Below are 57,671 nucleotides of genomic sequence, written 5' to 3'. Positions count from 1 at the left end.
TTTGTGAAGAACTTATACAGTTCAGTGCCTTGATTCACGCTGGCCGAAGCAAAATGCAAAATTGTGATGGCATCTGTATCTAAAGTGATTTCATGCAATGGCTTTTCTGATAAGTACTGTTCCATACGTAAAATCTTCGCAATGGTGTCACCAGCTTTAATGTGACTGCCAAGTTCGGCGTTGTACTCGACCATGCCACCCATAGGGGCATAAAACGCAAGATAGTCGTCAAGCATGCAGGCATAACGGGTAATAGGCTTAGGCGTAAACTCAGCACCGATAAACACTTGCTTGTGATTTAAGTAACTCAAGATACTTTCAGCATCGAGTTTCGCCTCGGTTAGATCGATTTTCTCTTGCGAGCCCAGTTCAACGGTGAAAGCTTCAACCCACACTGGAATATTGCGACCTTGCGCTTTGTAGGCTTCGCTTAATTGCCACCAAGGACAGAAAGTCGCTTCGTCCATCGCGCCATCAAATTCATTGGGGATCAACAGCACATGTTCAATGTCAAAGTAGCTGGCACTGGCTTTCGCATATTCAGGACAGTACAAATGCTTTGCTGAGATCGGACCGGTATGAAGATCTAACACTATGTCAGCTTCATGCGCTAAACGCTGCAAGGTCACAGCGATCCGTTTGCCGGTATTTACGCGATAAGCGGGTTGATCTAGAAACGCTTGAGTCTGATCAACAAGCAGAGCACGGAATTTACTTTTGATTTCATCTTCTGGCGCATCTAAATGTTCGCTAACAAATGACTCGATCAGTTTACTGTGATCGTGATACATGCGGTTCCAGTTGGTGCCGGTGATCGGATCAAAACGACCTAAAGTAAATTCCCCCGACTTTTGATTACAACCGATCGGATTCGCATAAGGCACTAAGGTGATATCTGAAGAAAGTGTTTGTGTTTTTAGTTGCTCAAGTAATTGGTAAATAACCGCGTTACCTTGTACTTCTGCGCCATGCATATTGGCTTGAATATACACTTTAGGCCCGCTGCCATTGCCTTTTAAACGATACACAGGAATGGTTAAAGGGAGGCCATTGGCAATCTCACCGACTTGAATATGTTCTTGGGTAATTGTATTCATGGGATCACCTACACTAAATAACTTGCGGCGCTTTGACATTCACGCACGCAGACAACTTGGCCTTGCTCAATCACATATTCAGCAGGCAATTCATGACATAAAAAGAACGGCATACTTTCGGTATACCCATAAGCGCCACATTGACTGAACACCACCCAGTCGTGCTCGTTAATATCTTTGGGCAGAGCGTGCTTACCTAAACTGTCTAGCGCAGTACAAAGCGGACCATGAACAAGATAATCTTGTGATGGTGCGCTAGATTGGCGTAATAATTCACCCGGAAAAGCTTGGTTTGTCACCGCTGGGCGTAATATGTGATTAATACCACCTGCGACAATCAGTTGGTGCTCACCATAATTCAGCTTTTGCTCAACCACGGGGTTTACATAATGGCCGATTTCACCCACCGCGTAACGGCCTAGCTCCATCCACAGCTCTTCAACTCCTGCTGCGGCTTTAATGGTTGCCAGTGCATCGACTAATTTAGACCAAGCGAGGCGATCAGTATCGGTAGTGTAAGGAATACCTAAACCGCCGCCTAAATCTAAAATTTGGCATGTAAAGCCAAGTTGCTCTGCCAAATCGGTCAGTGGCGTGATCATTTGTGACCATAGCTCAGCCAGTTTTTCGGTGCTGAGCATATTGCCCCATTGGAAAATATGCAGGCCAACGAAATTAAGCGCAGGGTAGTCTTGAATAGTCAGTTGCTGCCACTCTTCAAGCCCTAAACCAAATGGCGTTAAGCTGTCGCCACCAAGTGGGTTCTTTTCGCCATCGGGCCAGCGTAATTGCACACGCAGTAGAATGCGCAACTGCATCTGATGTTCTGTTGCAGCTTGGTTTAACCAAGCTACTTGATTCAAACTTTCTGCCACAAAGGTGCGTACACCTTGTGACAAAAAGTGTTGGATCTGCTTTTTAGATTTAGCAGGTCCGGTGTTGAGCACACGGTTAGCAGCCACGCCTTGACGCAATACTTGGTCAAGTTCGCCACTGCTTGCTACGTCAAAGTCAAAGCCTGCTTTATCTAAAGTTTGGATCACCTTAGAAAGTGGATTGGCTTTAACGGCATACCATAACTTCACCACAGATTGCTCTGTCAGTGGTTTTAAATGCGCGTATAACGCATCTAGGTCATAGACAAAAAACGGTGTGTCGTTCTGCTCACTGATCGCAGTGATATGCTGACGTAGCTGTGTGCTCAAAAAGCTCATTAGCGTAATACCTCTTCAAGGATTAAAGACGCATCGCTTTGCTCATCGCGGTATTTAACAATTAAAGCACATGACATACTTAAGCCTTGATCGCGGCCCCATGCACTTGAAGACGGACGAGAACCAGGAATAACAATTGCATTCTCAGGGATTGGCTCGCCTTTTTCTAATACGCGCTCGTTCACACAGTCATAAACAGGAATGGTTGCAGATAAACGGACACCTGGAGCAAGTACAGCCCCTTTCTTAACAACCACCCCTTCAACGATCACACAGCCAGCACCGATAAACGCATCATCTTCGATAACCACTGGGCTTGCGCCAACAGGCTCTAATACACCACCTAGTTGCACAGCTGCACTTAGGTGAACGTTTTTACCTACTTGTGCACATGAGCCAACTAGTGCATGGCTGTCTACCATAGTACCTTCATCGATGAATGCGCCTATGTTTACATACGCTGGTGGCATAATGATTGTGCCAGAAGCCACATAGGCGCCGCGACGTACACTTGAGCCACCTGGTACCATACGTACGTTTTGTTCTGCATTGAAACCTTGTGGTGCTAGGTTGTCTTTATCAACAAAACCACCTGGGAATTCAACGTTCGTGCCGTTTCTGAATGCTTCTAAAATGCCTTGCTTTACTTCCACGTTGGCGTGCCAGTTGCCCTGCTCGTCTTGAGTTGCCGCACGTACGCTACCGTTTTCTAAATTGTTTAATAGTTCTAACCAGCTCATGTTTTACTGCCTTAATTCCAAGATAAAATTGTGTCGTTTGCACGCTCAATCGCTGCATTACATTGCAGTTCTAGGTGCGTAAGAGGAGGACGAAGATTCGGTGTTGCCAGAGTTCCCTGTTGGTGCATGAGCACTTTGACAGGAATTGGGTTGGCGACACTAAACAAGCTATTTACAGCTTGCGTCCAGGTGGTGAATAAGTTCGGATAAGTACCTGCTAAAGAGCGACGCACAAACTCAGCGGTTTGCTCTGGCCAGGCATTGGCTGCAACCGAAACTAGGCCTTTTGCGCCCGCTTGAGCAAAGTAGGGGATCAACCCATCGTCGCCACTATAAATGGCCAACTCAGGCGCTGCTTCACGGAATTGCTCAAATTTACTGATGTCGCCGCTGGCTTCTTTTAACGCCCATAAGTTGTCGTGGTGTGCAAGATTCTTTAGTACTTGTGGTGACACTTCGACGGCACTGCGACCCGGTACGTTGTAAAGCATACAAGGTAAGTCAGTGGCGTTAAGTAATGCATCAAACCACTGAGTCTGACCAATTACACCCGGTTTGGCATAAAGCGGTGAGCCAAGTAGGTAAGCGTGAATAGGGTGCTGATTGCAAAACTCAACCCAAGCTAATTGTTCTTGTAAGTTGATACCACCTACCGCGACCATAAGGGGGACGTTAGGTGCCAAGTTACAAACAAATTCAACAATCGCTTGTTGTTCAGACAGGGTAAGTGCTAAGCCTTCACCTGTGCTACCAAGCAACAAAATACCATTGCCTGCTTGTTCTTGCTGACGGACGAGTGTTGTAAGTATGTCAAAGTCAACTTGGTCTTGCGCGTCAAAAGGCGTCACCAAAGCTGTCCATAAAGGATAGTTGGATAAATCGTATTGTGATTTCATCTCTACCGAACTTATAGCATGTTCGGAGTAAGGAGGGTGTCCATACTTCGAACAATTAAAATTCGAAGAGCAATGGACTTAAAAAAGATAAGGCAAACTGGCCTTATTTATTCTAAGACCAGAAGCTCTCCACCAAAATTCTTGCGTCTTGCGCAATTGGTGACAGTCGCTGGGATTCAGCCCAGTCGCCCGAAGTAAACGTTTAGCAAATACGTTTGCTTCTCGGCGTTAATTCCCCTCGCTACGGCATCAACGGAGTTTGCTCTCCTCAACCGCGCTACCTGAATAACGCACCTCTTCCAGCCCTGGCAGCCAAGACAATGCTCCACTGCGCTCAAATAGGGTGAGGCGGCATTGAAACATTTTAGCCGTCTAGGTGTCAAGCAAAGGGGATTAAAAAATCATCTGTTTAAAACCAGAGGTTATAAACATGGGTATAAAAGAGATCAAAAAGCCCGGTGCAAGACCGGGCAAAGGGAGTTTGTTAATTTAAGAGTCGTGGCTTAGTGGCGCACTTTGATATTGCCTACACCCACTTCAACTTCTAAGTTATATTGGCCAGAGCCGAAGTATTCTGTTTGTGAGCTGACCATTTTCTTATGAGACTGAGCTTTGCCCGCAAAACCAGATAGACTCGTTTTACCTACACCGGATTCAAGGTTAACTTGTTTGAAGTCATCAATGGCTGTGTCGATACGCACTTTGCCCACACCTACTTCAACATCCGCTGTATTTTCAAGTGCTTGTATTTCAATTTTACCGACACCGACTTCAACATCTAGACGCATACTTTTAGGCACTTTGACTTCCCAAGTTTGCTCTAAATTATCATCATCAATAGACAGTGATAACTCTTGACGCTGACGCGAAGATTTTAGCTGTACTGCGCTTAAATCGACTTTATCAGTAAACCACCCATCATTATCTTTTGGCTCTAAACGAATGGTGACTTGGACTTGATCGCCATCGTAGCTCGTCATTTCTAGGCTGCCGACTGGAAAATCAATTTCTAATTCAGTGCTGTTTTCAAGATTAAATGATTGCTCAATGGTTCTAGAATCTTCGGCCCAAACTGGCGCAGAAATTACAGCAGTGGTTAAAGCAGCTAATAATAATTTTTTCATCGTCGTCACCCTGATTGATGTTGTTTAATAAGTTAGACGACAGGTGGGTTGAAAAAGGTTTAAAAGAATTTAAAAAAATTTTGAGGCAACAGCGAAAAGAAACGCCATTGCCTGTGCAGTAAGGGTTTAACCTACTGAGTTATAAGCGAGTTACATTAAAACCTTGTGCTTTTAACTGAGTGATTAAGCCATGCTTTTCAGGCAAGTGAAGGGCGCCCACAGCAATAAATAATGACTCTTTTGTCAATCTTGGTGTTAATTGTTCAACCCAATTATTATTACGCTGAGTCAGCATTACTTCTTCACTGAACTTACCATAGTCAGAATCATCAAAGCTAAGTTGGTAATACTTGTTTAAGGTGTCCATATCGCCTTTTTTCCAGGCATTAACTAAATCTAGAAAGTACTGCTCAACGTCTTTTAATTGCGCAAGCGTAGTGCTTATCATTAAGTCGCTCTTTACACCTAGCGAACTCAGCATTTCTAGTTGTTGCTCTAAAGTTTCTAACTCGCCGATAGGCTTATTATGTTTCTTAGCATGGGCAATGACCTGTTTGTCGATCCCAAAGTCTTCTTCATATCCAAGATTTTGATACTCAATCTGCATCATAGTGATCATCACAGCCCACGGCGCTAGATTTTCAAAAAGCGCAATATTGATCTGTTTTGCTGCAAAGTATTGCTTTAATGCTTCGAAATGCTCGGCGCTTATTTCATCTTTTAACGTTCTACCGTGCGGTAAAGTCATAAAAGGAATGGAGCGTTTTTGTATTTCAAATGCGTTGAGTGCCTCAATGTTAACTTCAACGATAACTTCATCAGTTTGCTCAATCGCTTGTGTGATTTTCTTTGGTAAACCATCCATGCTCTTATCACCAACATGAACCGTGCCAAATAAATAAGACGTGACCCCTGCTTTTTCGACCTTGAACAGGGCCGGAGAAAGAGCGATGGAGTGACTAGAAAAGCCAACTAAAAAAGCTAAAAGCAGCGTAAAAAAAACGCGGTTTACAGTGCTGAACATAGTATTCCCTTGTAAAAAAATTTCCCCAACATAATAACAAGTTTGTATAAAAAAGGGAGATTTGGTGATTTTTTGAATAAACAAAAAATGTGTTGTTAAATTTTGTATGTATTGAATAAGGCAGAGTTATTTTAAATTGATTGGATATTTATTTCTTATTTTTGGTTTTATTGAATTTTAAATGCGCTCGATGATGCTTTGAATCTGTAAATAACATAGGGCTTGCTGTTGACTTAATAGGCTACTCGCGGTACTAATAGAAAAAGAACGCAACGCGATGAATATTGTATACCGTTGCCGTAAATAATTCAGGTGATTTTTAAATGCTCAAAACAGCACATTCTCTACTAGTCGTGATTATCAACGTGGTGATTATTATTACCGCGGGGGCTGGTTAGTGCTGAAAGAAAAGTATTAAGCAAAAAGCCCCCCGCACTGAAAAGTTCGGGGGGCTTTTTCGTTTTAGGGTCGAATTTGAGTTAAACAGCAGTCAGATTGGGAATGAGGAACGAAGATGACAGGCGCAGAGTTACTAATAGATTTACTAGCCAAACATGGCGTTAAAGAGGTATTTGGTTACCCAGGTGGGGCAATCATGCCAATCTACGATGCGTTGTATGGCGCGCCTGTCAAACATTACCTGACTCGTCACGAGCAAGGCGCGGGTTTTGCGGCAGTAGGGTATGCCCGCAGTACTGGTAAGTTAGGCGTATGTTTTGCTACATCGGGCCCAGGTGCAACTAACTTAATTACCTCACTTGCTGATGCCATGATGGACTCAGTGCCCGTTTTGGCCATCACAGGGCAAGTACCGACGGCGGCTATCGGCTCTGACGCATTCCAAGAAGTTGACGTGTTAGGCATGTCTTTGTCATGTACAAAACACAGTTACATGGTTGAGCGCGCTGAAGACTTAGCAGAAGTATTGCAAGAAGCCATGCATTTAGCGTTATCAGGTCGTCCGGGTCCTGTTTTGGTTGATATTCCTAAAGACATTCAGCTAGCACAAGTACCATTTCACCCCTGGCTTGCGCTTGAAGAAGAAGCGCCCGAGCTCGACATGAACGAAGTCGTCAAAGCGGAGCAACTGCTAGCACAAGCGAAGAAGCCAGTGGCTTATGTGGGGGGTGGCGTACACAACGCGAACGCGCAAGCTGAGCTGATGCAATTTTTAAATAAAACGCACATGCCAGCTGTTTCAACATTAAAAGCGCTAGGCAGTGTTTTACCTGACTATGAGTATGATTTAGGCATGTTAGGTATGCACGGTGGTCAAGCTGCCAACCTAGCTGTGCAAGAGTGTGATGTTTTAGTCTGTATCGGCGCACGTTTTGACGACCGCGTAACAGGTAACTTGGCTAAGTTTGCCTCGAAGGCGAAAGTAATTCATCTTGATATTGACCCTGCAGAAGTTGGCAAGCGTAAACCTGCCGCTGCGTCGATGATTGGCGACCTAAAAGCCACCATTCCTCATCTAGCGTGTTTTGTGACAGATGCACAGTGGTTAGCACATACTTTAGAAATGAAGAAAACGCATGCTTGGCGTTATGACTACCCGGGCGAAAAAGTCTTTGCCCCTTATCTATTAAATGAACTCAGTAAGCGTATGCCAAAGACTGGCGTGGTGTGTTGTGATGTGGGCCAGCACCAAATGTGGGTGGCGCAGCATATGAAATTCACCAGCCCACACAACCATTTAAGTAGTGGCGGTGCAGGTACCATGGGCTTTGGTTTGCCCGCGGCAATCGGTGCACAAATCGCACGTCCTGATGACATGGTGATCACTGTCTCAGGTGATGGGTCAATCATGATGAACATCCAAGAACTGGCCACCATTCGCAGAAATAATCTTCCTGTAAAGATCTTAATATTAGATAACCAAAGACTCGGTATGGTAAGGCAGTGGCAACAGCTATTTTTTGAAGGGCGTTACAGTGAAACGAACTTATCGGATAACCCTGATTTTGTGCAGCTAGCTGCTGTTTTTGGTATTCCGGGACAAACCATTACCCATGCAAGCGAAGTAGATGCGGCGGTGGATGCGCTAGTGGAATCTGAAGGTCCTTATATCTTACACGCTTGTATCGATGATAAAGAAAACGTATGGCCGCTGGTTCCGCCGGGTGCCGCAAATGATGAAATGATGACGGAGAATGCATAATGAAACACCAACTAAATATTGCAGTAAAACAACAAAGTGTCGCAATTGAACGTTTCTTACGTGTGGTCCGTCACCGTGGATTCCAGTTATTAGACCTAGCTTTGGAAGGACAAGATGAATTGTTTCAAGTCAAAATGACCGTGGACAGTGACAAACCCATCTATCTATTAACCTCGCAACTGAGTAAGCTGGTTGAGGTAAAACAGGTTGAGTTGCAACCAATGCAGCAACAGGCTATTGGATAATCGTTCTATATCAAGAGCGAAAGAAAAGAATAATTAATACAAGGTAATAAACATGAGTAATAAATCTGACCTGATCTGGTTCAATGGTGAAATGGTACCGTCTGAGCAAGCGACGACACACGTATTAAGCCATGCGCTTCACTATGGTAGTTCAGTGTTTGAAGGTGTGCGCGCCTATGACACACCAAAAGGTGCGGCGATTTTCCGTTTACAAGACCACACTAAACGCTTATTCGACTCTGCAAAAATCTATCGTATGCAGATCCCTTACACGGTTGAAGAAATCAATGAAGCCTGTAAAGCGGCGGTACGTGAGAATGGCTTAAAGAATGCCTACTTACGTCCATTCGCATTCTTAGGCAATGTGGGTTTGGGTGTAAATCCTAAATCACACAAAGCCGATGTTGCAGTTGCAGCAATGGAATGGGGCACTTACTTAGGTGATGGTGCATTAGAAGCGGGTGTTGATGCCTGTATTTCTTCTTGGAATCGTTTAGCACCAAATACGATGCCTACAGCGGCTAAAGCTGGTGGTAACTATTTATCTTCGCAACTTATCTCAGGTGAAGCAAAGCGTAATGGGTATGTTGAAGGTATCGCACTAGATGTGAACGGTTACCTAAGTGAAGGCGCAGGTGAAAACTTATTCGTGATTAAAAATGGCGTGTTATTCACACCGCCTACCACTGCGGCCATCTTACCGGGTTTGACGCGTGACACTATGATGTACCTAGCTCGCAAAGCAGGCTTAGAAGTACGCGAAGAACCCATTGCACGTGAAGCACTTTATCTTGCTGATGAATTCTTCATGACAGGCACTGCAGCAGAAGTAACACCGGTTCGCAGCGTTGACCAAATTGAAATTGGTACGGGTAAACGTGGCGAAATCACCGAGCAATTACAGCAAGCTTACTTTGACCTAGTAAAAGGCCAAAGTGAAGATGAGAATGGTTGGTTGACTTATATCGACTAAGACGCTGTTGAGCGTTTAAGGTCTGGCTGCGACCTTAATAGCAGCCAACGAATTGAATATTGGGAATGAGGAAAGTCGGCAAGCAACCAGAAACTGCCGCATATTATTGAGGGCTAAACCATGGCTAAACTACGTAGTAAGACCACCACTGAAGGTAGACAACGCGCAGGTGCTCGTGCACTTTGGCGTGCAACAGGGATGACAGACAGTGACTTCGAAAAACCGATCATTGCTGTTGTGAACTCTTATACGCAGTTTGTACCGGGTCATGTGCACCTCAATCAGCTCAGCGATTTAATGGCGGATGCCATTCGTGAAGCGGGCGGTGTGCCTCGAGAATTCAATACCATTGCTATCGACGACGGTATCGCTATGGGTCACGGCGGTATGCTTTACTCACTGCCTTCACGCGACCTAATTGCTGACTCAGTTGAGTATATGGTGAACGCCCACTGTGCCGATGCCATGGTATGTATCTCTAACTGTGACAAGATCACCCCGGGGATGTTACTGGCGGCACTGCGTTTAAACATTCCGGTGATCTTTGTTTCTGGCGGCCCAATGGAAGCGGGTAAAACCCGTTTAGCCGACATTGATATTAAGCTTGACTTAGTGGATGCCATGGTAAAAGGCGCTGATCCATCGGTGAGTGATGAAGATTCAGAACAAGTTGAGCGTTCTGCCTGCCCAACGTGTGGTTCTTGCTCGGGCATGTTCACTGCGAATTCGATGAACTGTTTAATGGAGGCGTTAGGCCTAGCCTTACCGGGTAATGGCACAACTTTGGCAACACACAAAGACCGACATCAACTTTATATGGGGGCAGCTAAACGCATTGTTGCCTTATGTGACGAGTATTATCGCAACGACAACGATGCGGTATTACCACGTAACATTGCCAACCAAGCGGCGTTTACCAATGCCATGACCTTAGATATTGCTATGGGCGGCTCTTCGAACACGGTATTACACCTAATAGCAGCGGCGCGCGAAGGTGAAGTTGATTTTGATATGAGTGATATTGACCGTCTATCACGTACTACGCCTTTCTTATGTAAAGTTGCGCCTGCGACTCAGCAATATCATATTGAAGATGTGCACCGTGCTGGTGGCATCATGGGCATCCTGAATGAGCTCGCCAAAGCTGAAAAGTTAGACCTGTCAGTAGGCCATGTAGCAGGTGGCTCATTGGGCGATGTGTTACAGCGTTGGGATGCCACTGACAGCAATAATGAACGTGCGCAAACCTTCTACCGCGCAGGTCCTGCAGGTATTCGTACTACTCAGGCAATGAGCCAAGAGTATCGTTGGGACACCCTTGATATTGACCGTGAAAATGGCTGTGTGCGCAGTGTTGAGCACGCCTTCCGTCAAGATGGCGGGTTAGCGGTACTTTCAGGTAACCTGACCCCAGATGGTTGTATTGTAAAAAGTGCCGGTGTAGTTGACGAAATGCTTGATTTCACGGGGCCTGCCGTAGTGTTTGAATCACAAGATGACGCAGTGGATGGCATCTTAAATGGTAAAGTGCAAAAAGGTGATGTGGTTATCATCCGTTACGAAGGGCCGAAAGGTGGCCCGGGCATGCAAGAGATGCTTTATCCGACCAGTTATTTAAAGTCGATGGGCCTAGATAAAGATTGTGCACTGCTAACGGATGGCCGTTTCTCGGGTGGTACTTCTGGTTTATCTATCGGTCACGCTTCGCCAGAAGCGGCCAGCGGTGGTGCGCTCGCGCTGGTTGAAAATGGTGACCGCATTCACATCGATATTCCGAATCGCGGCATCCATCTATTAATTGACGATGCTGAAATGGCTGCGCGTCGTGAAAAGCAAGATGCCCGTGGCAAAGACGCTTATAAGCCATTAGATAGACAGCGCGTAGTGTCGCCAGCACTAAAAGCCTATGCTTTATTAGCAACCAGTGCCGATAAAGGCGCGGTGCGTGATTTAGCGAAACTCGAGGAGTTAAGTTAGTCATGGTGGCACAAGAGCTCGATTACTTTCGGGCCATCATCCAAGCGGATATGGCTCCGCTTGCGAAAGTCACAGAGGTCAGCGAGCTGACCTCGCTTAGCAAGCAACTTAACCAGCAGGTGTTTTTAAAACGCGAAGATCAACAACCTGTTTATTCATTTAAATTACGTGGTGCTTACAATAAGCTTCGCCAATTGCCTAAGGGCACTAAAGTGATCACTGCATCTGCAGGAAATCACGCCCAAGGTGTGGCATTGAGCGCGGCGCATTTAGGTCATCAAGCGACTATAGTGATGCCCGTCACAACGCCTGATATCAAGGTAAACTCAGTACGAAACCTCGGTGGTGAAGTGGTTTTACATGGCCATAATTTTGATGCCGCACAAGCTCATGCTTATGCACTGACTGAGCAACAAGGCGCGGTATTTGTACCGCCATTTGACGACCCAGATGTGATCATCGGACAAGGCACTGTCGCTCGTGAATTAATGCAGCAATTACATAACCTCGATGCTGTATTTATTCCTGTTGGCGGTGGAGGCTTACTCGCGGGAATGGCGGTTTATATCAAATCGTTACGACCAGATATTAAAGTCATCGGTGTTGAGGCAGCAGAAAGCGCCTGTTTAGATGCTGCACTGACTGCTGGTGAGCCTGTTGAACTTGAGCAAGTTGGCAGTTTTGCAGACGGCGTTGCTGTGAAAATCATAGGTAAAGAAACTTTTCGTTTAGCGCAAAAGTTCTGTGATGAAGTTGTGACGGTGAGCTCAGACGAAATCTGTGCTGCAGTGCAAGATATTTTTGTTGCCACACGTGCTATCGCTGAGCCGTCAGGAGCATTGGCCACGGCGGGCTTAACTAAGTGGAGCAAACAATGTGGTCAGACTGGGCTTAAACTCGCCGCAGTTTTGTCTGGTGCTAACTTAAACTTCGATCGCTTACGCTATATTGCTGAGCGCACCGCGTTGGGTGCAAAAAGTGAGGCACTTTTTGGTGTCACGATTAAAGAAGAAAAAGGTAGCTTCAAGCGCTTTTGTCATGCTTTGGGGGGCAGAGCCATCACTGAGTTTAATTACCGTTATGCTGGTGAAGGTGATGCGCAAATCTTTGTAGGCGTTGGCTTGCGCGGTGGGCAGCCAGAATTAGATGAAGTTAAGTCAGTACTGCAAACCAATGGGTATGGCTTTGAAGATCTTTCAGATAACGAGCTGGCAAAATTGCATATTCGTTATATGGTGGGGGGTAAACCGCCAGTGCCATTGAATGAGCATTTGTATCGCTTTGAGTTCCCTGAATACCCTGGGGCATTAGCACGGTTCTTAGAAACTCTTGGGAGTGAGTGGAATATCACTTTGTTCCATTATCGTAATCATGGTGCGGCAGAGGGGAATGTGCTTGCTGCGTTTGATATTGCGCCAGAGCAACTGAGTCTATTTAACCTGCATCTTGCTAAGTTAGGGTATAAGTATTGGGACGAGACTAACAACCCGTGTTTTGCTCAGTATTTACAGAACCAAGAGCTTGAACAACAGCAAGCAAGTTAAGCGCTTAGTGCTTGCAAATCACCCTTGTTTTTCTATAGTTTAGTCACGCCTAATTAGAAGAACAAGGGACTTTCATGCTCAAACGGTTTAGCTTGATAAGCTTACTGTTATTTTTTCTGTCTCCAGCCTTTGCATTAGAGTCTGTGGTGCTGCAATTAAAGTGGACCCATCAGTTTCAGTTTGCAGGCTACTATATGGCGGTGGAAAAAGGCTTTTATGAGCGTGTGGGTTTGGATGTCACGATTATTCCGGCCGATATTGAAGATCCCGATACCCACTTTAAAGTGCTCTCCGGTCAGGCGCATTTTGGAGTAACTCACTCAGGTATTTTAGCCGATCGCCTACAAGGTAAACCGCTAGTTGCAATTGCTGCTATGTTGCAATCTTCTCCCTACTGCTGGATGGTCAAAGCTGACAGTGATATCTACAACCCTGTCGACTTCAAGGGAAAACGAGTCAGTCACCTTGGTGTGGCAGAGTTGATGCTGATGCTAGAGCAGGCTGGTGTCGGCGAAGATGACATTTCTTTATATGCGGGCTTTGAGCCAATTGCAGATTTCAAGGTGGGAAAGTTTGATGCCTTACAAGTGTATACCTCTAATGAGCCTTTTGAGATGCAGCAACAAGGTGTTGTCATTAGACAAATTTGCCCAAAACAATATGGGCTCAATTTATATGCTGATATTTTGTTTACCAGCGAAAACGTCTTACAGCATCGTCCTGAGCTAGTCGAAAAGTTTAAGCAAGCCAGCCTTCAGGGCTGGCGTTATGCTATGTTGCACTTACAAGAAAGTATCGAAATCACTCACCAGAAATACGCCACACATAAAAGCGTAGAGCAAATTGCCTATGAAGCTGAAAAACTCCGCCCTTATATCGCGCCACCAGGGGTGATCATTGGTAATATGTCAGAGTTACATTGGCGATGGATAGGGCAAATTTATGGCTTAGATATGGCGCAATATGATGCTATTAGAGAGCGCTTTATTTATGAGCTCAAACCGTCAGAGCCACTTTTTCCTTGGTCATGGATGTTGATAGCAGCGTGTGCAGTCACTTTATTCAGTATTCCTCTCTACTTACACCTTATATTCACCAAAAAGCGTCGCTACAAGCTGAATGAGTCAGCACAAGAAAATGAAAACGAGGTAGAATAGCCATTTTTCGCGTCGGGGAAGTGTTGTGCCGTTATCGTCATTATTTATTCAGTTAGATCATTGCTTGCAGCAAACACGCGCCTATTGGCAGTGCGTTGCTTTTGATTACAGTGAATTTCCTTGGTGCGATGAACAGTTAACACATTTTTTAAATGAGCTCAGTGACGAGCAGGTAAGAGAGCTAGACGCTGATCAAACTCGCCTTTATGAAGTGTTTGCTGATTTTATTCCTGCTGTCGAAGAGTTATCACAGTTAATTTCCCTACCTTATAGCGCTCAGCAAAGAGCCGATTTGCCTTTTTGGCTCAGTAACGGCATTAAAGGTCGTAAATTACTGCAGCTACAAGATTTCGTCTCACACCTCGATAATGGCGAGCAGCCAGTATTAGAATGGTGTGCAGGTAAAGGGCATTTAGGCCGTATCTTGGCACACCAAGGTGCACAGCATGTGCAAAGTGTCGAATTACAAGCCAATTTGTGTGAGCAAGGGCAACATAGCGCAAAACAGCAGAGCTTAAACATGCACTTTCGCTGTGCGGATGTGTTGCAAGATAACACCGATGACTGTTTTACTCAGCAACAACATGCTGTGGCTCTCCATGCCTGTGGTCGTTTGCATCAGGTCTTTATGCAGCAGGCCATTAAAGCAGAGTGTGACAAAATTAGTTTATCGCCTTGCTGTTATCACTTGTTTACCGAGCCGACTTATGAGGCCATGAGTACAGAGGGCAAACAAAGCACACTGCAATTAACTCACAGTGATATGAAATTAGCGCTGCAAGAAACCGTTACGGCGCCGAGCAGAGTGACCAAGGTTAGGCAAACAGAGGTTACTTGGCGTTTGGGTTTTGATGCGTTGCGTCGAGAAGTGACGGGCATCGAGCGTTATGTCAGCGTGCCTTCTATTAATAAACAAATATTTTCTGGTGAATTTGCTGATTTCTGTCAGTGGGCGGCGGAGCAGAAGCAGGTAGAGTTACCTGAGTCATGTGACTATCAGCATTATCTGCGCTTAGGTGAGCAAAGAAAGAAAATCACCGACCGCATCGAGTTAGTAAGACACATATTCAGACGAGCCATTGAATTGTGGTTGGTACTAGATAGAGCATTGTATTTGCAACAGGCGGGCTATGATGTGCAACTCAGTGAGTTTTGTGAAAAGTCTCTAACGCCGCGCAACATACTCATTCAGGCAAATAAAATAACAAACTAAGGCCCAATTATGTGTGACCTCGACCATTTACTTAAAAACAATCAAGCTTGGGCAGAGCGCACACAAGCAAAGCACCCAGAATTTTTTAGCAAACTGGCTGCGCAACAACAGCCTGAATATCTGTGGATTGGCTGCTCTGATTCTCGGGTGCCAGCGAACGAAATTGTTGATTTAATGCCGGGTGGGCTATTTGTGCATCGCAACGTCGCGAATGTGGTGGCGTTCAAGCTGTATTAGATGAAGCGCGATTAGGCTTGATAGATAATTGGTTAAGGCATGTTGCGATGTAAAAGAAAAGCATCAAGGGTTGTTGTCGAGTGTCGCTGAGCAACAGCGTTGTGCAGCCCTGTGTGAGTTGAATGTCATTGAGCAAGTGCGCAATGTGTGTTTAACCAATGTGGTGCAAGACGCTTGGTATAGACAGCAAGAACTCACGGTACATGGTTGGGTGTATGGTTTAGAAGATGGCTTGTTAAAAGCGCTCAACTCGCAAACTTGCCATGGCAGTGAAGTGGACCTAATGCATCGTCAGGCGGTAGAACATATTGCCGAGCGTTATCTTAAATGAGTACATGAAAGTAAAAAAGGAGCTGCTAGGCTCCTTTTTACTAATAGAATTAGCTTATTCCGCCTTATCAGCAGGATCTTGCTCAGCAAGTTTCGCCTCAAGCTGAGCAACTTTTTCTTCTAATTGCATCAGCTTTTCACGGGTTCTGATCAGCACTTGTGATTGAATATCAAACTCTTCACGGCTGACAAAATCCATCTCAGTTAACTTATTCTGGATAGCTTGTTTGGTTTTTGACTCGAAAGTCTCTGCTAGAGTTTTTACACCCTGTGGCATGTTGCTAGAAATCTGCTTGGCGATCTCTTCAATTTTAGCTGGGTTGATCATGATTGATTACCTGATATGAAGGCGATTAATTAAACTTACGCCATAGTAGCAAATTCGGTTTAGTTTCGGCACCTTTCTAGATCAAATGCTGTTTAATCTTACTAGTTAGTCACTGGGCTTTGCGATAGAATTACTGCCCCAGAATTTCGGACCTGCCAAAAATGAAACTCAATCCTAAACAAGATGAAGCGGTTAAATATATCAGTGGCCCTTGCCTCGTTTTAGCGGGCGCAGGCTCAGGTAAAACGCGCGTAATTACCAACAAAATTGCTCACCTTGTGCAACATTGCGAATACCAAGCGAAGAACATTGCTGCGGTAACCTTCACCAACAAAGCAGCAAAAGAAATGCGGGAGCGTGTGAGTCAAACCCTTGGTAAGCAAGAGGCAAAAGGTCTATGGGTTTCTACCTTTCACACCTTGGGTTTAGAGGTCATCAAAAAAGAGCTAAAAACACTGGGATTTAAACCGGGCTTTTCGTTATTTGACGATCAAGACACCCACCAACTTTTGGCAGAGTTGACCGAAAAAGAATTAGACAGAGATAAAGATTTACTGAATTTGCTTAAGATGCAAATTGGCAGTTGGAAGAACGAACTTATTTTGCCTGAGCGTGCTATTCGCGAAGCCCGTGAACCGCAGAAAGCCTTGTTCGCGCAACTCTATGCCCGTTATGCGGTGCAGTTACGTGCATATAACGCGTTAGATTTTGATGACTTAATCATGATCCCCACTTTACTGCTGGCGCAAAATTCTGATGTGAGAGAACGCTGGCAGGCGCGTTTTCGTTATTTGCTGGTGGATGAATATCAAGATACCAATACCAGTCAGTATCAGTTAGTTAAATTGCTGGTGGGTGAACGCGCGCGCTTTACCGTGGTAGGGGATGATGACCAATCAATTTATTCTTGGCGTGGGGCAAAGCCGCAAAACTTAGTATTGCTGTCAAAAGATTTCCCGGGATTACGCTTGATTAAGCTGGAGCAAAATTACCGAAGTGCAGGGCGAATTCTGAAAGCTGCGAATATTTTGATCGCCAATAACCCGCATGAATTTGATAAAAAGCTGTTTAGTGAACTCGGTTATGGCGACCCAATTCGAGTGATAGCGACCAAAGACGAAGAGCACGAAGCAGAACGCGTAGTTGCCGAAATCATCTCCCATAAGTTTATGAAGCGTACCAGTTATAAAGATTACGCCATTTTATATCGCGGTAACCACCAAGCGCGAGTGTTTGAAAAAGCGCTAATGAGTAACCGTATTCCTTACAAAATAAGTGGTGGCATGTCGTTCTTTGCACGCAGTGAAATCAAAGACATCATGGCTTACTTACGCTTGTTAGTGAATCAGGATGACGACAACGCATTTTTACGTATTGTGAATACACCAAGACGAGAAATTGGCCCGGTTACGCTCGAAAAGTTAGGTAGCTTAGCCAACGAAAAGCACATCAGTTTATTCGAGGCGTGTTTTGAGCCTGAACTGGCAAGCCGACTAGCAGGGCGTGGCTTTAATGCGCTCATGGGTTTCGCCCGTTGGGTGGTTGAGCTTTCAGATAGAGCAACGCGTGGAGACACATTAGAAGCGGTGAAAGACATGGTACGTGAAATTAATTATGAAGCGTATTTATATGAATCTTCACCGAGTGCAAAAGCGGCAGAAATGCGTATGAAAAACGTCTCTGAGCTATATCGTTGGATCACCGATATGTTAACGGGTGATGCTGATAACCCACCGATGACCTTGCCCGAAGTAGTCAGCAAGCTAACACTTCGCGATATGTTAGAGCGTAACGAAGAAGAAGACGATAGCGATGCAGTGCAGTTACTGACACTGCATGCCTCTAAAGGTTTGGAATATCCGCATGTCTTTATGGTGGGGATGGAAGAGGGCTTTTTACCACACCAGACCAGTATTGATGAAGATAACGTAGAGGAAGAGCGTCGTCTTGCCTATGTAGGGATCACTCGCGCGCAGCAAACTTTGACTATGACATATGCGAAGAACCGTCGACAGTTTGGTGAAGTATCTACACCGGAGTTGAGTCGTTTTGTGCAAGAATTACCACAAGATGATTTACAAATTGAAGGTCAGAAGAAAACGGTGCAATCACAACAAGAACGTATGCAATCAGGGCAAGCACGTGTTGCTAATTTACGTGCTATGTTAAAGCGATAAAGGTTCTGACTCTGAGGTGAGTTCGATGAAAGAATTGCCTCGAGTATTTTTATCGTAGTTGACTTGCTTGCCGAAGAATAACTGCAAGCCATGGTTTTCTAACAAGGTTCTGAAATTTAGAATGGCAGGGCCTTTGGCAATTACTTTGCAGTGACGCATCTTAGTCACTGCTAATACACCTTGCAGTTGCACTTCGTAACAAGGTTGCTGCAAAACGCGTTTACTAAAAGTCGAGCTGAGTAGTAAGTACTGGAAGTTAATTTTACTAATCAGACTTAAATCACAGCGATCTTTACCGAAGTCATTAAGGCCAACGGCAAATTCCATCTGCGTGAGCGCTTCGAGGTTTTGCAATTGCGTACTAGATGCAAACCTGAGCTCTTCCTCACTAAATAATAAGCACACGTTATGTTTATGCTGTTTTAGTAAATGGCAGAGGTGTGTAAAGTTATCGCTTTCGAGTACGACTGCGGCACAGCTAAATAAGAGCTCTTGATGATGTGTTTCACTTAAGAACAGCGCTTTTTTCAACAAAGCAAACTCGAGATCGAGTAATTCATTTTTCTCAGCGGTGAACTTCTTTAACACATCAAAACTGGTGCTGCCTAAAATAGGATGATTGCCGAAGATCTCGAGTAGCTGTAGCTGTACTTGATTACTTGAGAAGTCGATGACATCGGTTGACCTAAAGTGTGTCGTTAAGCTACTTAAATTATGTTGTTCAGCTTCAACTTTATTTGAGGTAGTGCCTGCGGTCAGCAGAGGGTGATAAAACTCATAGCGACCTTTGCCTGCATTTTTAGCGTAATACATAGCGGCATCGGCATCGCGAATAATTTCGTCAATATGTTGATAGCGTTTGTTTGAATAGGTAATACCAATACTGGCGCCGCTGTAAACGGTTTGTCCTTTCATTACGAACGGCTGCTGCATCACTTTTATAATGCGTTTAGCGACGTCTTCAGCTTGTTGTTTATCACTGAGGTGATCTAATAAAATGACAAATTCATCACCAGCAAGACGAGCGAGTAAATCATGATCTCTAATACACTCACCAAAAGCTTTACTGACCCAGATTAAGAATTGATCACCGGCTTGATGGCCTAACTCATCGTTTATTTCTTTGAACTTATCTAAATCAATAAAGAGTACTGAAAAATTATAATCAGGGTGTCTTTGATATTTGAGTAATGTCTTTTCTAATTGAGTTAAGAACAAACTGCGATTTGGCAAACCTGTTAGCGGATCGTGATGCGCATCGTGATAGAGCTGCTTTTCAATTTTTTTACGCTCTTCAATTTGCATTTGTAGATGCAAATTACTTTGCTGTAATGCTTTGGTTTTATCTGCAACGCGCTGCTCTAACTGTTGGTGGCTTAGTTTCAGTGCTTGATTGGCAAGATGGGTTTGTAAAACCGATGCGATTTGATTTGAAATGAACGAAATAAGTTCAAGATCTTCATGCGTGAATTCATACGCGTCATCGTAAGCTTGGCAAGCAATGAGACCAATAACACCATTTGCTGTTTTGAGCGGTGCACCCATCCAGCTGCTTGCTGCTTTAGTAATATCATCACCGCTGCGAATGACGATTTGTTGCTTGATCAGTTTATCGGCACGCTCGCGGTTAATTAACTGACTGCGCTCTGTACTAATAACAAGCTCGCTATAGCCATTGGCAAAAGGGCGTGGGCAGTAATCACCAACTTCATCAATACAATAAGGAAAACTTAACCAGTTAGATTCTTTGTCATATAAAGCAATATAGAGATTATCAGCAAACGTAATTGAACGAATAATACGATGTACTTGTTTGTATACATCGTCTATGTCAGTAAACTGTGTTGCTAGCTCTGAGATTTTGAAAAGAATTTGCTGGCGCTCTAACGCGCGTTTTCGACTTTCTATTTCTTTATTTAGCGCTTCGTTACTTTGCATGACTGCACGAGTACGAATTTTTACTTCAGATTCAAGTAACTCACGTTTCTTAACGCGCTCTATGGCTGTACCCAAATAAAGTGAGATAAATTCAAGTAGCTCCACTTGCTGTTCATTATAGCTGAGATCAGCTTCATAGCTTTGTGTCACCATCACACCAATAATGTGTCTATTTTGGCGGATCGGCACGCCTAGCCAGTGTTCAGCGGGTGTGCCAAGCAATTTAAACTGGCCTTCTTCACTAAGACGACTCATTTCTTGCTTATTGATATGAACGGTTTCGCCTTTTCTAAAAGTGAAACCAGTAACGCCTTCAGAAAAGTGATGTGACTCTTGAATTGGCACAGAGATACCATCTTTTTCATCAATGAAATAAGACAACTCTAAGGACTGGGTATATTGGTTTTGCAACACGACGTAAAAGCTGTTGCTAGGTAAGTATTGCTTAAGTATATCGTGAATAGCCGGGTACAGCAGAGTTAGCTCAGCCACAGTATTAGCCAGCTCAGACAATTGTATGAGTGCATTCTGTAATTGATCTCGCTGTTTGTACTTTTGTAAGAGCTTGTTTAGCTTCTTATTTTTATACTTTAAGCGAGTAGCTAAAAGTGCGGGATCTTCCAATGATTTTACCCAATTATAATTAATATTGCTTATTTATTAAGCTTATGATTTCACTTTTGTCATGGAGGGTCAAGGAGAAAATAGGGAACAAAATGGGGAGTTGAGAAAAATTGAATTTAAATGAGAGGTGATAGTCACCTCTCATTAAAAAGTATTACTTTTTAGTCATGAAATCGACTGCTGCTGCAATCTCTTCATCAGAACAATCCATACAAGTACCGCGAGGAGGCATTGCATTAAAACCATTAATTGCATGCTCTACTAATAACTCACGACCTTTTGTCAAACGAGCAGCCCAGTCATCAGCTGTTTTTGGCGCGCCTAGTGCACCTGTACCATGACAAGCAGCACATGACACTTGATAAACTTGCTCACCTGAACGAGGGCCGGTAGGCGCTGCTGGAGCGGCAGCTGCTGCACCTGCTAAGTATACTGAACCTACTGGTGCTAAGCGTTTTTTAATCGCTTCGTCAGTTAAAGCGTTATCAAAAGGTTGTGCGTAAACAGTTGTTGATAGCAATAATAAAGCTGCTGAAAGTTTTTTCATTTGTCTTGCTCACTTCGTTGGTGATGTGCTCAATCACGATAGATGACGGAATAATCACGCGATTATAACGCCACCTGTTGATTTATAAAACGTTAACTTGGCAAATTAGACTAAAAACTGATTATTTTTTGCGTTAACGCAATTTTAGCCTCTGACTTAGAGTGGATTAAGCTAACTCTACAAGCTTGGTCATGGCTTTTTGAATGCCTGCGGATGCCTCTGAAATAGATTGAGCAAGCATGTAAGCTGGCGTACTAATTACCTTTTGAGCTTCATCAATAACTATGTTATCAACTGCACAGTTAATATGTTCAGCACCTAATGCAGACATAGCAGCGGCAGTGTCTGCGTCATTGCCAATGGTTGCTTTGATGCCTTTAGCATGAATATGACCAACCAATGCAGGGGCGATACAGACATAAGCGATAGGTTTCTTTTGTTGATTAAATGCTTCACAAGCAGTTTTTAAAGCTGCAAGAATCGTTGAATCACCGCCTTTAAACGCAAAGTCACTTAAGTTTTTCGCTACGCCAAAACCACCAGGGATCGCGAGTGCATCAAAGTCATTTGCATTAAGCGTCTCAAGGTCATGTATTTCACCTCTCGCAATACGCGCGGCTTCAATAAGTACGTTGCGCTTTTGGTCCATTTCTTCGCCATTAAGATGATTAACCACATGGTGTTGATCAATATTTGGTGCGAAGCATTGGTAACTTGCTCCTGCCATTTCTAAATGCAACATAGTTAGAACAGACTCATGGATCTCGGCACCATCAAACACGCCACAGCCACTTAGTATTATCGCGACTTTTTTCATGGTTTTTCCTTCTTTAAAGTTGATAAATCTATTTATATTGAAAGTAGTGTATGTTCAGATCAAAAAATTATAAAGGATCTTGTTTGATCTCTGATCAAATCTTGGTAGTATAACCGCCCGCTTTGGAAGAGTGGTAAATAATAACAGTGGCAATGACCGCCAATAAAATAGCTTTTCCACATTTCGCTTTATATTTCTGTTTAAGCGCAAAATGTTAAAACCCCTTAAAATAAAAGGTTTTAGGGCTGTTTTCTCGATCTTGAAATTTAAAACCTGAATATTTACATCTTTATCTACAAAGTTATCCACAGATTGTTCTGCTTCGAATAGGCTTTATCTGGACATAATTACTCGAGTTATCCGTTTGCTTATGGCATCCTTACTGGGTTTTTAAAAGTTCATTTAGGATCCACTAAATTATGTCTCAGATCCCCGAAAATCCTTTGATCTTGGTCGATGGTTCTTCTTATTTATTCCGTGCGTATCATGCTCCACCGCATTTAACCAATTCAAAAGGTGAAGCGACGGGGGCCATCTATGGTGTGATCAATATGTTGAAGAGCCTGGTTAGGCAATTTAACCCGAGCCATATGGTTGTGGTATTTGACGCCAAGGGTCCGACATTTAGAAATGAAATGTACAGCGAATATAAAGCGCATCGCCCGCCAATGCCTGATGATCTGCGTACGCAAATTGAACCGATCCATGAGATCATCAAAGCGATGGGTTTACCTTTAGTCAGCATCACAGGCGTTGAGGCCGATGATGTGATTGGTACTTTTGCGCGCATTGCGTCTGAGCAGCAACGTCATGTGTTGATCAGCACGGGCGATAAAGATATGGCTCAACTCGTGAATGAGCATGTCACCTTAATTAATACCATGACTGACACCGTACTAGATCCACAAGGGGTGGTTGATAAGTTTGGTATTGGTCCTGAGCTTATCATTGATTATCTTGCCCTTATGGGTGATAAGGTTGATAACATCCCAGGTGTACCTGGTGTGGGTGAAAAAACTGCACTGGCTATGCTGCAAGGCATTGGTTCTATTAAGTCACTCTATGAAAGACTGGATGATATTGCGGGTCTTGGTTTCCGTGGTTCTAAAACCATGGCCAAAAAGCTAGAAGAACATAAAGCGCAACTAGAGCTGTCCTATGAATTAGCGACCATTAAACTAGACGTTGAAGTTGAACAAAACCTAGAGACTTTCGCGATTGCTGACATGAATAAAGATCGTTTGATCGAACTTTATGGGCAATGTGAATTTAAGCGTTGGCTTAGTGAATTACTCGACGGTAAAGAAGCGCCTAGAACAGCAGCAGAGCAAGCACAGCCTGAAGCGAAAAAAATCGAAGCGCATTACGAAACCATTTTAACTGAAGCTCAGTTAACCGCTTGGGCCGAAAAGCTTAAAAGTGCAGAGCTAATAGCATTTGATACAGAAACGACGAGTTTAGACTACATGCAAGCTGACTTGGTTGGTATGAGCTTTGCCGTGACAGAAGGCGAAGCCGCTTACTTACCGATTGCGCATGATTACATGGGCGCGCCGGAGCAACTTTCGAAAGCGCTAGTATTCGACGTATTAGGTCCAATTCTGGCTGACGACAATGTGAGAAAAGTAGGGCAGAACCTTAAATACGATAAAAGCGTATTAGCTAGAGCTGGTTTAGAACTCAATGGTATCGCATTTGATACTATGCTCGAGTCTTATGTATTTAATAGTGTGGGCACACGTCATGATATGGACTCGCTGGCACTAAAATATTTAGGCCATAAAAATATCAGCTTTGAAGAAATTGCCGGTAAAGGTAAAGCGCAACTTACATTTAATCAAATTGAGCTAGAGAAAGCTGCACCTTACGCCGCAGAAGACGCTGACATCACATTGCGTCTACATAACCAACTTTGGCCTATGCTGAAAGAGCAATCAGAGCTGCTCCCTGTATTTAACGACATTGAACTGCCGTTGCTATCTGTGTTATCAAATATCGAACGCACCGGTGTGAAAATTGATAGCCAAATGTTGGCCGAGCAAAGTGTCGAAATCGCTGCGCGCCTGACTGAACTTGAAAAAGAAGCGTACGAGATTGCTGGGGAAGAATTTAACTTAAGTTCGACTAAGCAACTACAAGCGATCTTATTCGATAAGCTTGGCTTGCCGGTATTGAAGAAAACCCCTAAAGGTGCCCCTTCAACGGCTGAAGAAGTACTGCAAGAATTAGCACATGATTATCCGTTGCCGAAACTTATCATTGAACATCGTGGTTTAGCTAAGCTTAAGTCTACTTATACTGAGAAGCTGCCTAAGCTAGTGAACCCTGAAACGGGTCGTGTGCATACCTCTTATCATCAGGCTGTGACTGCAACAGGCCGTCTAAGCTCAAGCGATCCAAACTTACAGAATATTCCAATTCGTAACGAAGCCGGTCGTCGCATTCGTCAGGCATTTATTGCCGATGAAGGGCACGTGATCTTGGCGGCGGACTACAGCCAGATTGAATTGCGTATTATGGCGCACTTGTCACAAGATGCCGGTTTATTGAAAGCATTTGCAGAAGGTAAAGACGTACACAGTGCAACGGCTTCAGAAGTATTCGGTGTTCCGCTTGAAGAAGTCACCTCGGACATGCGTCGTAAAGCAAAAGCGGTTAACTTCGGTTTGATCTACGGCATGAGTGCCTTTGGTTTAGCGCGTCAGCTCGATATTCCACGTAATGAAGCACAGCATTATATGGATAAGTATTTTGAGCGCTTCCCGGGTGTACTTGAATATATGGAGCGTACGCGCGAAGAAGCGGCTGAAAAAGGGTATGTCGAAACGCTATTTGGTCGTCGCTTGCATTTGCCAGATATCAAGGCAAGAAATGGTGCGCGTCGCAAGGCGGCAGAACGCGCAGCGATCAATGCACCAATGCAAGGCACCGCCGCTGATATCATCAAAAAAGCCATGCTGAAAGTGGCGGATTGGCTCGCTACACAAACGACTAATGACATCAAACTGCTTATGCAAGTACACGATGAATTAGTATTTGAAATAGCGAAAGACAAAGTAGAAGCGTTTAGCGAACGCATTTGTTCTTTAATGAGCGAAGCGGTTAATTTAGATGTGCCATTGTTAGTTGAAGCTGATTACGGCGACAACTGGGAACAAGCACACTAATTAGCTTGCTAGAACTTTAAAAAAGAGGCTTTATGCCTCTTTTTTTATGTCTGCAGAAAATAGAGTAATTAAGTTAATACACAGGAGCAGCAAGGCTCACAAAGCAGATAAAGTAAAAAAAGCGTAAACTTAGACAACAGAATGTTTAAAAAATATCAAATTGGCCTAAGTTTTGCTTTTTGGCATTTATTTTTTTGTATCCATTTGTTACAGTGCGCGCGTCCTCATCCTGTAGGACATCCTGTTGATGATGTATCTCTCGCAAGAAGATACAGAGTATTGATAGCTTCTCCCCAGAATTGCTATAGCGGCCCTCCTAGTTTTCGAGGGCCGTTTTTTTCTTCACGATTTTTATTCTTTGTAATTCCTTCATAATTCCTCGACAGTTACACTGTACCTTTCTGACATTAATTCAATTTTTGCTAAATCGGTTTTCAAATTCATACCGTAATAGTTTTAATACATAATTTTAGATAGGACTCGTTATGCTTAAACCTTTGCTTCTTTCTCTGACATTATTATCAACTCAAGAATTTGCCGCCTGGCAATTAGATAACGATGCAAGCCAACTGAGCTTCACTTCTATTAAAAAAAACAGCATTGCTGAAAATCATCACTTTGAACAACTTTCAGCGCAGATAGATGACAATCAATTAAGCATGGTGATTGAGTTGGCGAGTGTTGAGTCGCTGATCCCGATTCGTAATGAGCGCATGCAAAAAATGTTGTTTAATGTCACGCAATTTCCTACAGCTGTGATTGAAGCCGATTTAGCGCCGTATTTAGGTAGCTTAAAACCAGGCCATCAGGTACTAAAATCAGTACCGGTGACACTTAATCTGCATGGCCAAAAGCAACAGCTCATGTTAGATCTAGCGGTTGTGCAAACGGCAAGGCAATTAATCGTTAGCCCGACAAAAGCAGTTTTAGTGAATGCCGCTGATTATAAACTTGAACAGGGTATCGAAGCGCTGCGTAAAATTGCAGGACTAGACAGCATTGCGCAATCTGTGCCTGTGACCTTTAATTTGGTATTTAACCAGCAAGACTTTTAGTTCTCCCGAGCATCGGTCAGATAAGAATGCAAAGCCTGAATGAATTACAAGCGGCGTTACTGACGCCGCACGCGCCAACCGAAAAGTGGCCACAACAAACTTGCAGTAGCGGTGATATTCGCATTGATAAAGAAGGGTGTTGGTACTACCAAGACTCTGAGATTAAAAGGCAGGCACTTTGCCGGTTATTTGCCAGTGTATTGCAGTATCAGGACGGGGTTTATACCGTTACAACACCTGCAGAACAGTGTGAGGTTGATGTAGAAGATGTGCCATTTATCATTGTTGGTTGGCGAGTAATAAGTTCAGAGCAAGGTAATGTGATTGTTTGCCAAGACAATCTTGAACGAGAATGGCCGATATTGGGTGAATTTGAAATCGAAATTCGTTTATATCAAGGGCAAGAAGTGCCTTATTTAAAGCTAAGTTATGGCTTGGCGGCAAGGGTGAATAGGGCGGTTTATTATCAGTGGGCAGAAAGCGCTGAGCAAGATGAAAAAGGTCTCTATCTTAACTCAGCGGGACAGTCACATTATCTGACTTAATGTGCTCATTCAGAGTCTGGCTGTGCAGGCTCTGAATCTGCTTCAACGTCATCTTCAGGCTTATAAGGGCCTAAGTACCAGTCATCAAGTTTCCAAGCTAGCTCTTTTAAGCCAATGCCTTTCAATGAAGAGAAAGCACATACGGTAATGTCTGCGTCGAGTTCAGCTAATTTCTTTTTAACCTGAAGCACTTCAGCTTTACGCTTACCTTGCTTTAATTTATCTGCTTTGGTTAATAGCGCTAATACTGGGATTTCTGAATCGACCGCCCAGTTAATTAGGTCCATATCTAAATCTTTAAGTGGATGGCGAATATCCATTAGGACAACGATGCCTTTTAGACTCTTACGCTTTTGTAAGTATTCGCCCAGCGCGCGTTGCCACTTTTTCTTCATCTCAAGAGGGACTTTTGCAAAGCCATAACCCGGTAAGTCGATTAAACGCTTATCTTCATCTAACTCGAAGGTATTGATAAGTTGCGTACGACCCGGTGTCTTACTGGTTCTTGCTAGCTTTTGATCGGTCAATGCATTTAATGCACTTGATTTACCCGCGTTCGAACGGCCAGCAAATGCGACCTCAATACCAGAATCAATTGGTAGACGGCTGATATCTGGTGCACTGGTAATAAATGTGGCTGTTTGGTATTTCATACGTGACTTGATCACGGGCTCTCCTGACAGATTGAAGATATTAATTAGGCTATTTTATACCAGTTAGTTATTTGGCAAAAGCAAGCATTTACAGATGATTTCAGTGTGAAATGACTTTTTTATTGATTTTTAAAATTAATCTAGGTCAAAACCCTATAATTTATAAGTCTAATATGAGTAGAAAACGTGCCAGAAAAATTTAAATCGTGTAGAATAGCCAACTAGCAAAGTAAAAATAGCATTGATTTTTCCCTAGCAACCCTGAAAATAGGTGTTTCAATCGCTAGGTATTAATTACAGGGTCGGAAACAGAGAATTTACCATGAAAAAAATAGCATTAACTTTAACGATGTTGCTTGGTAGCTTGTCAGCGAGCAACGCACTAGCATTTGATGGCGATGCCGAAGCAGGCAAAGCGAAGGCTGCTACTTGTGCCGCGTGTCATGGTCCAGATGGCAACGCACCTGTAAACATTTATCCAAAAATTGCAGGTCAGCACGCTGACTATATTTATAAGCAGTTAAAAGAGTTTAAGCTAGGTATGACGTCTGGTGGTAAAGAAGGTCGTATGGATCCTGTAATGAGTGGTATGGCTATGCCGCTTTCAGATCAAGATATGAAAGACCTATCTGCTTATTTCGCTTCTCTAACTATGAGTGCAGGTACAACACCTGAAGATGTAGTTGAAGTAGGTAAAAAGTTATACATGGCAGGTGATGCTGAGCGCGGTATTCCTTCATGTGCAGCGTGTCACGGTCCACGTGGTAACGGTACATCACTTGCAAAGTTCCCGAAAATATCTTTCCAACATCCTGGATATATCAAAGCGCAGCTTGAGAAATTCCGTGATGGTTCACGTAACAATGACATGAATGGCATGATGCGTGATATCGCGAAGAAATTAACAGATAAAGATATTGAAGTACTTTCTAAGTACTTAGGTGGCTTACACTAATCGCTAAGCTACTAAAGTAGTATAGTTTAGTTATCTTTCTGATAATAAACTATATATTAGTCAAAAGGCAGCCTTGGCTGCCTTTTTTGATCCTCGAATACCTGTTAGATAATTCCCATTCCATTTGTAAGACATTTGCCATAGATGAGTGTAAGTTATTGCTTAAATTTATCTATTAAATAAGCGTAAGTTATTGTTTTTATTTTGATCAAATAAAGCTGATTCAGATCTTTTCAAAAAAAAGGTTATTAACCAGTTGTAACAAAATCATTAAGGAGTAGATTATTACGTGTTGCCAAGACAACAAAATAAAATGGAAACATCGCAACTGGAAGCGTAGGCAGCAATAGTTAGTACTAACTTGGTACTCTATGGATGAACAAGAAAGCGTTAGGAAGACCGAAAATAAAAAAATAGTCTCATGGAAGTATAAAATAAAAACAATATGGACTATGTACGGAAGCACTAATAAAAATACGGATAGTAAATAAAAATAATAATAAGGCTTAAAAAAGTCGAAGGGAGAAGTGTCCAAGTTTGTGACGCTCAGATTAGATAGGCGGTAGAGAGTAATCTCTGCCGCCTTTTTATTTGTGCCGCGGTGCTTTGCTGGTACAATAGCCGACCAATTTCAAAGTCGGTATCTTATTCATCATGTCAGTATGTGGTTTATGTGGCTCAGATGAGTTACAGCCTTATCACCAAGATAAACGTCGCCGTTATTTACAATGTACGCAGTGTGCACTTGTGATTGTTGATGAGCGAGATCGTTTATCTCCTGAAGATGAAAAAGCCATCTACGATACTCACGAAAATAGCTTACATGATGAAGGTTATCGTCGCTTTTTATCTCGTGCTTTTGAGCCGACGATAGAAAGAGTACCTTCACACAGCAAGGGCTTAGACTTTGGTTGTGGGCCAGGGCCTTTATTGGCAGAAATGTTCAAAGAAGTAGGCTTTGAAATGGCTTGTTTTGATTTGTTTTATGCAAACGAGCCTGAAGCGCTAACTAAAACGTATGACTTCATAACGTGCACCGAAGTAATTGAGCATCTATCTCAGCCCGGAGAGGTGTTAGCAAAATTGTTGTCACTACTCGACGCTGGCGGTCCTTTGGTATTGATGACTAAACTGATTATTGATCAAAATCGGTTTGCTCAGTGGCACTATAAAAATGATTTAACCCATATCGCATTCTTTAGCCGTGAAACATTTGACTATGTCGCGGCGCGCTTTGACTGTCAGGTTGAGTTTATCGGCAATGACGTCATTGTATTAACTAAGTCGAAAAAGTAACGACAGAGAAGATTTATGACTAGAAAGAAAAAATCACGTAAGGTAGCTCAAACGGGCACCCCGCGTTTAAGTAAAGAAAAGCTATTAGAACTTCGCGCTCTAAAAGACCAGCGCAAGAAAAAGTCTAAGGGAGCCAAAGCCGGGTCACGTAATGCACCAGAGGCGCTTAAAGAAGGCAAGCAAGTAACTGCAGGCTCAAGCAATAAAGATAAGCGTTTAGGTAGTAAAAAGCCAATTAGTTTGAAACCAGAAGTGGTAAAGCCTGAATCAACTGAGCCTAAGATGATGCGTCACTTAAAACCTCAGGTTGAGTTAAAAGAAGTGAAGCCGTCACTTACTCCTGAGCAAGAGTTAGAACAGCTAGAGAATGATCCACGTCTAATGAAGCTACTGGAGCAGCATGAACGTGGTGAGTTGATCACAGGTAAAGATGCGAAGTTCTTCAATCGCTCAGTAGCACGTCACCAAGAGCTGTGTGAGCTACTCGGTATTGATGATGAGTTTGAAGAAGATGACATCATTGAAGATGATCCATTAGAGAACTTCATGTCAGACGATTTGGCTAATGAGTGGTTTGATGACGACGATGAAGAGGAAGAGTATAAATAATGGCAACTGAGTGGATCATTGCACTGGTTATTGGTGCACTTATTATTGCTGGTTTATCTTTTTATGCAGGTAAGCTGATTTGGCAAGTGAAAGCTCAAAATGAACTCATTGCCAAAAAGCGTGCAGAATATGAAGCTGAGCAAAAGAAAAAGCGTCAAGAGCGTAATGCCAAGCTTGCTGACAGTATTAATCTCATTGCTAAAGCCATGAATCAAAAGCAATGTGAGTATTCGGAAGGGTGTTTGCGTATTTGGGTTCTTATCTCTCAATATGGTTTTGAGAAAGAAGTTAACCTAGAAGAAACTTACCCGGGCATTCATCAAATGTATGAAGTGGTAAAAGACATGCCGACGCACGATGCACGTAAGAAGTACTCTAAAAAAGAAATCTTCAAAATGGACACTGAGCGCTGGCGTGCTGAAGAACGTCTTGAGAAAGATATTCTTAAAGATTGTGAGCAACTGGTTAGCGAGTTTCAACCCTTACCTGGCAGTGAAAACGTGGTATTCCAGTAATCACTTTTAAAAAGTAAAAAACGCGACCAAGGTCGCGTTTTTTGTGCCTCTAAGCGTAATGACATAAAGCAACGATGGCGTTAAAATCAAAGAAAAAATAAAAAGCATAAATATGGATCATTTAACTCGCGTTTATCATTTTCGCTATCTTCGACAGTTGCTTGAAGTGAAGCGCTTTTTAAAAGTTAACCCCAGTCTTTTGCCAGCTGTAATTTACTTGGTTTCAAGTGGTGCGGGTCTGTACTATCTGACGTGTTTGTTGTCTCACTTTGGTTTTGATGGGCTAAAACACATTGGGCTCGGTGATTTTCTTACGATTATTTTTTCAAGCTTTTGGTTACTCGGAGCATTCGTTGCCTTTCTGCTGCTATTGGTCTTCTTTATTCCCATAGATCGTGCTTCTTCAAGTATTCAATTTTTATCTATTGGCAAATTTATGAATGCCATGAACCGACCATTTTTAAAGATCCCCGTTTTATATGGCTTTAGCTCTTCAGTCATCGCGATTTTTTTTAGTGCAAATATTTTGGCAGAGAGTCGAGCTAGCGCCATCAAACATACAAAGTCAGATTTAGTCGAAGTCAGTTTTAACTACCCGGTAAATTGGCTGGGTAAAACGATCACAAAATTAAATAAAGTAAAAGTGGTCGCCAGTACAAGCCGGTATGTGTTTATTTACCACCCTGATACGAAAAAATCGGTAGTAGTACCTCTTGGAAATATCGCCACTATTTTTAATGTAAAGCAGGGGGAGATATGAATCGTATCACAACTGATGAAGCATATTTCGCTTGGTTTAAATCTTCGTTAGAAAAAAGCAAAGCTTTTTTTTACGAGCATCCCAGTGTGTTGTTGTCCACAACTTATCTGGCGCTCAGTTTCTCAGGTTTAATTTATCTCTATGTACTTGGGCGTGGCGTTGGTGTGGACATTATTAAATATCTAGAGCTGGTTGATTTCTTCATGGCGTTTTTGGCAACACCGCAAATTTTATATTCTTGCATTGGAGCGATAAGCACCATGGCAATCGGGTTTTTCTTAATACAAAAAAGTGAGAAAGCTAAGTCAAAGCGTGCTGAGCAGAGTGTAGGTTGGAGAAGCTGGTTTGAGACATGGCGGCCTTTTTATAAGGTGAATCCTCTTATTTTAGGTATGTTTGCTCTTCTTACTATGCCAATGATTTACTCAGCTGTAAGCGGCCATAGTGATGCAAAAAGTGTGCTCCAAGAGGGGGGGAAGGTTTATCAGATTGACTTGGTAAATCCAGTATCAATTTATGAGCAGCCCAAGCTTCGTTTTGACTATTTAAAGTTAGTCACAGAAACTGAGCGGTTTAGCTTCTTTTATTCTGTAGAGTTAAAGCAAGTTTTGTTGATTACTCGCGATAATATTGCCAGTGTGCAGCTTGCTAGTCAGGGCTATGATAACTAGTCATAGCTTCTTATCGCTGTCTCTTTGTAGTGGTAAATTGAAGTTGGTTTGTTGTCAGTATGGAGTCTATCAAAAGTAGCTAGTGTCAGTTGTGTAGAAGGTTAAAAAAGGAAATACAAACCCGACACAAAGTAGGTGCTACGAGGGTATAGAAACTTTTTCTGGGGTAGGCTTAACCAAACGTTTAAGCTAGCGGTTATATCGACGCAATCAATATCCACTCAGCTATATCTATGAAGCTAATATGTTCATCTTGGTTGGTATGGGCAGAGGCTCATATGAGTCAACGAGTGCTCATAAGACACCTCTTCAGCAAGGTGCTTGCTCATCTATTAATTTTAATCTTACCCAAATTAAACAGGTTAACATGCTGTATTTCAGGCACAAAAAAACGCCCAACGAGGGGCGCTTTTGATAAAGGAATTGGTTGTGTTAATTAGCCGCGAGGACCAGCTTGCTTAATCGCTTCTGATACATCGTACTTCTCAAAGTTAGCTTGGAAGTCAGTTGCTAATTTAGCTGCGTACTCAGCGTACTTCTCTTTGTCTTCCCAAGTATTGATTGGGTTAAGAAGTTCAGTTGCAACACCAGGTACTGCTACTGGTACGTCTAGGTTTAGTGACTCGATGTGTTGAGTTTCAACATCAGCAAGGTTACCAGATACGATTGCATCAACAACAGCACGTGTTGTAGGGATGTCAAAACGCTTACCAATGCCGTAAGGACCACCAGTCCAACCTGTGTTAACTAGGTATACTTTCGCGCCAAACTCACGTACACGCTTCATTAGAAGCTCTGCGTAAACGCCAGCTGGACGTGGGAAGAATGGTGCGCCGAAACAAGTTGAGAACGTTGACTCGATGTCAGACGTTGAACCGATTTCAGTTGAACCTACTTTCGCTGTGTAACCACTTAAGAAGTGGTAAGCTGCTGCTTCTTCAGAAAGTACAGATACTGGTGGTAGAACACCACTTACGTCACATGTTAAGAATACAACTGCTTTTGGCTCACCTGCACGGTTTTCAACTTTACGCTTTTCAACGTGCTCTAGTGGGTAAGCTGCACGCGTGTTTTGCGTTAGGCTTGTGTCGTTAAAGTCTGGTACACGGTTTTCATCTAGTACTACGTTTTCTAGAATTGTACCGAACTTGATTGCGTTCCAGATAACAGGTTCGTTCTTTTGCGAAAGGTCGATACATTTAGCGTAACAACCGCCTTCGATGTTAAATACGCTGCCAGGTGCCCAACCGTGCTCGTCATCACCGATAAGGAAGCGCGTTGGATCTGCTGATAAAGTAGTTTTACCAGTACCAGAAAGACCGAAGAATAATGCTGTGTCGCCAGCTTCACCAACGTTTGCACTACAGTGCATTGGTAAAACACCTTTTGCAGGAAGTAGGAAGTTCTGAACAGAGAACATCGACTTCTTCATTTCACCGGCGTAATGCATACCTGCCAGTAGTACTTTGCGCTGTGCAAAGTTGATGATAACTGTACCATCGCTGTTTGTGCCATCACGCTCTGGGTCACATACAAATGAAGGTACATTTAAGATCTGCCACTGAGGTAAATCTGATGCATTGTATGATTTAGGTTCAATAAACATGTTTTTAGCGAAGATGTGGTGCCACGCTGTTTCAGTTGTTACAACAACTGGAAGGTAGTGTTCAGGATCTGCGCCAACTTCTAGGTGAGAGACGAAGTGGTCATTTTCCTGTACGTGTGCTTCTACACGTGCCCATAGCGCATCAAACTTTTCAGCATCGAAAGGACGGTTAACATTGCCCCATTGGATTTCAGTTTCGGTGCTTGGCTCTTTAACGATAAAACGGTCACTTGGTGAACGACCTGTACGACGGCCAGTTTTAGCTACGAAAGCTCCATTTGCGGCTAAAGTCCCTTCGCCACGGCTAATTGCGTGTTCGACAAGTTCAGCTGCAGTTAAATCGACAAAACGAGTAGCGCTTGATGTCATGTTATTACCTAAATGTGAGAATTGAACGGGATAGCTCTGAGTTCTTAATACTCTTAAGCTGAAATTATAGTAACAGATGAAATTGAGATATTCGAGCCTTTGGAAGGGTTAAAAAGGTATAAATTTGGTAAAAAACTTGAATAATTTCAATGATACCGGTGTCATAAAAAAGCCATTTATAATGACACCGGTATCATTTTTTAGACATAAAAAAGCCGTCGTTTTGACGGCTTTTTAGCTTATGCTGAGTCAATACTACTTTTAGTTAAAAATAGCCTTGATATCTTGTTCATCAAATCGGTAATTTTTCAGGCAGTAATGACAACTGATATTTACTTCACCGTCTTCTGCCACTTGAGTCAGTAATTCATCTTGACCTACATTCACCAAAGCATTAATGGTTTTGTCTCGACTACAGCCACAAACAAAATTTAGTTCTTGTGGTTCGAACAATTGTGGATTGTCTTCATGGTAAAGGCGAGTTAGTACCGTTTGAGCATCTAGATCGAGTAACTCTTCATCTTTAATGGTGTTACTAAGCGCTTCTAGATGGGTGAAATCTTGCTGTGACTTTTCTTTATTTACAGGTAAAACCTGTAAAAACAAACCAGCAGCTTTGAGTTGCTCACCCGAAGTGCGTGTTGCAAACCATAAACGCGTCTTTAACTGCTCAGACTGTTCAAAGTAGCCTTCTAGACATTCTGCTAAATTATCAGAGGTTAAAGGTACAATACCTTGGTAGCGTTCACCTTTAGTTGGGGTGATAGTGATAACCATATATCCCTGACCCATTAGGTCTTGAATACTGCTACCCGTAACTTCGCCTTGTAAGCGCGCAATACCGCGCATATTTTGATTGTGGTCACCGTTTATCACCGCATATTTAACTGGGCCATCACCTTGCAGTTGCACCGCGATATCGCCTTCAAATTTTAAAGTGGCGGTCAGTAGGCTGGTTGCGACTAGCAACTCACCTAATAATTGCTTTACAGGTTCTGGGTAGTCGTGTTCACCGATAATGTCTTTAAACGTTTGTTCGATTTGTACTAGCTCACCACGAACGTCTAACTGATCGAAAATGTAACGGTGTAATAAATCTGATTGCATTTATAAAATCCTAGCTTGATTTTAACTTTAGTAATTCGCGACGTTGTTTTTTATCCGGTTTGGTTTCCGGGCGCGGCGCAAAAAAGCTGTTGTTCTTTCTAGCGATGGCGTTTTGCTCTCGCTTTTCTATACTGTGCTCAGCTTCTTCATATAATAGCTGAGCAAGTGGCGCGGCCTGACGCTTGTCATAGACCTTTAAAATCGTCACTTCCTTTTCCTCATAACCCTGAGCAAGGTTGACAGTCGCACCAATTTCAACCGTTTTACTGGGTTTACAGCGCTGACCGTTATAGTGTACTTTACCACCTTGGATCATTTCTCGAGCAATACTGCGGGTTTTGTAAAAACGCGCTGCCCATAGCCACTTATCTAAGCGAACCGCTTCTATTTGGCTGTTTTGTTCAGAGGATTGTTTTTTCACAACGAGAATACCATCAAGGATTGAGGGATTTGTGAGGTGAAATTTATCATATATTCAGGCCCAACAAAAGCGGGCGCTGTTCACCCTTCCTTCAACATAATGTGGGTAATCTCACGTAATGCAAGTGTCACAAAGTTTCACATTTGTACGCTTGTTGAATTAATTTCGTCGCGGTACACTTGGCCGTTCAACAGAATAAGAAAAAGTCTCATATGGAATTACAATTACAACAGTTAACGAGCATATTTCAGAAGTTGCCGCATGCCAGACTCAGTCGTTTGGTGGTAGTACTGACTGTTGTTTATATTGCTTATCTATGCGCCCAACTCGTTTGGTTGTTTTGGCCGCAACCACAAAGCGCGAACTTAGCACCGCTTTCAAGTTCAGTAAGCAGTAAAACCAATAACGTCAACACCCAAGCAATTATTCAGCAAAACCTGTTTGGTGTTGCTAACGAAAAACCAAAAGCCCCTCCTAAGCCTGTCGCACGTGTTTCTGATGCACCTAAAACAACATTAAATGTGAAACTTACCGGTATTGTTGCTGTCAGTTTAAATGATACAGCGGGCTTGGCGATTATCGAATCACAGGGGCGACAAGAAACGTACGAAGTAAAAGATGCCATCACAGGTACGCGCGCTAAATTAGCACAAGTGTTGCCTGATCGAGTCTTGCTAGATGTAAATGGCCGTTTTGAAACGCTCATGCTTGATGGTCTTGCTTATACAAAACAAGTGGCCATGCCGGTATCTGGTCCACGTGAAGTGCGTGACGCACAGAGAAAGCCAAGCATCGACCGCTCTGAATTGGCACAGCGTCGCCAAGAGTTACTAAGAGAGCCAGGTAAGCTACTCGATTACATCAGAATCTCTCAGGCTCGAAGAAACGGTGAGTTAATAGGCTATCGTTTAAGCCCAGGAAAAGATCCTGAGCTATTTAAAAAAATGGGTTTAAAGAACAATGATTTGGCCATTGCAATCAATGGTTATCAACTAACGGATATGAGACAGGCAATGACTGCAATGCAAGAGCTCAGAGAAGCCACTGATGCCACAATTAGCATTGAACGAGACGGTCGTGTGATCGACGTACAATTCAGCCTGTAAGCACAATTTTTGGAGTTAATAATAATGAGAAATAAGCTAGACCTCAGAAAAATCAAAAAAGGGTTAGCTAAGTATGCGGCTCTGATGTTTGCAGCTGGGTTATCGTTATCTGTTTCTGCTGTTGAATACGCAGCGAACTTTAAAGGTACTGATATTAATGAATTTATTAATATCGTTGGTAAAAACCTGAACAAGACCATCATTATCGATCCTAACGTTCGTGGCAATATTAACGTGCGCAGTTATGAATTGATGGACGAAGAGCTTTATTACCAGTTCTTTTTAAATGTTTTAGAAGTATATGGCTATGCCGTTATTGAAATGGACAGCGGCATTTTAAAAATCTTACGTAGTTCAGATGGTAAGAAAAGTAATGTGCCCTTAGTTTCAGATAATACTTCGACGGATGGTGACACCTTAGTTACGCGAGTGATCCGTGTTAAGAATGTGTCTGTTCAAGAGCTTGGCCCATTAATTCGTCAGTTCAGTGACCAAAAAGATGGTGGTCATGTGACTAACTTCAGTTCTGCTAACGTGATGATGCTGACAGGCCACGCAGCGTCTGTAAATCGTCTCGTCGATATTATTAAATCAGTCGACCAAGCAGGTGACACGCTAGTTGAAATTATTGAACTCAAGCATGCAACTGCAGATGATGTGGTAAAAGTAGTTGAGAGCATTTATAAGTCATCTGGTAAAAACAGTATTCCTGACTTCCTAATACCAAAAGTTGTGGCAGATAACCGTACCAACAGTGTCATTGTCAGTGGTGAAGGTCAAGCGCGCTCTAGAGCGGTAGATTTAGTTAAGCGTTTAGATGGAGAACTAAAAAGCCAAGGTAATACGCAGGTTTTCTATCTTGATTATGCAAAAGCAGAAGATCTTGTAAAAGTACTACAAGGTGTAAGTAAAACACTGCAAGAGGAAGCGCAAGGCGGTAACAATAAAGGCCGCAGCCGAAACAACAAGAACGAAACAAGCATTGAAGCCCACCCGGATTCAAACTCACTAGTCATTACAGCTCAGCCAGATACCATGCGTTCATTGGCATCGGTAATTAAAAAACTAGATATTCGTCGTGCTCAAGTACTGGTTGAAGCAATCGTTGTTGAAGTACTTGAAGGTGATGGTATCAACCTAGGCCTGCAGTGGATTTCAGAGCAAGGTGGTATGCTGCAATTCAATAATGGCAGTAATGTGCCTGTGGGTTCATTAGCCGTTGCAGCAGAGCAGGCTCGTGATAAAACAATCAAGAAAACCATTACAGGAACCGAAAATGGCAACACAACACCATATGAAGAAACACAAGAAGGTGACTTAGGTCCGTTGGCTGCGTTACTTGGTGGTGTTAACGGTCTTGCTGCTGGCATTATTAAGAATGACTGGGGCGCGATCATTCAGGCTATTTCGACAGATACGAAATCAAACATCCTAGCGACGCCGTCTGTAACTACGATGGACAATGAAGAAGCGTCGATGATTGTAGGCCAAGAGGTGCCAATCATTACCGGTTCAACAACCAGTGGTAACAACTCAAACCCATTCCAAACGGTTGACCGTCAAGAAGTGGGTATTAAGCTAAAAGTTACGCCTCAGATAAATGACGGCACAGCAGTTCAGTTAACTATTGAGCAAGAAGTATCGAGTGTCAGTGGTGCAACCGCAGTTGATATTGCAGTGAATAAGCGTGCAATCAACACCACAGTTATTGCTGATGATGGTGGTATGGTGATCCTTGGTGGTCTGATTGATGAAGACGTACAAGAAAGTGTGTCAAAAGTACCATTGTTAGGCGATATTCCTATTATAGGTCACTTGTTCAAGTCAACGAGTACAACGAAGCGTAAGCGTAACCTTCTAGTATTCATTCGTCCGACGATCCTGCGTGATAGTCGCAGCATGAATGAATTAAGTCATTCAAAGTATAACTTTATTCGTGGCGAGCAGAACAAGCAACGTGAAGATGGTATCGACCTGATGCCGTTTGAAGATTCACCAGTGTTACCTGAGTGGAACGATGCACTGACATTGCCACCAACGTATGAGCAGTATTTAAAAGAGCAAAATAAGAAAGAGCGCAAAGATGATTGATAGTAACAATCAACTAGAAAGCGAGCACACAGAATTGCTTGCCGACGCACCAACTGAGGAGATGGCTCGAGAGCTATCCCTTAGGCTGCCATTTTCTTATGCGCGTCGTGTAAATATGCTATTAGCCGAAAAAGAAGGCGGCCTTAAAGTTTTCTATACGGGTGATTTAAATGTTGCTCATTTACTTGAAATTCGCCGAGTAGCAGGGGCTGAATTTAAGCTAGAACAGTTAGAAGCTGAAAAGTTTGAGTTTATGCTCGAAGAGGCTTATCAGCGTGATAGCTCCGAAACCCAACAAATGATGGAAGACATTGGCAACGAAGTCGATCTATTTTCGTTAGCGGAAGAGTTACCGCAAACGGAAGATTTATTAGCGGCTGATGATGATGCGCCGATCATCAAGTTAATCAATGCCATGCTGAGTGAAGCGATTAAAGATGGTGCATCAGATATCCACATTGAAACCTTTGAACAAGATCTAGTGATTCGCTTTAGGGTAGATGGTGTTTTAAAAGAAGTTCTCAAGCCAAATAGGAAACTCGCGTCGCTACTAGTCTCTCGTATCAAAGTAATGGCTAAGCTTGATATCGCCGAAAAGCGTATCCCGCAAGATGGTCGTATTTCGTTACGTATCGCAGGCCGTGCTGTCGATGTGCGTGTATCGACTATGCCGTCGAGCTTTGGTGAGCGTGTTGTACTGCGTTTACTCGACAAAAATAATGCACGTCTAAACCTAGAAGATTTGGGTATGACAGAGCGTAACCGCGAATTATTCAGCGAGCTAATTGCCAAACCGCACGGTATTATTTTGGTGACCGGCCCAACAGGTTCAGGTAAAAGTACCACCTTGTATGCTGGTATGAGCCAAATCAATTCCAAAGACCGCAATATTCTAACGGTTGAAGACCCAATCGAATATGAAATTCCAGGTATTGGCCAAACTCAGGTTAACCCGAAAGTTGATATGACGTTTGCGCGAGGCCTAAGAGCGATTCTTCGTCAAGACCCTGATGTAGTAATGGTAGGTGAGATCCGAGATTTAGAAACCGGTCAAATTGCGGTTCAGGCATCACTGACGGGCCACTTAGTTATGTCGACCCTGCATACCAATACGGCTTCGGGTGCCATTACGCGTATGGAAGATATGGGGGTAGAGCCATTCTTACTGTCTTCTTCTCTATTGGGGGTGTTATCTCAACGCCTAGTCCGTACCCTGTGTAATGATTGTAAAGAACCACATCAAGCCGATGAGCGTGAATGTGAGTTATTAGGTGTGGAGAAAGACAGCAATACAATTATTTACCGTCCAGTAGGTTGTGAATCATGTAATTACAATGGCTATAAAGGCCGTACCGGTATTCACGAGTTATTGGTGGTTGATGAAGCGGTGCGTGAGCTTATCCATAATGGTAAGGGTGAGCAGGCGGTAGAAAAGTATATTCGTACTTTCAGTCCTAGTATTCGTCAAGATGGATGTTCTCGGGTTCTGCAAGGACAAACTTCTTTAGAAGAAGTGTTACGTGTAACCCGTGAGGAAGGCTAACCATGGCAGCGTTTGAGTATCGAGCGCTCGATGGTAAGGGCAAAGAAAAGAAAGGTATCTTAGAGGGCGATACTGCGAAACAGATCCGCCAACAACTTCGAGAAAAAGGCATGATGCCTTTAGAAGTTGCGCCAGCTGCTGAAAAAGAAAAGCAGCAATCTGGTGGTGGGTTTAAACTGTTCACAGGTTATAAGCCTTCGGTCTCTGATATTGCTTTAATCACTCGTCAATTGGCAACACTTATCCAGTCTTCATTGCCAGTCGAAGCGGCTGTGATGGCAGTGGCAGAGCAGTGTGAGAAACCTCGCCTAAAGCGCATGCTGATGTCGGTGCGCTCTAAAGTTGTTGAGGGTTATACTTTGGCTGATGGTATGTCAGAGTTTCCTCATGTGTTCGATAACTTATACCGCGCCATGGTGGCAGCAGGTGAAAAGTCAGGCCATCTTGATGAAGTACTAAATCGTTTAGCTGATTACACAGAGCAACGCCAACATATGCGTAGCCAAATCACCCAGGCGATGGTGTATCCAAGTATTCTTGTGGTTTTTGCCATTGGTATTGTGGCGGTATTGCTTGGCACTGTGGTTCCAGAGATTTTGAAAACCTTTGAAAAGTCGAAGCAAGCACTGCCTTGGACCACCGAATGGGTAATGGCTGCAAGTAACTTTGTACAAGCCTACTGGATGCCAAGTTTCATTGGTATTGTTGCTCTGACTATTGGTATTAAACAGGCGCTACTGAAACCCAAAATCCGTTTTTGGTATGACACGCAGTTATTACGTCTACCTGGTTTAGGCAAAATTAGCCGTAGTATCAATACGGCACGTTTCGCGCGTACCCTCAGTATTTTGTCTTCGAGTGCAGTACCTTTATTAGAAGGTATGAAGATTTCAGGTCAGGTACTTGAAAACGAGAAGATTAAATCAGCGGTATCAGAAGCTGCGGTCAGAGTCAGTGAAGGTGCAAGCTTAAGAGCGTCACTCCAACAAACCAAGTTATTCCCACCTATGATGCTGCACATGATCGCCAGTGGTGAAAAATCGGGTGAGCTAGAGCAAATGTTGGAGCGAGCAGCTAACAACCAAGATAGAGAATTTGAAACCATGGTCAGCGTATCATTAAAGCTTTTAGAGCCAGCGATGATCGCAACTATGGCCATTATTGTGTTGTTTATTGTTATGGCAATTTTGCAACCAATTATGGAAATGAACAAAGCCATCGGCTTATAGTCAAATAAAGAGTTTAAAAATAACAGCTATTAGAGCGAATGAGGTATTCATTGTGAAAAAGCAATCAGGTTTCTCCCTACTAGAAGTAATGGTGGTACTGGTTATCATCGGTATGATCTTATCAATCGTTGCGCCAAACATCATGGGTCAGCAAGAAGAAGCATCAAGAGACAAAGCGCACCTAGATATTCAACAGCTTGAAGATGCAATGAACATGTACAAGTTGAAGAACAAGAAGTACCCAACGACTGAGCAAGGCTTAGAGGCACTTGTGACTAAGACGACAATAGACCCTGTACCACGTCGTTTCCCTGAAGGTGGTTTTATTTCTAAATTACCTGAAGATCCATGGGGCAACCCTTACCAGCTAGTTAGCCCAGGTGAGATGGGTAAGATCGATATCTTTTCAATGGGCCCTGACGGTGAAGTGGGCACTGACGACGATATCGGTAACTGGACTGAAGAAGACGAAGCGCGTTAATACATATGCGTTTAGGCTTAGGGCAAAAAATCAATAAGGTTAAGGGCTTCAGTTTACTTGAAGTCCTTGTCGTACTTGTGATCATCGCCATGTCAGTGAAGATGGTGAGTTACACCTTTGATGATGCCGAAGCCGAAGAGTTAGAAAAACAAGCGCTCAGAGTATATAGAGTAATTAATCTTGCCTCAGAGTTTGCAGTATTAAACCAAATTGAGCTTGGCTTTCACCTTGATAAAAATGTCTTAGAATTTTTAGTCTTTGATGGTGAGAAGTGGGCGGTATTTGATGCTGAAGAATTATATGAACCTATTACCTTCGGTAAAGAATACAAAGTTAATCTGAATATTGAAGATTTATCTTGGTCGCAAGACAATTTGTTAGAGCAAGCCAACTGGCGCGAATTAATGGGCACTAGTGATGACGAAAGCTTGCTCGAGTTAAAAAAGCTCAAAGTTCCGCAAGTGTTAATTTTATCTTCGGGCGAAGTGAGCGCGTTTCAGTTTAGTGTCGAGCTATCAGATAGAGATGCAGAACAAGCGCGTTACTTTATTGAAGGTGAGTTTATCGCCCCTGTTAATTTAAGAGTGGAGCCTGAAGTATGAAGAAGCAATCAGCTGGCTTTACTCTATTAGAAGTGATGGTGGCCTTAGGCATTTGTGCCATGGCAGGCATTGCAGCCATGCAGGTGACAGGTGAACATGTTTCACATATCGCCTCACTAGAAGAACAAACCTATGCATCTTGGGTGGCAGAGAATCGCTTGGTGATGATCCGTGCACAAGGTGACAAATGGAATGGTAAGAATAACAATAAAGGTGAAGAAGAATTAGCTGGTATGACGTGGTACTGGCAAGAGAAAGTCACCAAAACCAATGACCCAAGTTTTGTCAAAGTGCAAGTTGAAGTATTCAGCGATGCTGGATATAAAAATTCTTTGTATGACTTAAGTACATTCATTTTAAAGGGTAAGTAGCGATGCGATTTACTTACCTTCAGAAAAGCCGTCAGCGTGGTTTCACCTTACTTGAGGTCATGATTGCCTTGGGTATTCTCGGCTTTGTAGTGTTGGCGACTCACCAGATATTAAATTCAACGATTCAGGCGAAACAAGGCTCTGAAGAAGTGATTGCAGAATTAGACGCGCTCAATACGACTTTTCGCTTGATGGACCAAGATTTTAACCAAATGACCAAGCGTGAAACGCGAAATGAGGCGGGCGACTTTACACCGAGTTATATTCTTCATGGTCGTTACAATTTAGATAGTCAATATGATGGTATTGCCTTTGTACGCGACGGCTGGACAAACCCAATTAGTTTATTACCTCGCTCTGAATTGCAAGCTGTCGGTTATCGTGTGGTTGATGATAAGTTAGAGCGCCTTTATCGTGTCTACGTCGATCAGCTAGATGGTACCGAACCTCGCAGCCAAGTCATACTAGAGAATATTGAAGACTTAAAGTTTGAATTCTTAGACGACAAACAAAAATGGCAAGAAAATTGGGAAAAGAAAGCGCTGCCTTTAGCGGTTTCTGTAACCATTAAAATGCAAGAAATGGAGCCTATCACGCGTTTTTTCCTCACGCCTGGTGATGGTAAAGTAGCTAGTAGCGCATCAAATACAAATAATGGCAATAACACTGGTGGTAGGAGAACTGATCCATGAATCAGTTAGTCTGTAAGCATGGCCAACAACAAGGCGCAGCACTGATCATTGTTTTGTTCATTGTTGCGCTTGCAGCCGTTATCGCCGCTGAAATGGCGACGAATTTAATGATCCAAGTTCAGCGAGCACAAAATATTCAAACCCATCAGCAAGCAAAATGGTATAGCTATGGTGCCGAAGAGCTGGTAAAGAAAGTCCTTATAGAAAGCAAGAAAAAAGACCCTGAGAAGGTACATTTAGGTCAACCTTGGGCGCTAGAAGAAACCCCGTTTCCTGTAGATCATGGAACCTTGAGTGGACAAGTGACCGATCTTCAAGCGTGTCTAAACTTAAACGCGCTGCGCGCACCAAAAGCACAAAATGCCAGCATTAATGATACGAACCCTGCACATAAAGCCTTTTTAGAGCTGTTGAAGAACATAGAAGATCTGCCCTCAGATGAGAGTGAAGAAACCTTGGCCGACAGTGTATATGATTGGCTTGACGCCGATAGCATCACGTTTCGTTCGGGTGCGGAAGAAGACGAATATATGTCTTTGCGTACACCATATTTAACTGCAAATAACGCATTTGCGTCAGTGTCTGAATTACGTGTGATCAGAGGCTTTAACCCATTGGTCATGGAAAAGTTGCTCCCTTATGTATGTGTTATCCCTGGCAGTGAAGAATTAAAAATTAACGTAAATACTATTTTACCAGAACAAGCATTATTACTGAGTGCACTAATCGATGGATTAAGTGAATCAGATGCACAAAGTATCATCTCTGCACGTCCAGAGCAGGGGTATGACAAAGTGGAAGATTTTCTTTCTGAAGCCACCGCCCAAGGGGCTCAGAATATTAAGCAAGTAACCGATCTATTTACCGTAAATAGTGACTATTTCAAGTTGCGCGCAAAAGCCATGTTCGATGAACGGCTTTTCACAATGACCTCAATTATTCAAATAAAAGAAGGTCAAGCGAGCATACTGGCGCGAAAATTTGGAGGCGTACAGTGACAGAAAAATTATTGATCCGTATTGATCAATCCGCCAAACAGGCTATCCATTGGTTGGTCTATTCAACCGACCAGCAAATTATTGCCAGTGGTGAGTACAAACAACTATCAGATTTAGCTGAGTTAACAGAGAAAGCGCAAGGTAGAGAAACTAGCGTATTGCTTTCTGCATCAATGGTGCAGTTAAAAACCATTGAACTACCAACAAAGTGGAATAGAAAACTAGAACAAGCACTGCCATTTATGTTGGAAGAGCAACTGGCTTGTGATGTTGATGATGTATTCATCGCAATAGGTGAGCCTGGCGTTGAAGATGATAAACCGACCATTAATATAGCTTTGTGTGATCGAACTTTACTTGCTGAGTTATTTGCAGCTTTAGATGAGTATCAGATTTTCGCGAAGCAAGTTCTGCCAGATGCTCTATTACTGCCAGAGCAGGCAGAAAGTGAACTCGCTGTTGTAGAGCTTGATGGTCAATGGTTATGTCGCTTAGGGCAGTGGCATGCATGTGTGATTGAGCCAAGCTGGGGGGCTGATTACTTGCATGCGCTAGCGGTCGAAAAAATTTCTCACTATAGTCCTGCTGAAGCCTTGCCAGAGGTTGCGCCTAAGGTGGCAAAAGAGGCTGAGTATGAACTGCCGCTTGCATTATTGGCTAAAAATTTAACCAGCACAGCATTCAATTTACGCCAAGGTATCTTTGCTGCGAAGAAGAGTACGCCACAATGGTGGAAAGATTGGCAGTCAGGCTTAATTGCAGCATCAGTGGCCTTGTTAGGCTTTGTGGTTGTTCAAGGCATTCAAGTTATACAATTGAAAGATCAGGCCGAGAAGGTGAGATCTGAAGCAGTTGCAACTTATCAAAAAGCATTTCCTAATAAGCGAGTACGAGAAGCACTACTTAGACGCCAAATTGAAGGTGAGTTAAAAGCCATTTCGGCGACCAAACAAGGTGGCTTCTTAGATTTAGCGGACAAGTTTGTGTCAGTTTATAGCCAAGTCAAAGATTTCCAGCCTGAGACTTTACGCTATGACCATAAACGTAATGAATTGCGTATTCGTGTAAAAGCCAAAGACTTCCAAGTGTTTGGTCAAGTTAAAACGATTCTTGAGCAAAAAGGTTTAACAGTGCAGCAGGGTTCATTAAATAACGATGGTGATGCTGTAATTGGTGAAATTAGATTGCGAGGTGATGTATGAAACAACAAGCAATCAACTACTGGGGCTCGCTAAAAGAGCAAGAACAACGTTTACTTATCATCGCGGGAGTTGTTTTTATTGTTTTCGTTTTAGTGGTGGGAATATTAAAGCCACTCAATAAAGCGGTTGCTGAAGCCGAGCAAAAACTAAAGCGTGAGCAAAACTTTCAAGTGTTTGTTGAACAAAGCATTGGCAAGTTGAAAGCGGCGGGTAACTCAGCCCGTACTTCTTCAGGCAATTTGTCGCAACTCGTGAATCGCAGTCGAGGCCGCTACGGCATCGTTATCAGTCAGATGCAGCCAAATAACGACAGTCTTCGTGTGAATATTGAAAACGTTGAATTTAATAAATTGGTTGGTTGGCTCGACGAACTTGTACATCAACATGGTGTCACTGTGGCAAACCTAGATATCTCACAAGGTGAAGACACAGGCTTTGTGCGTGTAAGTCGATTGGTGTTAGAGAAGTAGTATGAAGCAAAAAGTTTATTTAGTTCTGTTATTTATTTTCTCGTTTTTGGCTTTTGCTTTATCTCAGCTGCCCGCATCAGTTGCGGTGCAAGTCGCACAGGGTTACTTGCCTAAAAATGTGGCTTTTGGCAATTTGAGCGGCTCAATATGGCAGGGGCAAGTCAGTGAAGTTCGCGTCAATAAGGTTCAGGTTTTCAATGTTCGTTGGCAGTTAGAGCCTATCGCTTTGCTAACTGGCAACCTTGCTGGTGATTTAACTTGGGGTAACCCGAGAGCGAGCGAAGAAATGTCAGGAAAAAGCCATTTCAGTCTTTCATTTTTAGACCAACAGGCGAGCTTGAAAGATGCTGTACTGCGTTTTGAAGTTGAACAGCTAATGGGACAGTTAAACCTCCCATTACCTGTTAAGGCTACGGGTCGCGTGATTTTTAACATCGATGAGTTTGAAAGTGGTGAACCTTACTGTCAGCAAATTAAAGGCGATGTATTTAGCCCAAATATTCGTGTTGAAGGGTTAACTGGCTGGTTCTCAATTGGTGAGTTGGGCGCCGATTTAAACTGTAAGTCGGGTGATCTAGCTGCGGTGGTTCAGCCAGAAAATCTACTGGGTTTGCAAGCGGATGTCCATTTAGGAAATAACTTTCAATTTAAAGTCGCTGGTAACGTAAAGCCAGATGCCTCATTACCGAAAGAAGTGCATGATGCAGTTAAATTCTTAGGTCGTCCTGATGCGCAGGGCCGTTATCCGGTGAACTTGTAATGTTAGAGTTTTCGTTTACAGAGCAACATAAAGCGTTGCTCACTGATTATTTATCTAGCACAGAGCAGGCTCTGCCTTATGCTGTTTGTGAAGGTTATCTGTTTGCAACCATTTGTAGCCCAGCAGGCATTGAAATGGAACAGTGGCTAACAATCGTCAGTGGCGGTGATGAGCAAATTGCAGAAGAGCATGTTTTTGCTTTAATGGCACTGCATCACGATATCAGTGAGCGCGTTTTTTCAGGTCTGTTCCAGTTGCCTTATGCGTCAACAGCTGTAGTTGAGCTGCAGCAATGGAGCCAGGGCTTTTTAGCTGGGATTGAGCACTTTTATGCTGAGCTAGTTAATAGTGCAGTTTTAAATGATGAGCTTAAGCAAGCATTGATTAGTAGCACAGAGCAACTAGGTTTTTTCGCTCTAGAGCCGTCGCAAATTGCCGCTTACTGTGATGCCAATAATGTTGAGCTAAATAGCTTTTGTCATCAGCAGCATGCAATTGCGAACGAGTTTGCCTTGGCTTATGTGCAATTAGTAGAAAACACCGCTGTTGAGAGTGGCTTGTATGATGAAGAGAGTTAAAACCTGAAAGCCTTTTACAGGGTAAGCGAGCGCTTACCCAAGCTCTAATTCAATACGCGTGCAGCCTTTTGCACAACTTACCATACCTTTATTCTTATCTTGCCCATTTAAATCTAATTGTAGTGGCTTGTTGCATTGCTCGCATAACAAGGTTTGCCCTTTGCTTAGTTTTTTAAGTATGTTTTTGTGCTGGTTAAATGCTGCTGCACGCTTTTTATTAAAAGCGTCAATATCGATATTCATTACAACGACTTCCCTTCAAAAATAGATTCACCAACGATTTTACAAATCACACTTAGCTTATTGCCATAAAAATAGAGGTTCAAATCATTTTCTTTGCAGTAACGAAGGTGGAAGGCCTTTAATTTATCATCAGTGCCTAACGCATCATTTAAATATTCTAATTCGGTTTCATCTAATTCAAGTTTTTGCGAAATTTGTGTTCTAGCTATTTTAGCTGAAGTGCTTCTCGCTACTTTACTTTGTTCACTCAGCAAGCTCACGCCTTCACCTAATAGTGCTTCTCTTGGCTCTTTAATGGCCGGATGATCGATAGTAAAAAGTGCCAGAATGACAACAACAAGTAACAAAAACTTTTTCATTGGATACCGTAATATTGATCTAAACAGGAAGAAACAATTGAGAGTGTAATAAAATGGGGCTTTCAAAAGCAAGTGATTAAGTTATAAACACTGCATAAGCGCGTCCCTGGTTAAGGAAAATTCAATAATTTCTGAACTAGTTGTACCTAGCTTTAATTTGCTTGCATATAATATCCTTATAGATAAAAAGGTCACTGTAGCAAGTACCTGTCGATCACAGCCATGAGGAGCCGAGATGGACAAACAAATAAAAGTAAAAAACATTCCGAGCGATGTAAAAATACAAAAGCCGGAGCTCCAGCCTGATAGGTTTAACCCTCGTAACCGTATTTATGTGCGCGCAGTTAAGGGTCTACACCAGCAACTTCGTAAGCGCTTAGGTTTTATTGGTATGTTGGCATTTATGCTGATGCCATGGGTTAATTTTGAGGGTCATCAAGCGGTTTATTTTGATCTCTTCGAGCAAAAATTTAATATTTTCGGATTAACGCTGATGCCACAAGATTTAACGGTACTGGCATTTTTCCTTATGATCGCTGCATTTGCACTGTTTGTGGTGACCACGTTTTATGGTCGTGTGTGGTGTGGTTACACTTGTCCGCAAACCGTTTGGACTTTTATCTTTTTGTGGTTTGAAGAGAAATTTGAAGGCAGTGCCAATCAGCGTAAAAAGCTCGATAGCCGTAAAATGAACTTTGATAAATTTTGGCGAAAAACAGCAAAGCATGGTAGTTGGATTTTATTCTCTTTGTGGACCGCCATTAGCTTTGTTGGATTTTTCACTCCAATACGTGAATTAGTGCCAGATTTACTGACTTGGAGCGCAGGAAGTTATGCAGTTATCAGTATAGTGGTATTTACGGCATGTACTTATGGCAATGCAGGCTGGATGAGGGAGATCATGTGTTTGCATATGTGTCCTTATTCACGTTTTCAATCTGCCATGTTCGATAAAGACACCTTTACAGTTAGCTATGACGCGAAACGTGGAGAGTCACGTGGTCCTCGCTCTCGTAAACAAGACCCAAAAGAAATGGGGTTGGGTGATTGTATCGACTGTAATCTGTGTGTTCAGGTATGTCCTACAGGCATCGATATTCGTAACGGTTTGCAATACGAGTGTATCAACTGTGGTGCATGTATAGATGCGTGTGATGGGGTGATGGATAAGATGAATTACCCTCGTGGTTTAATTTCTTACACCACAGAGCGCAACCTTGAAACGCCAGATAATAAAACCAAAGCATTCCGTGGCAAGCTGGCAGGTTACTTATTAATCATGACAGTGTTAATCGCGGCACTGGTGGTGAATATTGCGATGCGTAAGCCAATGGAGCTCGATATTATTCGTGATAGAAATCAGCTTTATCGAGTCAATTTCGATGGTTTAGTTGAAAACACTTACACCCTAAAAGTCATCAATAAAACCCAGCAAACACAGCAATACGACATTGCGGTTGAGGGGTTAAACAACTTTAATGTGCTGGGCAAACTGGCGATTGAAGTTCAAGCGGGTGAATCGATGAATGTGCCACTTTCTGTGATCATTGACCCTTATGACCTTAAAAAGCCAGTGACTGAATTCCACTTTAGAGTTCAAGTGAAAGGCGACCCGACAGTGTCATTATCACAGCCTACCAACTTCTTTAAAGGCAAATAATTAGATACACTAATTAAACCAAGCAAAAGCGGGTATTCCCCGCTTTTTTTATGCCAAATGAGGAATACATGAGCGAGTTTAGTTTTGCGAATTTAAATCCAGATCGTATCTTGGATGCCATAGAAAGCATTGGGGTTTACCCTGAAACAGGCTTGCTACCTTTGAACAGTTATGAAAATCGCGTTTATCAGTTCAAAGCCGAAGACGGTAAGCGTTATGTCACTAAGTTTTATCGTCCCGAGCGCTGGAGTGAGGCGCAAATAAAAGAAGAGCATGCTTTTGCATTTGAACTCGCTAATGAAGAAGTGCCTATCGTCGCGCCAGTCGAAATAGAGGATGAAAGTTTATTCGAGCATGCTGGCTACAAATTTGCGCTCTTTCCTAGTGTGGGTGGACGTCAGTTTGAAATCGACAATTTAGATCAGCTTGAAATGCTTGGCCGATATATCGGACGACTACACCTAGTTGGTAAGAGTAAACCATTCCAGCATAGACTGAGTATTAATACTCAGAGCTACTTATTCTATGCCAAGGAAGTTATTGAAAATAGTAAGCTTGTACCTATACATCTAGAAACCGCGTTTTACACTATTTTAGAGCAGGTTATTTCGCAAACAGCGCAAATGTATCATGTCGATAAGCCTATTCGTTTGCATGGCGATGCACATGCTGGCAATATTCTCTGCACAGGCGATTCACTGACTTTAGTGGATTTAGATGATTGTCGCTCAGGCCCTGCAATCCAAGATTTATGGATGATGCTTAATGGTGATAAAAACGAGCAGTTAATTCAGCTTGATACACTATTGATGGGGTATGAAGAATTTAACTCTTTTGATGCAAAAGAGCTGCAACTGATAGAGCCGCTGCGTGCGATGCGAATGGTGCATTACATGGGGTGGTTAGCTGCCAGGTGGGAAGATCCTGCATTTATACGGAACTTTTCTTGGTTTGCAACAGACAAATACTGGGAGCAGCAGATCTTAGCATTGAAAGAACAGCTTGCAGCGTTACAAGAACCTGCATTACAACTGTTTCCGTAAAAAATTGAGAAATAACTATGTTAAAAGCGTTAAAACTATCCATTCTATTTTTCTGTTTGCCGTTGTTAGCCATGGCCGCAGAATTTGATTTTAAAGAAGGTGTGCACTACCAAACTTTAACCACCCAAAAAAGTGAGCAAGAAAAAGTAACTGAGTTTTTTTCATTTTACTGCCCGCATTGCTTCCGTTTTGAACCGGTTGCTAAGGCGTTAGAGCAAAGCTTGCCAGAAGGCGCTGTGTTTGAAAAAAGCCATGTGAACTTTTTAGGTGGTTTGCCTGCGCAAGTACAAAGTAATTTAAGCTATGCCTATATCGTGGCAAAGCAAATGGGCAAAGGTGATGAAATTGCAGCTAAAATCTTCGACAGTATCCATTTAAAAAAAGCGCCATTGAATGACATTAAAGATGTGAAAAAGCTACTGGATCTTAATGGTATCAGCGAAAAGCAGTTTGATGCTGCACTAGCAAGTATGCCAGTAATTGCGGCTGAAAAGCTGATGCAAGACGACCAAAATCGTTTTTCAAAAGCGGGCGCACTATCTGGCGTGCCTACATTTATCGTCAGTGATAAATATAAAGTAAATACCAACAGTTTAAAAAGCCAAGAGCAATTCAACGCATTGGTTAAACATTTATTAGCAAAATAATACGGAGAATAAGATGTTAAAGCTAATTAAAGCCGCTGCGCTTGCACTCATGCTTCCTGTAGTTGCAAACGCAGCTCAGTTTGAAGAAGGCGTTCACTACGAAGTGGTTGCCGAGCGTGGTACTAAGAAACCTGAAGTGACAGAGTACTTCTCATTTTTCTGCCCTGCATGTAATGCGTTTGAACCATTGATCGCTCAGGTAAAACCTAAACTGAATGAAGGTGTAAAGTTTAAAAAGAGCCACGTAGATTTCACAGGCCCTCGTGATCCAGAAGTACAAAAGATTATGGCTCAAGGCTTAGCACTTGCTGAAGTGCTTCCTCAAAAAGATAAAATCATTGCTGCAATTTTTACGCATATTCATGCAAAGCGTAATAAGATCAATGAACTTGCGGACATGAAAGATATCTTCGTTGCACAAGGCGTAGACGCTACTAAGTTTGATAAAATGTACAAAAGCTTTGCTGTACGTACTAAGACTTCAAAAATGGCGCGTATGCAACAAAAGTGGTCTGAAAAGCGTGCGCTTACAGGCGTTCCAACGTTTATCGTAAATGGTAAATATAAACTGCGTTTACGTGAGTCAAAAACGACGACTCCAGAGCAGATCAGTGCATTAATTAATTATTTAGCTGCTAAATAATTAATTATGAGTTAGAACAGAGCCTCGCACTTGCGAGGCTTTTTTATTGGAAAAGATATGCATAAGATATTGGTTTCAAGTTGCTTACTCGGACAACCCGTCCGTTATGATGGGCAATCTAAAGGTTTAACAAATGATATTTTGACTCGGTGGCTGCAAGAAAAGCGAGTTGTTGCATTTTGCCCTGAAGTTACGGGTGGCTTACCAACCCCCAGGCCACCTGCAGAGATCAATGCCGAAAAGGTGATCACGACTACAGGTGAGGATGTCACCAGTGAATTTCAGTTAGGTGCTGAAAAAGCACTCGCATTATGTAAAGCGCAGCAAATTAAATTTGCGTTGTTGAAAGAATCTAGCCCTTCATGTGGTCGAAATACTATTTACGATGGGTCGCATAAGGGAATTAAAGTGGTTGGAATGGGTTTAACTGCTAAAAAGCTTGTTAAAGCAGGCATACAGGTTTTTAGTGAAGAGCAATTGCCACAGCTAGTCAGTGCTCTGGCAATTGCTGAAAAGAATTAGCGGGATTATTTACGCTGTAAAAATACACCAGACTCCACATGATGTGTATATGGGAACTGGTCGAAAATCGCAATGCGAGATACAGAATGTGTTTCGCATAGCATGTCTAAATCACGCTCTAATGTGTCTGGATTACATGAGATATATATAATGTTGTCGTAATTAGATACTAAAAGACAAGTGAGTTCATCCATACCTGCACGAGGTGGGTCAACCAAAATAGTTTGGCAGTTGTAGTCTTGAAGGTTAATGCCATTTAATCTTGAAAATTGGCGTTCCCCTTTCATTGCTTGCGTAAACTCTTCACTCGACATGCGAACAATATCTAAGTTCTCAACCTTATTCGCCGCAATATTAATTTGTGCCGAGTTTACCGAAGATTTAGAGATTTCAGTTGCTAGCACTTTATTAAAGCTACCGGCTAAAGCAATTGAAAAGTTACCGTTACCACAATATAGCTCAAGTAAATCATTCTCCAGTGGCGCACAAAGGTCTTGCGCCCATTCCAGCATTTTCTCATTTACTTTCGCATTTGGCTGCGTAAAGCTATTTTCAACTTGCTGGTATTGATAAGTTTGACCATTTACAGCCAGTTGCTCAGTGACAAAGTCATTGCCTAGCACAATCTTCTGTTTACGAGCTCGGCCAATAAAATCAATTTTACAGGTTTTCTGAAGCTCAGAACGTAATGCATTAATTGCTGCTAACCATTCATCATCAAGCTGTTTGTGATAAAGCAGGCTTACCAGGATCTCACCACTTAGCGTCGATAAGTAATCGATTTGGAAAAGCTTACGGCGAAGTATCTCGTTATGACGTAACTTCTTCATCATAACTTGCATGATTTCACTAATAAGCGGCGCGGCAGGGTCAAATGTTTCCACGCGAATTTTTTGTTTGCTCTCTTGGTCAAACATAATGTGGTAGAGATCGTCACCATCGTGCCATACTCTAAACTCAGCACGTTGACGGTATTGCGTTTTTGCTGAGTCAAAGACTTCAAGCTCTGGTGCGTTAAAGCGAGCAAATTGAGCACTAATACGCGTTTGCTTTTCAGCAAGCTGCTGTTCATAAGTGGCGGTATCAATAGTGATGACTGGCATAGTTAAACTGACCTTACAAATTCGAGAGCGGCTATTGTAGGGGGCATAGGTGATTTGTCCAGTTTCTCGCTAAAATTTGTTGTTTTTTTATACTAAACACTCAAGGGTCATTAATTTTTGCCGATAAGCAGAAAATAACCGAGCATATGCTTGGTTACTATTATTTCTGGGAGACAGAACATGAAAATTGGACAACTTAACCAGCTTCTTAATCCTGCTATGGCAAATAAGGCGAACAATAAAGCTGCCTTTAAGCCGACCATGCATTTAAACCCAGATAGCTATCATGGTGATAAGAGTAAAATAGCAGCTAAATTATTAGATGATAAATTGGCAGAAGCTTTAGGCATTGAAAAGCCAGAGAAAGAGAAAAAACCATTATTTGATTTCGAAGCTATCGTTAAAAATGTGCTCGACTTTGTCAAAGGTGCGGTGAACAAAGCAAAAGCAGATGGTAAAGATGACGACACTTTAAAAGATATGTTGGGTGCTGCACGAAAAGGTGTCCAAATGGGTATTGATGAAGCCACTTCGGAGTTAAAAGAAAGTGCGCTTTTTAATGATGATATTGAAGAGGGTATAGAAAAATCCCGAGAAGGCATTTTCAAAGGACTCGATGATTTTGAAGAAGAGTTATTTAACCCTAAACCTGCTTATATGAAGGTCAGTGCAGCACAGTATGCAAGTTTGTCGAATCAAGCAGAATATAGTTTTACAACTGCAGAGGGCGATGAAGTAACTATTTCACTGAGTGATGCTCGTTCAAAAGGTCAAGCAGCCAGCTATGCTCAAAACGGTGATAATCATGGTTTGGCTGTTTCAGAGCAATCGAGTGAGGAAGTCAGTTTTTCAATTAGTGTGAATGGCGAGCTTAATAAAGAAGAGCAAAAAGCCATAAATGAAATGATGAAAGACATTCGCAATGTCAGTGATTCATTTTTCTCTGGTGAATATGACGATGCATTTGAAAAAGCATCGGCATTAAATATAGAGAGCGATCAAATTACCAACTTCACGATGGATTTGCGTCAGACAAAAACAACCGCTGCAATTGCACAATATCAACAAGCCAACCCCATAAAAGAGTTAGAACAAGCGTTTCAGCCTCTAGATAAACAATTAGAGAATATTCATTCAGAAGGTAAAGCATTAGGCATTGAGCAGCAATTGCCAGATATCATGGCTTGGATGAACGATGGACAAGCAAGAATGGCTCAGCTTTTAGATTATGCGCAAGGTTTCTTCAATCAACTTGATAATAAGTCAGAGAAATCAGCTTAAGTGACTTGGCAACTTATATAGGCTCGGGCAAACTTGCACCTCTATACAGAGGAGTCATAGTTTGCCGCACATTTTAGTTTTTGATTCAGGTATTGGTGGGACCAGTGTCCTAACACATATCCAAAATACACTACCAGGGGCAGACTATACCTACATTATGGATAATGCTTTACTGCCCTACGGTCTTCAGAATGAAGAAACAATTCAAAATAGGCTGGCAAGTCTCGTTAATAAAATATCTTCAAATTTTTTTGGGGAAGTTGACTTAATAGTGATCGCTTGCAATACAGCTTCAACTTACGCATTGGCACATATTCGCCAGTTTACTCAAATTCCGATTGTTGGCGTGGTGCCTGCAATAAAGCCTGCTGCACAAATTAGTATTAGAAAGCATATTGCTTTATTAGCAACGCCTGCTACCTCAAAAAACCAGTATACGCAATCTTTAGTAAGTGAGTTTGCTCAAGATTGCCAAGTAAGTTTCTACCACTCAACAGAGTTGGTAAGGTTAGCAGAGCGTAAGTTCTGGTTAAATGAAGATGTGCGAGAGGGTGTTAATAAGGAGCTATCAGCTATTAAGGTCGATAATCAAGCTGATATTCTGATTTTAGGGTGCACACATTTTCCAATATTGAAGTATGAAATAGCAGAGTTTTATAAAACGCAATGTGAATTAATCGACTCCGGAACTGCGATAGCAAAAAGAGTTCAGCACTTATTGGCTGGCAGGATAGGTGAAATAGTTATAAAAAAGCCGCTACAGTTTTATGCAACGGCTTTAAATGAGGTTCCTGTTAATACAGGATACGATGTGAAAAGTTTACATCTTTAACTTGCAACAGCTTCTTCTGATGTCTCTGGTTTTTGTTTTGCAGCTCTAACCTTCAACGTACGTTGTTGGAACTCTTTTTCATTCAATGCTGCAATGGCTTTATCTGCATCAGCTTCGGCCATTTCCACAAAACCGAAACCACGACGTTTACCTGTATTTTTATCTTTTAATAAACGAACGTTGAATACACGGCCTTGTTCAGAGAAAAGTTCTCGAACGACACTTTCATTTGCCTTGTAAGGTAAGTTACCTACATAAAGCGTTTTTGTTTTTACTTCAGCATTGTCAGATTGTGTGGTTGCATTACTTGTCGACATAACAGTTGCAATGAAACCACCGATGAGTGTGCCAATAGAAAAAGTAGCACCAAGATTAAGAGAAGAGTCTGCAAGAAGAGTATTAGCTGCAAAGTAGCCGATTATCGCAATTGCTAAAACAATAAAAAGAGACTTTTGTTGAGTTGGGTTCATAAGGATCTACCAATATACAATGAGTATACAATAATTTAACAAACGAGCTGCTATCTTAGCGTCTTAAAATGTTTAAGCAATAATTAAAAAGAGAAATTAGCCATTCGAAGAGGGTAAATAGAGCGTTTTTTATTCTAACAAGTCTTTTTTGTTCTCTTTTTGAGCGGCTGAGCACATTTCTTAAAATTAATTGAAAAAAGGGGTTGCGCACTTTTAATTTCTCCCTATAATGCGCACCCACTGACACGGGGCGAGACGCTGAAAAGCAAATCAAAACGATGTCGAGTCAAATAAAACTTAACTTTAAAAACTTTTTAAAATTAAGTGTTGACATAAAAAGTGAAGTCGTTATTATGGCGCTCCACTTCGCAGCAATGCTGCAGCGACAAGCAAAAGCTTAGTCGCATTGTTCTTTAAAAATATGAAGCAATCATCTGTGTGGGCACTCGTACAGATTGAGTTCTAACAGCTCTTGATTCAGGAGCAAAAAAATTTAGAGTCTCAATTTCTTATGAGTGACTATATGGTCAATTTATACAGAATTCATTGAGCACGAATCTTCGGATTCAAAAAACTTTTAATTGAAGAGTTTGATCATGGCTCAGATTGAACGCTGGCGGCAGGCCTAACACATGCAAGTCGAGCGGTAACAT

55 protein-coding genes, 1 rRNA gene, 1 pseudogene and 1 riboswitch (1 of these 58 running past the window's edge) are annotated in these 57,671 nt (G+C 42.5%); of the genes and pseudogenes, 39 read left to right on the top strand and 18 right to left on the bottom strand.

Annotated features, from left to right (window positions below; genetic code table 11):
- The 6 genes from ABMY35_RS05150 to ABMY35_RS05125 form a co-directional block, all read right to left on the bottom strand.
- Positions 1 to 1,097, bottom strand: the 5' portion of a protein-coding gene (locus tag ABMY35_RS05150) for a succinylglutamate desuccinylase/aspartoacylase family protein (RefSeq protein ID WP_349285299.1). It extends 16 nt beyond the left edge of the window; the window shows 1,097 of its 1,113 coding nt (coding positions 1-1,097); the start codon lies at positions 1,095 to 1,097; its stop codon lies off the left edge, out of view.
- Between the two features lie 8 nt (positions 1,098 to 1,105).
- Entirely contained in the window at positions 1,106 to 2,311 is a 1,206-nt protein-coding gene (locus tag ABMY35_RS05145) for a PLP-dependent decarboxylase (protein WP_349285298.1), read from the bottom strand.
- Positions 2,311 to 3,051: a 2,3,4,5-tetrahydropyridine-2,6-dicarboxylate N-succinyltransferase gene (locus tag ABMY35_RS05140; protein ID WP_349285297.1), complete on the bottom strand. Its 741-nt coding sequence runs from the start codon at positions 3,049 to 3,051 to the stop codon at positions 2,311 to 2,313. The genes ABMY35_RS05145 and ABMY35_RS05140 overlap by 1 nt, the downstream gene beginning before the upstream one ends.
- A gap of 11 nt (positions 3,052 to 3,062) precedes the next feature.
- Positions 3,063 to 3,947 (bottom strand): 4-hydroxy-tetrahydrodipicolinate synthase, encoded by an 885-nt coding sequence (gene dapA / locus ABMY35_RS05135; RefSeq protein WP_349285296.1) that lies wholly within the window; start codon positions 3,945 to 3,947, stop codon positions 3,063 to 3,065.
- Between the two features lie 114 nt (positions 3,948 to 4,061).
- Positions 4,062 to 4,254, bottom strand: a riboswitch (Lysine riboswitch).
- Positions 4,255 to 4,450: 196 nt separating this feature from the next.
- Positions 4,451 to 5,071: a hypothetical protein gene (locus ABMY35_RS05130; protein ID WP_138477800.1), complete on the bottom strand. Its 621-nt coding sequence runs from the start codon at positions 5,069 to 5,071 to the stop codon at positions 4,451 to 4,453.
- 139 nt (positions 5,072 to 5,210) lie between these two features.
- Positions 5,211 to 6,095 carry a TraB/GumN family protein gene (locus tag ABMY35_RS05125; protein ID WP_349285295.1) on the bottom strand — a complete coding sequence of 295 codons (885 nt, stop codon included), beginning with the start codon at positions 6,093 to 6,095 and terminating at the stop codon, positions 5,211 to 5,213.
- A gap of 514 nt (positions 6,096 to 6,609) precedes the next feature.
- Between ABMY35_RS05125 and ilvG the strand changes: the two genes are divergently transcribed.
- The 8 genes and pseudogenes from ilvG to ABMY35_RS05085 all read left to right on the top strand — a co-directional run bounded on the left by ilvG (position 6,610) and on the right by ABMY35_RS05085 (position 15,933).
- Positions 6,610 to 8,256 carry an acetolactate synthase 2 catalytic subunit gene (gene ilvG / locus ABMY35_RS05120; protein WP_349285294.1) on the top strand — a complete coding sequence of 549 codons (1,647 nt, stop codon included), beginning with the start codon at positions 6,610 to 6,612 and terminating at the stop codon, positions 8,254 to 8,256.
- Entirely contained in the window at positions 8,256 to 8,501 is a 246-nt protein-coding gene (gene ilvM / locus ABMY35_RS05115) for an acetolactate synthase 2 small subunit (protein ID WP_058031265.1), read from the top strand. Before ilvG ends, ilvM begins: the two co-directional genes overlap by 1 nt.
- Positions 8,502 to 8,553: 52 nt before the next feature.
- Positions 8,554 to 9,474 (top strand): branched-chain amino acid transaminase, encoded by a 921-nt coding sequence (locus ABMY35_RS05110; protein WP_349285293.1) that lies wholly within the window; start codon positions 8,554 to 8,556, stop codon positions 9,472 to 9,474.
- Positions 9,475 to 9,594: 120 nt separating this feature from the next.
- Positions 9,595 to 11,451: a dihydroxy-acid dehydratase gene (gene ilvD, locus ABMY35_RS05105; protein ID WP_349285292.1), complete on the top strand. Its 1,857-nt coding sequence runs from the start codon at positions 9,595 to 9,597 to the stop codon at positions 11,449 to 11,451.
- 2 nt (positions 11,452 to 11,453) lie between these two features.
- The gene (ilvA, locus tag ABMY35_RS05100; RefSeq protein ID WP_349285291.1) at positions 11,454 to 12,995 is read left to right on the top strand and encodes a threonine ammonia-lyase, biosynthetic; all 1,542 of its coding nucleotides are present in this window, start codon (positions 11,454 to 11,456) and stop codon (positions 12,993 to 12,995) included.
- Between the two features lie 74 nt (positions 12,996 to 13,069).
- Complete coding sequence (locus ABMY35_RS05095; RefSeq protein ID WP_349285290.1) at positions 13,070 to 14,152, top strand: ABC transporter substrate-binding protein; 1,083 nt, start codon at positions 13,070 to 13,072, stop codon at positions 14,150 to 14,152.
- Between the two features lie 25 nt (positions 14,153 to 14,177).
- Complete coding sequence (locus tag ABMY35_RS05090) at positions 14,178 to 15,365, top strand: methyltransferase (protein ID WP_349285289.1); 1,188 nt, start codon at positions 14,178 to 14,180, stop codon at positions 15,363 to 15,365.
- Positions 15,366 to 15,374: 9 nt separating this feature from the next.
- Positions 15,375 to 15,933, top strand: a pseudogene (locus ABMY35_RS05085) (carbonic anhydrase).
- Between the two features lie 54 nt (positions 15,934 to 15,987).
- Here the strand turns inward: ABMY35_RS05085 and ABMY35_RS05080 are convergent.
- Positions 15,988 to 16,260 carry an accessory factor UbiK family protein gene (locus ABMY35_RS05080; RefSeq protein WP_138477818.1) on the bottom strand — a complete coding sequence of 91 codons (273 nt, stop codon included), beginning with the start codon at positions 16,258 to 16,260 and terminating at the stop codon, positions 15,988 to 15,990.
- A gap of 161 nt (positions 16,261 to 16,421) precedes the next feature.
- Between ABMY35_RS05080 and rep the strand changes: the two genes are divergently transcribed.
- Positions 16,422 to 18,437: a DNA helicase Rep gene (rep, locus tag ABMY35_RS05075; protein WP_349285288.1), complete on the top strand. Its 2,016-nt coding sequence runs from the start codon at positions 16,422 to 16,424 to the stop codon at positions 18,435 to 18,437.
- On the opposite strand, the gene ABMY35_RS05070 is transcribed toward rep, so the two are convergent.
- The 3 genes from ABMY35_RS05070 to elbB all read right to left on the bottom strand — a co-directional run bounded on the left by ABMY35_RS05070 (position 18,426) and on the right by elbB (position 22,363).
- Complete coding sequence (locus ABMY35_RS05070; protein ID WP_349285287.1) at positions 18,426 to 20,999, bottom strand: diguanylate cyclase; 2,574 nt, start codon at positions 20,997 to 20,999, stop codon at positions 18,426 to 18,428. The two genes, rep and ABMY35_RS05070, sit on opposite strands and share 12 nt — an antisense overlap.
- A 154-nt stretch (positions 21,000 to 21,153) precedes the next feature.
- Entirely contained in the window at positions 21,154 to 21,546 is a 393-nt protein-coding gene (locus tag ABMY35_RS05065; RefSeq protein ID WP_058031255.1) for a c-type cytochrome, read from the bottom strand.
- 166 nt (positions 21,547 to 21,712) lie between these two features.
- Positions 21,713 to 22,363: an isoprenoid biosynthesis glyoxalase ElbB gene (gene elbB, locus ABMY35_RS05060; protein WP_349285286.1), complete on the bottom strand. Its 651-nt coding sequence runs from the start codon at positions 22,361 to 22,363 to the stop codon at positions 21,713 to 21,715.
- A gap of 419 nt (positions 22,364 to 22,782) precedes the next feature.
- Between elbB and polA the strand changes: the two genes are divergently transcribed.
- From polA to ABMY35_RS05045, 3 genes are all read left to right on the top strand, one after another.
- Positions 22,783 to 25,530 (top strand): DNA polymerase I, encoded by a 2,748-nt coding sequence (gene polA / locus ABMY35_RS05055; RefSeq protein WP_349285285.1) that lies wholly within the window; start codon positions 22,783 to 22,785, stop codon positions 25,528 to 25,530.
- A 485-nt stretch (positions 25,531 to 26,015) separates the two neighbouring features.
- Positions 26,016 to 26,585 (top strand): YceI family protein, encoded by a 570-nt coding sequence (locus ABMY35_RS05050; RefSeq protein ID WP_349285284.1) that lies wholly within the window; start codon positions 26,016 to 26,018, stop codon positions 26,583 to 26,585.
- 26 nt (positions 26,586 to 26,611) lie between these two features.
- The gene (locus ABMY35_RS05045; RefSeq protein ID WP_349285283.1) at positions 26,612 to 27,130 is read left to right on the top strand and encodes a DUF1285 domain-containing protein; all 519 of its coding nucleotides are present in this window, start codon (positions 26,612 to 26,614) and stop codon (positions 27,128 to 27,130) included.
- 5 nt (positions 27,131 to 27,135) lie between these two features.
- On the opposite strand, the gene yihA is transcribed toward ABMY35_RS05045, so the two are convergent.
- A complete protein-coding gene (gene yihA, locus ABMY35_RS05040) occupies positions 27,136 to 27,798 on the bottom strand; it encodes a ribosome biogenesis GTP-binding protein YihA/YsxC (protein ID WP_349285282.1) in 663 nt (220 codons plus the stop codon).
- Between the two features lie 307 nt (positions 27,799 to 28,105).
- On the opposite strand from yihA, the gene ABMY35_RS05035 reads away from it, so the two are divergent.
- From ABMY35_RS05035 to ABMY35_RS05010, 6 genes are all read left to right on the top strand, one after another.
- Positions 28,106 to 28,738, top strand: a complete 633-nt coding sequence (locus ABMY35_RS05035) for a c-type cytochrome (protein WP_349285281.1) — start codon at positions 28,106 to 28,108, stop codon at positions 28,736 to 28,738.
- Between the two features lie 654 nt (positions 28,739 to 29,392).
- Entirely contained in the window at positions 29,393 to 30,034 is a 642-nt protein-coding gene (locus tag ABMY35_RS05030; RefSeq protein ID WP_349285280.1) for a class I SAM-dependent methyltransferase, read from the top strand.
- A 15-nt stretch (positions 30,035 to 30,049) separates the two neighbouring features.
- Positions 30,050 to 30,643, top strand: a complete 594-nt coding sequence (yihI, locus tag ABMY35_RS05025; RefSeq protein WP_349285279.1) for a Der GTPase-activating protein YihI — start codon at positions 30,050 to 30,052, stop codon at positions 30,641 to 30,643.
- Positions 30,643 to 31,158 (top strand): DUF2489 domain-containing protein, encoded by a 516-nt coding sequence (locus ABMY35_RS05020; protein ID WP_349285278.1) that lies wholly within the window; start codon positions 30,643 to 30,645, stop codon positions 31,156 to 31,158. Before yihI ends, ABMY35_RS05020 begins: the two co-directional genes overlap by 1 nt.
- Before the next feature lie 112 nt (positions 31,159 to 31,270).
- Positions 31,271 to 31,918, top strand: coding sequence for a hypothetical protein (locus ABMY35_RS05015; RefSeq protein WP_349285277.1), 648 nt, complete (start codon positions 31,271 to 31,273; stop codon positions 31,916 to 31,918).
- Complete coding sequence (locus tag ABMY35_RS05010; RefSeq protein ID WP_349285276.1) at positions 31,915 to 32,589, top strand: hypothetical protein; 675 nt, start codon at positions 31,915 to 31,917, stop codon at positions 32,587 to 32,589. The genes ABMY35_RS05015 and ABMY35_RS05010 overlap by 4 nt, the downstream gene beginning before the upstream one ends.
- A gap of 436 nt (positions 32,590 to 33,025) precedes the next feature.
- Here the strand turns inward: ABMY35_RS05010 and ABMY35_RS05005 are convergent, their stop codons facing one another.
- The 3 genes from ABMY35_RS05005 to hslR all read right to left on the bottom strand — a co-directional run bounded on the left by ABMY35_RS05005 (position 33,026) and on the right by hslR (position 36,092).
- Positions 33,026 to 34,564: a phosphoenolpyruvate carboxykinase gene (locus ABMY35_RS05005; protein ID WP_058031243.1), complete on the bottom strand. Its 1,539-nt coding sequence runs from the start codon at positions 34,562 to 34,564 to the stop codon at positions 33,026 to 33,028.
- 261 nt (positions 34,565 to 34,825) lie between these two features.
- Positions 34,826 to 35,671 (bottom strand): Hsp33 family molecular chaperone HslO, encoded by an 846-nt coding sequence (hslO, locus tag ABMY35_RS05000; protein WP_349285275.1) that lies wholly within the window; start codon positions 35,669 to 35,671, stop codon positions 34,826 to 34,828.
- Between the two features lie 10 nt (positions 35,672 to 35,681).
- A complete protein-coding gene (gene hslR, locus ABMY35_RS04995) occupies positions 35,682 to 36,092 on the bottom strand; it encodes a ribosome-associated heat shock protein Hsp15 (protein WP_058031241.1) in 411 nt (136 codons plus the stop codon).
- A gap of 212 nt (positions 36,093 to 36,304) precedes the next feature.
- Here hslR and gspC point away from each other — a divergent pair, with 212 nt between their 5' ends.
- The 13 genes from gspC to ABMY35_RS04930 all read left to right on the top strand — a co-directional run bounded on the left by gspC (position 36,305) and on the right by ABMY35_RS04930 (position 48,215).
- The gene (gene gspC / locus ABMY35_RS04990; RefSeq protein WP_349285274.1) at positions 36,305 to 37,198 is read left to right on the top strand and encodes a type II secretion system protein GspC; all 894 of its coding nucleotides are present in this window, start codon (positions 36,305 to 36,307) and stop codon (positions 37,196 to 37,198) included.
- 24 nt (positions 37,199 to 37,222) lie between these two features.
- Positions 37,223 to 39,289, top strand: a complete 2,067-nt coding sequence (gene gspD, locus ABMY35_RS04985) for a type II secretion system secretin GspD (RefSeq protein ID WP_349285273.1) — start codon at positions 37,223 to 37,225, stop codon at positions 39,287 to 39,289.
- Positions 39,290 to 39,350: 61 nt separating this feature from the next.
- On the top strand, positions 39,351 to 40,832 hold the full coding sequence (gene gspE, locus ABMY35_RS04980) for a type II secretion system ATPase GspE (RefSeq protein ID WP_349285307.1): 1,482 nt from the start codon (positions 39,351 to 39,353) through the stop codon (positions 40,830 to 40,832).
- A gap of 2 nt (positions 40,833 to 40,834) precedes the next feature.
- Entirely contained in the window at positions 40,835 to 42,061 is a 1,227-nt protein-coding gene (gspF, locus tag ABMY35_RS04975) for a type II secretion system inner membrane protein GspF (protein ID WP_349285272.1), read from the top strand.
- A gap of 52 nt (positions 42,062 to 42,113) precedes the next feature.
- Positions 42,114 to 42,542, top strand: coding sequence for a type II secretion system major pseudopilin GspG (gspG, locus tag ABMY35_RS04970; RefSeq protein ID WP_349285271.1), 429 nt, complete (start codon positions 42,114 to 42,116; stop codon positions 42,540 to 42,542).
- Between the two features lie 5 nt (positions 42,543 to 42,547).
- Positions 42,548 to 43,144: a prepilin-type N-terminal cleavage/methylation domain-containing protein gene (locus ABMY35_RS04965; protein WP_349285270.1), complete on the top strand. Its 597-nt coding sequence runs from the start codon at positions 42,548 to 42,550 to the stop codon at positions 43,142 to 43,144.
- Positions 43,141 to 43,515: a type II secretion system minor pseudopilin GspI gene (gene gspI, locus ABMY35_RS04960; protein WP_349285269.1), complete on the top strand. Its 375-nt coding sequence runs from the start codon at positions 43,141 to 43,143 to the stop codon at positions 43,513 to 43,515. Before ABMY35_RS04965 ends, gspI begins: the two co-directional genes overlap by 4 nt.
- 2 nt (positions 43,516 to 43,517) lie before the next feature.
- Positions 43,518 to 44,207, top strand: coding sequence for a type II secretion system minor pseudopilin GspJ (gene gspJ / locus ABMY35_RS04955; protein WP_349285268.1), 690 nt, complete (start codon positions 43,518 to 43,520; stop codon positions 44,205 to 44,207).
- Complete coding sequence (gene gspK, locus ABMY35_RS04950) at positions 44,204 to 45,205, top strand: type II secretion system minor pseudopilin GspK (RefSeq protein WP_349285267.1); 1,002 nt, start codon at positions 44,204 to 44,206, stop codon at positions 45,203 to 45,205. The genes gspJ and gspK overlap by 4 nt, the downstream gene beginning before the upstream one ends.
- A complete protein-coding gene (gene gspL, locus ABMY35_RS04945) occupies positions 45,202 to 46,407 on the top strand; it encodes a type II secretion system protein GspL (RefSeq protein WP_349285266.1) in 1,206 nt (401 codons plus the stop codon). The genes gspK and gspL overlap by 4 nt, the downstream gene beginning before the upstream one ends.
- On the top strand, positions 46,404 to 46,877 hold the full coding sequence (locus ABMY35_RS04940) for a type II secretion system protein M (protein WP_349285265.1): 474 nt from the start codon (positions 46,404 to 46,406) through the stop codon (positions 46,875 to 46,877). Before gspL ends, ABMY35_RS04940 begins: the two co-directional genes overlap by 4 nt.
- Position 46,878: 1 nt before the next feature.
- Positions 46,879 to 47,637, top strand: a complete 759-nt coding sequence (locus ABMY35_RS04935) for a type II secretion system protein N (protein ID WP_349285264.1) — start codon at positions 46,879 to 46,881, stop codon at positions 47,635 to 47,637.
- On the top strand, positions 47,637 to 48,215 hold the full coding sequence (locus ABMY35_RS04930) for a UPF0149 family protein (protein ID WP_349285263.1): 579 nt from the start codon (positions 47,637 to 47,639) through the stop codon (positions 48,213 to 48,215). The genes ABMY35_RS04935 and ABMY35_RS04930 overlap by 1 nt, the downstream gene beginning before the upstream one ends.
- 33 nt (positions 48,216 to 48,248) lie before the next feature.
- On the opposite strand, the gene ABMY35_RS04925 is transcribed toward ABMY35_RS04930, so the two are convergent.
- Together ABMY35_RS04925 and ABMY35_RS04920 are read right to left on the bottom strand one after the other, a co-directional pair.
- On the bottom strand, positions 48,249 to 48,458 hold the full coding sequence (locus ABMY35_RS04925) for a hypothetical protein (protein ID WP_349285262.1): 210 nt from the start codon (positions 48,456 to 48,458) through the stop codon (positions 48,249 to 48,251).
- Positions 48,458 to 48,817: a hypothetical protein gene (locus tag ABMY35_RS04920; RefSeq protein ID WP_349285261.1), complete on the bottom strand. Its 360-nt coding sequence runs from the start codon at positions 48,815 to 48,817 to the stop codon at positions 48,458 to 48,460. Before ABMY35_RS04920 ends, ABMY35_RS04925 begins: the two co-directional genes overlap by 1 nt.
- Positions 48,818 to 49,052: 235 nt before the next feature.
- Between ABMY35_RS04920 and ccoG the strand changes: the two genes are divergently transcribed.
- From ccoG to ABMY35_RS04895, 5 genes are all read left to right on the top strand, one after another.
- On the top strand, positions 49,053 to 50,477 hold the full coding sequence (gene ccoG, locus ABMY35_RS04915) for a cytochrome c oxidase accessory protein CcoG (RefSeq protein ID WP_349285260.1): 1,425 nt from the start codon (positions 49,053 to 49,055) through the stop codon (positions 50,475 to 50,477).
- Positions 50,478 to 50,545: 68 nt separating this feature from the next.
- Positions 50,546 to 51,520 (top strand): serine/threonine protein kinase, encoded by a 975-nt coding sequence (locus tag ABMY35_RS04910; RefSeq protein ID WP_349285259.1) that lies wholly within the window; start codon positions 50,546 to 50,548, stop codon positions 51,518 to 51,520.
- 17 nt (positions 51,521 to 51,537) lie between these two features.
- Positions 51,538 to 52,167 (top strand): thiol:disulfide interchange protein DsbA/DsbL, encoded by a 630-nt coding sequence (locus ABMY35_RS04905; protein ID WP_349285258.1) that lies wholly within the window; start codon positions 51,538 to 51,540, stop codon positions 52,165 to 52,167.
- A gap of 13 nt (positions 52,168 to 52,180) precedes the next feature.
- Complete coding sequence (locus ABMY35_RS04900; RefSeq protein ID WP_349285257.1) at positions 52,181 to 52,810, top strand: thiol:disulfide interchange protein DsbA/DsbL; 630 nt, start codon at positions 52,181 to 52,183, stop codon at positions 52,808 to 52,810.
- Between the two features lie 57 nt (positions 52,811 to 52,867).
- The gene (locus tag ABMY35_RS04895; RefSeq protein ID WP_349285256.1) at positions 52,868 to 53,332 is read left to right on the top strand and encodes a DUF523 domain-containing protein; all 465 of its coding nucleotides are present in this window, start codon (positions 52,868 to 52,870) and stop codon (positions 53,330 to 53,332) included.
- A gap of 5 nt (positions 53,333 to 53,337) precedes the next feature.
- On the opposite strand, the gene trmA is transcribed toward ABMY35_RS04895, so the two are convergent.
- The gene (gene trmA / locus ABMY35_RS04890) at positions 53,338 to 54,435 is read right to left on the bottom strand and encodes a tRNA (uridine(54)-C5)-methyltransferase TrmA (protein ID WP_349285255.1); all 1,098 of its coding nucleotides are present in this window, start codon (positions 54,433 to 54,435) and stop codon (positions 53,338 to 53,340) included.
- A gap of 180 nt (positions 54,436 to 54,615) precedes the next feature.
- Here trmA and ABMY35_RS04885 point away from each other — a divergent pair, with 180 nt between their 5' ends.
- Both ABMY35_RS04885 and murI read left to right on the top strand, forming a co-directional pair.
- A complete protein-coding gene (locus ABMY35_RS04885; protein WP_349285254.1) occupies positions 54,616 to 55,716 on the top strand; it encodes a DUF5610 domain-containing protein in 1,101 nt (366 codons plus the stop codon).
- 61 nt (positions 55,717 to 55,777) lie between these two features.
- Positions 55,778 to 56,548, top strand: coding sequence for a glutamate racemase (gene murI / locus ABMY35_RS04880; RefSeq protein ID WP_349285253.1), 771 nt, complete (start codon positions 55,778 to 55,780; stop codon positions 56,546 to 56,548).
- Here the strand turns inward: murI and ABMY35_RS04875 are convergent.
- Positions 56,545 to 57,018, bottom strand: a complete 474-nt coding sequence (locus ABMY35_RS04875; protein WP_349285252.1) for an RNA-binding protein — start codon at positions 57,016 to 57,018, stop codon at positions 56,545 to 56,547. The two genes, murI and ABMY35_RS04875, sit on opposite strands and share 4 nt — an antisense overlap.
- A 578-nt stretch (positions 57,019 to 57,596) precedes the next feature.
- Here ABMY35_RS04875 and ABMY35_RS04870 point away from each other — a divergent pair.
- A 16S ribosomal RNA gene (locus ABMY35_RS04870) occupies positions 57,597 to 57,671 on the top strand; the annotation flags it as partial.

The organism is Pseudoalteromonas sp. BZB3 (assembly GCF_040104455.1).
Classification (GTDB): Bacteria; Pseudomonadota; Gammaproteobacteria; order Enterobacterales; family Alteromonadaceae; genus Pseudoalteromonas.
Note: the sequence above shows the minus strand (reverse complement) of the source record. Positions and strands in the feature narration are given on the sequence as shown.

Coding starts and splice junctions, on each gene's coding strand:
- ABMY35_RS05145 (WP_349285298.1), bottom strand. CDS start 2,311: ATGAGCTTTTTGAGCACACAGCTACGTCAGCATATCACTGCGATCAGT.
- ABMY35_RS05140 (WP_349285297.1), bottom strand. CDS start 3,051: ATGAGCTGGTTAGAACTATTAAACAATTTAGAAAACGGTAGCGTACGT.
- dapA (WP_349285296.1), bottom strand. CDS start 3,947: ATGAAATCACAATACGATTTATCCAACTATCCTTTATGGACAGCTTTG.
- ABMY35_RS05130 (WP_138477800.1), bottom strand. CDS start 5,071: ATGAAAAAATTATTATTAGCTGCTTTAACCACTGCTGTAATTTCTGCG.
- ABMY35_RS05125 (WP_349285295.1), bottom strand. CDS start 6,095: ATGTTCAGCACTGTAAACCGCGTTTTTTTTACGCTGCTTTTAGCTTTT.
- ilvG (WP_349285294.1), top strand. CDS start 6,610: ATGACAGGCGCAGAGTTACTAATAGATTTACTAGCCAAACATGGCGTT.
- ilvM (WP_058031265.1), top strand. CDS start 8,256: ATGAAACACCAACTAAATATTGCAGTAAAACAACAAAGTGTCGCAATT.
- ABMY35_RS05110 (WP_349285293.1), top strand. CDS start 8,554: ATGAGTAATAAATCTGACCTGATCTGGTTCAATGGTGAAATGGTACCG.
- ilvD (WP_349285292.1), top strand. CDS start 9,595: ATGGCTAAACTACGTAGTAAGACCACCACTGAAGGTAGACAACGCGCA.
- ilvA (WP_349285291.1), top strand. CDS start 11,454: ATGGTGGCACAAGAGCTCGATTACTTTCGGGCCATCATCCAAGCGGAT.
- ABMY35_RS05095 (WP_349285290.1), top strand. CDS start 13,070: ATGCTCAAACGGTTTAGCTTGATAAGCTTACTGTTATTTTTTCTGTCT.
- ABMY35_RS05080 (WP_138477818.1), bottom strand. CDS start 16,260: ATGATCAACCCAGCTAAAATTGAAGAGATCGCCAAGCAGATTTCTAGC.
- rep (WP_349285288.1), top strand. CDS start 16,422: ATGAAACTCAATCCTAAACAAGATGAAGCGGTTAAATATATCAGTGGC.
- ABMY35_RS05065 (WP_058031255.1), bottom strand. CDS start 21,546: ATGAAAAAACTTTCAGCAGCTTTATTATTGCTATCAACAACTGTTTAC.
- elbB (WP_349285286.1), bottom strand. CDS start 22,363: ATGAAAAAAGTCGCGATAATACTAAGTGGCTGTGGCGTGTTTGATGGT.
- polA (WP_349285285.1), top strand. CDS start 22,783: ATGTCTCAGATCCCCGAAAATCCTTTGATCTTGGTCGATGGTTCTTCT.
- ABMY35_RS05050 (WP_349285284.1), top strand. CDS start 26,016: ATGCTTAAACCTTTGCTTCTTTCTCTGACATTATTATCAACTCAAGAA.
- ABMY35_RS05045 (WP_349285283.1), top strand. CDS start 26,612: ATGCAAAGCCTGAATGAATTACAAGCGGCGTTACTGACGCCGCACGCG.
- ABMY35_RS05035 (WP_349285281.1), top strand. CDS start 28,106: ATGAAAAAAATAGCATTAACTTTAACGATGTTGCTTGGTAGCTTGTCA.
- ABMY35_RS05030 (WP_349285280.1), top strand. CDS start 29,393: ATGTCAGTATGTGGTTTATGTGGCTCAGATGAGTTACAGCCTTATCAC.
- yihI (WP_349285279.1), top strand. CDS start 30,050: ATGACTAGAAAGAAAAAATCACGTAAGGTAGCTCAAACGGGCACCCCG.
- ABMY35_RS05020 (WP_349285278.1), top strand. CDS start 30,643: ATGGCAACTGAGTGGATCATTGCACTGGTTATTGGTGCACTTATTATT.
- ABMY35_RS05015 (WP_349285277.1), top strand. CDS start 31,271: ATGGATCATTTAACTCGCGTTTATCATTTTCGCTATCTTCGACAGTTG.
- ABMY35_RS05010 (WP_349285276.1), top strand. CDS start 31,915: ATGAATCGTATCACAACTGATGAAGCATATTTCGCTTGGTTTAAATCT.
- ABMY35_RS05005 (WP_058031243.1), bottom strand. CDS start 34,564: ATGACATCAAGCGCTACTCGTTTTGTCGATTTAACTGCAGCTGAACTT.
- hslO (WP_349285275.1), bottom strand. CDS start 35,671: ATGCAATCAGATTTATTACACCGTTACATTTTCGATCAGTTAGACGTT.
- gspC (WP_349285274.1), top strand. CDS start 36,305: ATGGAATTACAATTACAACAGTTAACGAGCATATTTCAGAAGTTGCCG.
- gspD (WP_349285273.1), top strand. CDS start 37,223: ATGAGAAATAAGCTAGACCTCAGAAAAATCAAAAAAGGGTTAGCTAAG.
- gspE (WP_349285307.1), top strand. CDS start 39,351: ATGGCTCGAGAGCTATCCCTTAGGCTGCCATTTTCTTATGCGCGTCGT.
- gspF (WP_349285272.1), top strand. CDS start 40,835: ATGGCAGCGTTTGAGTATCGAGCGCTCGATGGTAAGGGCAAAGAAAAG.
- ABMY35_RS04965 (WP_349285270.1), top strand. CDS start 42,548: ATGCGTTTAGGCTTAGGGCAAAAAATCAATAAGGTTAAGGGCTTCAGT.
- gspI (WP_349285269.1), top strand. CDS start 43,141: ATGAAGAAGCAATCAGCTGGCTTTACTCTATTAGAAGTGATGGTGGCC.
- gspJ (WP_349285268.1), top strand. CDS start 43,518: ATGCGATTTACTTACCTTCAGAAAAGCCGTCAGCGTGGTTTCACCTTA.
- gspK (WP_349285267.1), top strand. CDS start 44,204: ATGAATCAGTTAGTCTGTAAGCATGGCCAACAACAAGGCGCAGCACTG.
- ABMY35_RS04940 (WP_349285265.1), top strand. CDS start 46,404: ATGAAACAACAAGCAATCAACTACTGGGGCTCGCTAAAAGAGCAAGAA.
- ABMY35_RS04935 (WP_349285264.1), top strand. CDS start 46,879: ATGAAGCAAAAAGTTTATTTAGTTCTGTTATTTATTTTCTCGTTTTTG.
- ABMY35_RS04930 (WP_349285263.1), top strand. CDS start 47,637: ATGTTAGAGTTTTCGTTTACAGAGCAACATAAAGCGTTGCTCACTGAT.
- ABMY35_RS04925 (WP_349285262.1), bottom strand. CDS start 48,458: ATGAATATCGATATTGACGCTTTTAATAAAAAGCGTGCAGCAGCATTT.
- ABMY35_RS04920 (WP_349285261.1), bottom strand. CDS start 48,817: ATGAAAAAGTTTTTGTTACTTGTTGTTGTCATTCTGGCACTTTTTACT.
- ccoG (WP_349285260.1), top strand. CDS start 49,053: ATGGACAAACAAATAAAAGTAAAAAACATTCCGAGCGATGTAAAAATA.
- ABMY35_RS04910 (WP_349285259.1), top strand. CDS start 50,546: ATGAGCGAGTTTAGTTTTGCGAATTTAAATCCAGATCGTATCTTGGAT.
- ABMY35_RS04905 (WP_349285258.1), top strand. CDS start 51,538: ATGTTAAAAGCGTTAAAACTATCCATTCTATTTTTCTGTTTGCCGTTG.
- ABMY35_RS04900 (WP_349285257.1), top strand. CDS start 52,181: ATGTTAAAGCTAATTAAAGCCGCTGCGCTTGCACTCATGCTTCCTGTA.
- ABMY35_RS04895 (WP_349285256.1), top strand. CDS start 52,868: ATGCATAAGATATTGGTTTCAAGTTGCTTACTCGGACAACCCGTCCGT.
- trmA (WP_349285255.1), bottom strand. CDS start 54,435: ATGCCAGTCATCACTATTGATACCGCCACTTATGAACAGCAGCTTGCT.
- ABMY35_RS04885 (WP_349285254.1), top strand. CDS start 54,616: ATGAAAATTGGACAACTTAACCAGCTTCTTAATCCTGCTATGGCAAAT.
- ABMY35_RS04875 (WP_349285252.1), bottom strand. CDS start 57,018: ATGAACCCAACTCAACAAAAGTCTCTTTTTATTGTTTTAGCAATTGCG.